We start from the raw sequence: 57075 nt of genomic DNA, 5'->3' as shown, positions 1-57075 counted from the left end.
ATCAAGACCGAGCTTGCCGCCAGCGGCACCAAGCTCCTGAAGATCCCCGGCGTCGGCATCGTCACCGCAGCACGGATCCTCGCCCGCACCGGCGATCCCACCCGGTTCGTGAACGAGGCGGCGTTCGCGAACTACAGCGGCACCGCACCGATCGAGGTCGCCAGCGCCGACAAACAGCGCCACCGACTGTCCCGATCCGGCGACCGCACCCTGAACTCGGCCATCCACATCGTCGCCGTCACCCAAGCCAGAACGCCCAGCAGCGACGGATACGCCTACCACCAACGCAAGATGGCGGAAGGCAAGACTTCCCGCGAGGCCATGCGATGCCTCAAACGGCAAGTCGCCAAGAAGCTCTGGCGCACCATGCGCGACGACTATCAACTGTCACGCGAACTTGGACTCACCGCTTGATTCGAGGAGTTGCGCCGACCTCGACCTGAATCCGGCCGCTAAGTTTCGCGCTCAGCTGGGTTGACTGGGAGGGACTCTCCCAGCGATCCCCACCAATGGATACCAGCGGCGTCTGGCTTTAACTTCCGCGCCACGGTTCCCAGCGGCTCGCCGAGGTCTCCGGTGGCAACGTCCTGCCCGAACCGCACAGGATCCTCAGCGGCCGCACCGTTCGGGTAGTCGTCCACCGTTCGACGAATACCCAATGTGCTCGGGTGCCTGTGGTACCGGTACACCACGCAGAACGCCACATCTCCTTCAACCCAGGCGTCGATGACACCGACACCCCACACCATGGACCACGAATTCCTGGCGACACTCTCGAGACATGCATGAAGTGCGCGACACGACCATGACTCCGTAGGCCGATCGAACAGTTCAATCAACTGCCGATGATGCTGCGTCATCCGCGGTTGCGTAGGTGAGTAGGTTCGGCTCACCACCTCGCGGCCACCGAAAAAGTCCTCATCGGTCGTGAAGTTCCACGGCATGTAGCAACCCTAATCTGGGGTCCCCGAATCAGACACGCAGTCACGTAGGGCGAGCTCCTCGAAGAACGGTGTGGGTCGACGCTTCCCTCAGCTACCGCCCGGGCATCGACTACCTTCGAACGATGCGTCGACCCGTAGCCGTGCTCGGACTTGCAGTCGGGCTGGCCGTCTATGTTGCTGCCTACCTTGTGACCTCGCCGTTCGTCCTCTGCGCCGGGTACACGTTTCCTCAGCCGCCGGGCACCGCGGCCTGGACTGTCTACAGCTTCGAGCCCCATTTCACGCGAGCCTGGTCACCTCTGGTCAGCGCAAACTGCCGAGCTGTCTATCCAACCGGATACGAAGAATCGGTGACACTCATCGATTGGCCGGCCAACCTGATGGCACTTACGGGGCTCGTCGTGATGGCCACCTCAGCGTTGGGACGACGCTTCCCTCGTCGACCCGCACCGAGATCGTGGGGCCGGTGTTCGAATGCTCGGGGGTTGACAGCAGACACAGGAACCCTCCGCTACCCGACCCGGCGCCATGCCACCACCGTAGTCCATAGTCGCAACTATGTTCGATGCGCCGCGCGGTGGACAGCCTTCGGCGATTGCCGGCATGCACCGGCCCAGCTCCTGCCTCTCCGGGTCCCGATGGACAGCTACCGCACGCCGAGGCGAGCTTCCTGTGAATGTCGCACGGATTGGATCGCGCTACGCATCCAGGCCCGCCGACAACCGACGTTCAGGTCTCCAGGGTGGCCAAGTGGGCGTCAGCGGAGAATGCTGTCGACCCACGCGTCGTATCCCGCTCTCCTGGACATAGCGGCCTGCTTGTCATTTTCCCGCTGGAGGTCGTAGTCGCCGCGCTCGCAGGCCTCCTTGGCGAGCCTTTCGTGGCGGGTGACGTCCTCACCCAGGCCTTCGATGAACTTGCGATTGAAGCTGCGGGCGATGTTCGCGGCTGATTCCTTGTTGAGTTCGCGTGCCTTAATTCGGGAATTGCTGACGTATCTACTGAGGAGTCCCACCGTGAATCACCTTTGCTTTCGTTGACGCGGTCCAGTTGAGCGAGCGTCAACTGCGACACTCCCGACGTAGGTTCCGCAGCCACACGTCCTGGCTCGCCTTGGCTGCGTAGCTGCCTTCGAGGGCGTACTTGTACGCCAGTTCGGTGTCGCCGCGGTCAAGGGCCTCCTGGTGGAGCTTTTTTCAGGCGCTCTGTCTCTGCAACCAGCCTGTTATAGGAACGTGTGCCACTGTCGATCTCCAGCTTGGCGAGCGTTGCTTTGTTGCGCTGCCGCGACTTCTTCTGGGCGCTTCTGAGGTACATGCTGAGGAGTCCCCCGTGAATCACCTTCGTGTCGTCGAAAGATGTTCAGAGTAGGTGTCGGCCACGCCGCGACCCGCCCCGATACCGCTCAGCGAACCGGGTCAGGCCCACTCGACCCCGAGGTGAGGATGGCCGGCACCGCACAGGTACCGTCCGAGGCCCGGCCTCGCGCCACCCCTCGGCGGTGGTGCATAATCGAATTTATGTTCGATCCGCTGGGGGTGAGCGGCCGCCGCGGTCGTCCACGATCCACCGGTTCGACCCGCCTCGCCGAGTGCTGGTGGACATCGACCGGGCGATCCTCCTGGCCCGCGGTAGCCGCCGAGCGGACCGCATCAGTCTTCGTGTCCGGGCCGACGGACTGAGGCCGGAAGGCCTCATGCCGGCGGCCCAGCATGCCTGGATTCAGTTGATGATGCCCAGTGGTTGGCGGTGATCACGGTCCGCTCTGCGAGTGACGGCGGCCACGATGAACTCGAGCTGGAGCTGGTGGTGGCTGCGGGTTGCGTCGCAGCCGCCCGCGAGGGGGACGACGAGGGGCCGGGCAGTCCACGCTGATCACGTCTCCCGCTGAGCCGCTCGCCGCACCTGCGGGCGCCGTCGTGGCGTCGCCGTTCTGGTCCAGCGACGCCACAACAATGTCAGTGGCCGGCGGTGTGCTTGGCGATCGCGGCGCGCTTGGCGGCGGCGAATTCCTCGGCGTCGAGCAGGCCTTGGCTGTGCAGATCAGCGAACTGCTGCAGCTCCTCGGCGAGGCCTCCTGCCGGTACGGTCGCGGCGGCAGCTGGTGCATGCTGCACCACGATCTGCGGTCGCTTTGCGTCGGCGATCTTGCGTTGCATCTCGTTGATGCGGGGCAGTGCTTCCTTGTGAATGACCTTGGCCAGGGGGAGGCAGTTGGACAGGGTCCACGGATCGTCAGCCGCCTTGTTTCGCTCCTTGTTGGTTGAGCGCCAGTAGTCGTGGTTCCCGGTTCCCTGGTAGCTCGGTGTCAGGACTTCCAGGACCCCGTTCAGCATTCCGCTGTTGAACTCGATGTTGGTGATGTCGGTGTAGGGGAAGGTTGTCACCCGGCCGCCGCCCAGCGATCCCGACATGAAACCGGCCATTCCGCCGACTTTGGCGATGATCAGGCGATCCTCGAACGCGGCCAGGAAGCCGGCCGACTCGCCGTTGAGGATGAACCACGGCAGCTCATCAGGTGCCGAATGGTCTGCGAGGGCCGTCCAGCCCCGCTCTTTCAGGTCGCCGCCTACGATGTCGACCTGGCCCCGGCGGCTGAGGCGGGCCTGTTCGGCCGCGGCCGCCTGCTGGGCGGTGGCGGCGGCAGCAGCCCGCTGTGCGGCTGCGGCGGCGTCACGTTCCCGGACAGATTCACGGACTTCCGCTGGGAACTCGCTGGCGATCAAGTGGTCGATGTGGTGCCGAACGAAGTCGATCTCCTTCGGATCGACCACACCCAGCGAGATCGATTCCTGGGTGGTCGTGGTGACGACCAACTGGGATCCGGTGAACTTCTTGACGACCTCGTATCGTCCGAGCTTGTCGGCGTCGATGGTCACCCTCAAACGGGGTGTGGCGAGTTCGGATCCGACGAACGCGACGAGGCGAGCGTTCGTGATCGCGATGCCCTCCAATATCGGCTTCATCTGGTTCGTCCGCGCCAGCGCCCACACCGTTTCGCCCGGAAGGAGGAGCGGGGTCAGGCCGGCCATCCATTTCTCGGCGGCCTTTCCCTTGAGGCGGGGCGATAGTTGCGGTGCCATACGTGTCCTGTCTTCGAGGAAGATCGTGTCGACGGATCATCGCACCCGACTGCGTGACATCCCGCCCACTTCCAATCCACTGTCGGTCGTTGAAATGACAGGGCGCGGCCCGTGTGCGCGACAGATGCGCGAGGCGGCCCGCCGACAAGTGCCGCCCAGGTCGGTATCTCTGGTCAGGAAATGACCTCCCTACTGTTCCTGAAATGTCGACTTGCCGAACTCATATCGTGTTTGATCCCACTTGCTTTCACTGCAATGACCGGGCGTCCCGCGAGGCCGCCGAGAGAACGGCTCAGGCAGCCGAGAAGACCCTGAAGATCACCAAGAAGATGCAGGCTGACCAGGCCTACGCGCTGGGCGCCCCGGCAAGGGCTGAGAAGGCCGCGAGGGCCGAGGCGCGGCGACAGGAGAGTATCGATTGGTCTCGGGAGCAGCGCCAGAAGAAGCGTGCGGACGCCGCTGCGACGGCCGCCGCACGGAAAGCACAGGGCGGCGGACTCCTGCCGAAGGAGAAGTTCTGGATCTACGCCGGCGTCCTGCTCCTGTGGGTGACCGGCGTCATCACCAGCTATCAGGACGGCAAATGGGGCACCCTCGCGGTCGTCCTCGCGATCGGTGTCGGCGTCGGATACCTCGTCTACAAGCGGAAGATCAAGGCGAAGCGCACCCCGCCGCCGGCCAACTGAAAGACCACCGAGCAGACCTGAACGAGCCGCGGATCCGCCAGCACTCGCCGGCGGCGGCCCCGGCCCGGTCAGCGGACGCCTTGCACGAACTCCCGCCACGGTGCGACAACCGACTCGAACAGGCTCAGATCGATGAGATCGGGCCGAGATGGCCATGGCCACGCGCCCCAGAACGGTATGCAGCGTGGAGGTTTGGGGCGTCCATGCATCGCCCTGCGGGGTCAACACCCATGACCGCCCCGGGGACTCCCTTCGCGGGAATCTCGGGGCGCTGGGTCGGCGAGTGGGCGGTGGCGGACAGGTCAGTCCGAGGTGTCGCCCAGCGCAGTCCCGTCGTCGGCGCGCACATCGCGCGTACCCTGGCAAGGAGCTTGAAGGTGAACGCCAGATGGCACGACGGCCCGAGTCAGAAGTGCCGCAGGAGCTGCGCGCGGCGGCCGAGATTACGCAGTTGCTGGAGGACATTCTCGATGGGGAGGGCTTCCGGAAATGCCTGGAGGAAATGCGTCACTTCTCCGGTCGACTGACGGAGGCTGCTGCCGCCGTCAGTCGGTTGACAGTGCTAGACGCAGCGGCCGCTAACGCCCTCCGGGCGCTCTCCGAGGAGGTGCAAGGGCCGATGAGCGAGGCCGCCCAGGCGGTGGCCTTGCTCATGCGGCAGCAGGCCTCCCTCTCGGCCGGCGAGAAGGTCGCGGTTTCGGATCCGCCGGGGAACGGTGACAACGACTGGGGGCCGGCGGTCTCCTACGAGGAAGCCGCGGCTCTGGAGCGGCAGAACCTCCGTCTCCAGGTCGAACAGAGGCAAGCGCAGTTGGCCAGTTCGTTCACCCGCCCGGAGGCGGCTGCGCTGCTCGGCGTCTCCCCACAGACGGTGTCCGACATGCTCGCCGAGCACCGACTGGTCGGGCTCAAGGACGCGCGGGCGTGGAAGCTGCCGGCATGGCAGTTCACCCCGGCCCGCTGAGCGGCACGCGGGCGACCGACGCTGCCGGGCGAGATCGCTCGGTCGACTCAAGGCCCTGCACTCGCTGTCTCTTAGCGCCGGATTCGATGCATCTGCTCCCCGACCCCCGACCAGACGGAGGCGGCTGCCTCACAGCGCGTGCCCTACGAAGTCAGCACGCTGGATCGATGGTGTCGTTGCTTCGGAATGTGTACAGGTATGCCGCGTTGGCGGTGCCGGTGTATGGCGAGGACGATCCGAAGTACGACTGGCGATCCGAGTACAGCGTCACGTTGAAATACTCGAGGTCGTCGGATTCGATCGGCTTGGCCGTTCCCGCCAGTTCACCGATCTGTCGCGACCGGTAGTCGACGCTGCGGCAGGTATTCGGCCCCTCGCCGTTGGTGGCGAGCATGCGGCTCTCCTCCACGGCGTCGTCAGGGACGAGCTGCAGTGCCCTGTTCAGCGCCGCGTCCTCGCCCAGCGGTGTGGTAAATGCGAGCCGTGCGCTCCACGTGTAGCCGTCGGAGCCGCTGCGGTTCGACCCGGGCACCTCGACACACAGAATGGTGTCGGCATCGAAGCGATAGGCTCGGCCCTCGCCCGTGAACTCGCCGAGCCGTGACGTGCACTCGATCGCAGGGAGCGGCTCGAATCGTCCGTCATACCAGCCGATCTTCGAGTAGATCCCGCGCATCCCGTTCTCGTCGACCGTGCCGGATGACAGGTCACTGGCCGCTGGCACTCCCTCGCTACGCAGTTCCGCGGCGGGGCAGAAGTCGCGTTCGAGGTAGCCGTTGAGGCGGCTGGACTCGCTACGCGGCGCGCCCTGCTCAACCTCCTCGTTGACAATCTCGGCCCAGGTCTTGTACCCGCTCGCGACCTCCTTGCAGTTGTCCAACTCGATGAAAGCGAAGTTGAGACGCTCGGCGTACGTCGTCGTTCGGTTGTCGAACCCGTATCCCGCGGCGTCCATCACCTGGCCCAGGCCGCACACCATGTCGTCTGTGACGCTCGCCTTGGCCAGGACTGCTTCAACGCTGCCGTCGCTCGGAGGGAGCTGCGCGCCTTTGTCGCTGCCGCACGGCGCGATCTTCCCCGGGCTGGGAGTGGTTGTCACCACTGCTGTCGATGGACTCGATGTGGCTGATGCCGTCTCCGACGCCTCCGGCGTGGCGCCCGTCCCGCACGAAACGGCCAACAGGCTCGCTGCACCGGTGAGCGCCGCCCGAACTCCTCGATCAAACATCTCTCGCCCTTCGATCACCTTGACTCAGAATCATTTCCGCATAACAGTGTCCTGACCAGCCTCCACCTCACAGCTGACTGGTCGCTCCGAGCTAGGCAGGTATGAGGTTCTCGAACCGGGGGCAGTAAGCCCGGATGGATGCCGTCATGAACGTCTCCGCGGTGGAGACATTCTCGAAGATGTTCTTCCCCTTGCCGATGATCATCGAAAGTTCGACCATCTTGTCGAACTTCTGGCTGTCGGGCAGCGTGGTGCTTGCGAGCGCATCGCAGTTCCCGTTCGCTGCGGGGGTCAGGAGGGGAACCTGGGAGGGCTGCGGGTAGATCCCACCGAGGCGCAGTTCCTGGACGAATAGGTCGTCTCCGGTCAGCTTCACTGTCGTGGTGGGCGCCGGCGTGGACGACACTGTGGTCGCCTCCGCCGAGTCTTCACTACTGCATGCGGTGGTGGCGCCGCAGAGCGCAACGATCGACAGGGCAACGAGGGCAATCTTCATGAAGGGGAATTACCACATCGGAAGCAACTTCACAGCAAACTGTCAGTCGAACGACTGACATGCTGATTCCACCCTTACCGAGGGGCCCCAGAATTCGCCGATGTCCGGAGCCGAGGGCTGGTAGCGGTACATATACTTCCCGCGTCGCCGTGCCTCAGGGTCGGACGACCACATGATTCGAACCCGAGAACCGAGGACCGGCTGTGAGACGAACCCTGATCGTACCGGTGCTGCTCGCAGCTCTCACTGGGTGCGCCAGCACCCCGGCCGATCCGTCGCCGGCCACCACCGTGCCGGCCACAGTGCCAATAATCGCGAGCGCTCCGGCTGCACCGCCGCCCACATTCGTCTCACCAGCCGAGATCGCACCAGCCGAGATTGCACCGGCGTCAGAAGACTTCACCCCCAGCGTCGAGCCGGATACACAGCCCAAGCCGGGCGCCAAGCCGTACTTCGTTCGGTGCATCCCCGATGCCACCGGCGCGACACTGCTGAGCGACGGGACAACAGGGTTCTCGTCGAACTGTGTCGCCGAGAAGCCTCGCCTCTCCGAGGTTCCACTGCCGCCACCCGCACCAACCGCGGTCGTGCCTGAGTACGTCGAGACCTCTACGACCACCGTGGCTCCGTACGATCTCAACACACCGCTGCCTCCCGAGCACGGCCTGACCGTCACTCTCGGGACGACCTGCATCAAAGGATCGACCGGCCACACGAGCGACCGCGTCGTAGCCTATTGCGTTCCAGCCCCCGGTTTTCCCAGCTACGGCTACGTCTGGGCGCAGTAGTGTGTTCGCGAATCAAGGCTCAAAGCTGCTCCGATCACCGACGATCCACCCCGGGGTTGCCGTAGAAACCGCCGAAAAACGGGCGGATATTGATCGTTTACCCTGTTCACCGACTCGCTCGTATCGAGACGGTGGGCCGACGGTGTCGCGGAGCACGACCACAGGCCTCTCCCCTACTCACGTCGCCGGGGACGTGACCGCGCACTGGCCTCACCCTCGGTTGACCATCGTCACCACGTCGGTCAGGCGGGTCGGCCGGTGCCCGCTCCTGCCGGTAACAGCGGTATGACATTCCCCCGGCTCGGCCCCGACCCCCGTGACCCACAAGTCGCTCGAATGATTAGTCCTACCCAGCCTGGTCCGTTGGTGGGTTGAAGACGACAACGGTGCAGTGATCGAAGACTTCAGTGCCGAGCTGTCCGTCTATGTGAACGAGTACGGGAAGTTGAGGAAGGGGCGCTGACCCCGATCAGGTCAAGACTCAGCGGCGGGCGCATGCCCGCTTCCTGAGGCAGGCTGCTCAGTACGCTGAGCCCGCAAGGTAGTCGTGCGGTAGGTGTGTGGAGGTGGAAGACACGCCTGGTGAACCTGACTCCCGAACAGCCGATCAAGTACCAGCGAGTCCGAGAAGGACTGCGGCCCTGGCCGAACCACTTGGGCGAACCGCCGAGTTCCCTGGCTGGCTAGGGGCGGGTGCAGCCGTTTCCTGCGCACATCCATCCGTTCCCGAGCATCACGCCGGTCTCCGGTCCTGGGATGACGTTCCCCGCGTTATCGCAGAGCACGTCGTAGCCACACGTGTACGGAACGATGACCTGCTGAGCGTTCGGGTCGGGGATTTGCGCGCCGTTCGGATATGTGCAGACGGTTCCATCGCAGACGGGGGTGTTCGCTGCGGCCTCGGCCTGCACTGCCCGATCGTGGACAGACTGGCAGTAGTCGGAGTACCCGGTCACAGACCCATCGGACCAGTACGTTGTGACCGGCCCCATCCCGGGCTGGCAGTCGACGATGACCGGCTCCTGTGCGACGACCGTCTCTGTCGCGATCGGTTCCTGCGTTGGTGCCGGCTCGGTGGTTTCCTGCGCTGCTGCGGGTGTGGGCTCGAGCGTCGTCATTGTGCTCGCTGACGTCGTCGAGGTCGGGGACTGCAGTGTGGTTGAGGTTTGCTCGCTGGATGCGGCCGGGTCAGTACTGCATCCGACCAGTGCGAACGCCGCTGCCGCTGTGATTGCTAAACACCATCGCTTCATTTTGTCTATACCGGCGGCGGCGGCTTTCCTGTTACGTCAACTGAGCGCTCCTGGTCGGCGGCTTCGTACGTGTAGTACGACGCAGTTGCCAGCGATGATCGGCGATGATGTTTCGGCTGACCTCCCCGACGGAGGACTCCCCGAAGGTAGCGGAGAGGCAGCCCCTGAAACAGCGACTACGACGTCTCGCCTGGCAGTGGCCCCGAAAGAGACGCCAAATCACCTCGCCCATCTCGGAACACTGCTGGCAAGGACGGGGTGGCCCCGGCACGGGTTCGAGGCCCGGTACCACCCTTCCAACCCGGCACTGGAGTTCACGACATCGGGTCGGTGCAGTTGACGACCGCATACTTACCGGTTGCGGTCTGGGTATCGACAACTGTCCCGTCCACAGTGATTCGGCAGGTAACCGAGGTCCCGTTGGTCTGGGCTCCGAGCCCCGCGATCACGTAGGTCGACGAGTTTTTCACGGTCCTCGACCAGGAGGCGGAGACCGAAGTGTCCTGCTGAAGGGCGCTGTCCTCGTCGAACCATGTCACGCTGCTGAGCGCTCCGTTGGAGATGACCTCGTAGACAACGGTCTTCGCCTGGTCAGACGGCGCAACTGGCGCCAACGGCGACTGCACAATGGTCGGCATAGGCTCGTACGACGGTGTGTACATCGGCGCCACAGTGAACTCGTTTGCAGGCATCCCCAAAGGCTCGCGGGGCGGCGCGTCGCCGGCGAACGCATCGACCTCGATGATCCACCCGGGCACACCAAGCAAGCCGAATGGCCGATACACCAGCTCCGAGGCCCCCCTCGTCGTGTCGAGTAGCACCACACCGCGGTAACGGCCACCAGCGGTCATCGGCTGGAAGATCTGCTCGTACTCGAAGCAGTACTGCTCGTCTGTGTTCACCGCCAGGTCCACGTATCCGGAGTCATCCCTGACTTCGAAGTCGTGGCCTGAGGGAGTTCCGAACAGGGCCGAGTTGAACCGCGGAAGGGTCTCGACGTCCATCTCCACCGAGACGAAGTGCCCCCGTGCGGACGCGCGAGCGTATGACGACTCCGATGGGTCCTTCGGACACTGCGGATCGAGTTCGACGGCCGTGATCGTGACTTTGGCGTGGTCGACTCCTGAGCCGTCACGAACAACAAACGGCACACCCAGCTGCACTGGCGCAGGCAGGTTCGACACGACCGCCGTGCTAGCTGATCCATTATCGCCGGGGACAGGCTGGGCCTGGGTCGTGGACGATCCCTCAGAGCCGCCGCCACATCCAGCCAATAGTGGCACTGCCGCAGCGGCAGCAAGAAGCTGCGCGGTTCGTTTCATACCGTGTATCAATACCAGCAACACTTCAGCCAACGATGCAGCGGCCGACCGAACCCGGTCGCGGGCGGCCCGGCGAGCATCCCCCAGAACAAGCCATTGCCAGCGGTAAACCCTTAGCGCCGGATCATCCGACGCCACCGCGCCTCGACGTGCCGCAGTCGATCAGCGCAGTTGCACCATGCAGAAATTGCTGGGCGTGTTGAGGATGCCGTCGACGGATCCGCTCATCGTGTCCCAGTAGTGGGAGTTCTGATACAGGACCTGGCCGTTTGAAGCGTTGTAGACGGTGCAGGAGATCGCGGTGTCAGACGCTGCGCGAGGCTCGAGACCGACCCAACGACCTTGCTGCGCGACGAAGCGGTGCTGGGCGACTCCACCGCACACCGTTCCGGTGCCGAGCTGACCGTTGTCCTCCCACCAGGAGAACGCCATGCAGCTCGACGGGCCGCCCCATCCGACGATGGACACGATCTCGTCGCCGGGCCGGTAGGTACCGTATGCGTTTGCGGTGCCAGCACTGACTGTGGCTGCGGCGACGGTGATTACGGAAGCGGCAGCGACAGGGGCAAGCTTGCGGAGCTTCATGGAGCGGGGTCTCCTATCCTCGGTTTACCTGGGCCGAACTCGCCAGAAGTCGACTCGGTTCCGGGTGCCAACACAACCCGCGATCCACTCCGGAGCCCGTTAGTGATTGAGGGGAATGTACATGAATCTGGTTGAATTCGTTTACTGGACAGTTGCTGTCAGCGTGATCGAGGCCCGATCATCCCCGCCGGCCCCGGTGTCCACCACCCCACGGAGCACTATCGGCGCAGGAGCCTTCTAGCGATCTCGAGGGTACGTCGAACGCATCGTCTACGTCCCCGATGGCCCGGTCTCCCGTGCATTGTCGGCGCTGCGCGGATTGTCCGCCCACCTATGCCACAGCCGCGAACTCTCGCGTCACGCGCAGGCCGTGAGGCGCTGCCTCAGACGAGGAGAGCCGAGAATTACTGTCCAGCATGTCATTCCATCAGATGACAGGCGGCAACCATGGTTACGTCAGAAATCTCTGATCAGCTACAGTTCGCCCAGTTATTGACGAACATTTTCCGACGCCAAGTGAGGACCGATGCGTAGGTTCTGTCAGCTCATTGCTGGAGGTGCAGCAGCCCTGATCGGCATCTCGGTTGGCTGCAGTGGCACAGCCTCGGCGGCGGATGCTGTTGTCCGCTCGGATTCGGTTTCGGGATCAGTGACCAGTACCGACGGATCCGTCCTGGTCCAGATCCGCAGCCAGTACGGGGCATACACCGAGTGCACGTCCTGGGGTGAATTGGCAGGGGATACCAGTCATCGCCCGGCCTTCGGCTCGCCGGACATCACCTATACAACCGTTGACGCCCGCGACTTCTCGTGGGCGGATGTGGCAGAGGGGACGTACGACGTCTACTGGGTCTGTTCGAACACCTACGGATCGCCCACGTACTACTGGGGGTCTGATCATCGAAAGACCATGTCGTTTCCCAGTCCTTCAACTCGGGTGACGGTTACCCATCCGCTGGACCCAGGAGAGATTGGATTCGGATCCGTCACGTTCGGATCCGCCGCCTGATTGAAGCTTTCTCGGCTCCTCCGTGCGTTGATCCGCTCCCGAATCCGGCCTCCCGCCGGACTTGAATGTTGTGCCCGCGATGTCGTGCCGTTAGGCATCGATAGCAGCGATTATGACGATTCGCCCCTCACCGGGGGTGGTCTCCAGCGCTATGGTCGCGAACTCCAGGACAGAGCGATGCCGTGTCCGCCGCCAGTTTCTCGACCCCGGTGACGATGCCGGCTATCCGCTTGAGGTCGTACGAGCCACTGAGCCAGATTCGGGTGATGTCGGCAATCACATCCTGGGACACGGCCAGACCTGTTGTCGCAGCGGCGTGGACGGCGATCTCCACCGCGATGGTGGGCTCGCCGGCCTCCACGAACTCGTCGATCAGCGACATCGCCAGATCGTCAACACCGTGCCTGACGTGCTCCGCCAGGTCCTCGGCAACTTCGAATGGATCCCGCACGGGTGCAGCCTATGCGTCAGCACCCCCGCCCTCCCCGACGATCCGGTTCGACGCCGGCCCGTCACCGGTCACCTGCTCGATCGCGAGGAAGGTGCCGTCGCCGGTGCGCGGGTGGTCGTCCTGCGTGGTCTGCCGTGTGCCGCCGTTTCACCGCGAGGGAGGCGACGTCCCGTCTCCTTCGTTGTCCCTGCCAGTCCGGAACCTCAATTGAGGCGGAGGATCTCGTTGTGGTCAGTGCTGACGTCGGCGTAGGTGACGCCGCGTTGCCTTCACGGTGCCCATCGCCGGTATCTCGATCTCCCACAGCGCGAGCAGCGCTTCCCCGATACCGTCGGGATCGGCGAAGGCGCCGGGGCGGCACCACCGATCGACGTGCCAATCGTCGTCCTCGACGATTGCGCGCAAGGGTTCGATCGAACCTTCCAGTTCGTCCCACTTGGCGTAGTTGCCAGCGTCGGAGTTGACGAAGCGGTATGCCTGGTACCGCTTTCCGCTGTCATCGGGCAGTGGTGTCGGCGGTCCGGTGACGACGCGCGGCGGCTCGATGCCCACGTCGTCGATCTCGAACAGCACAGTTCCGACGGCGAATCCCTCATCGTTGTCATCGAGGACGAACCAGTCGACGCCGATGTGCGGGTCGCGAGGGACCCGGGAGAGCCTCCTGTTGACCTTGGTTTCCGTCCCTGGGTCGACGCTGCGATCCTCTGTCCACTGCTGCAGAACGAAGCCGGCTGTGAAGTCCTCGATCAATCCCTCCGGGTCCCGATTCACCCCGGGTACCGCCCGGCCTGGATCGTTCGATTCCCCCTCGTCCCACAGCTTCCGTAGCCGCGGCAGGTCCGCCTTCGTCAGCTGCTTCTTCTCGTCTGCCAGGTCGCCGACGAATCGTTGGACCTTGGTGACCATTGCTTTGCTGTCCGAGACGACTACTGCCTCGATCGTTCGGTCGCGTGATCGGGCGGAGGCGTTCGCGGACCCGATCACGGCCTTGGTCGCGGTGGCGATGACTTTGGCGTGTAGCTCACCCTCGCCGTAGACGAGGACGCCCTTCTCGAGATATGCGGCGATCGCCTCCGGGCTCGTCGACCGTGAACGCACCGCGGAATCTGACGCATTCACCACCAGCGTGTCGCCACGCTTGAGCGGCAGCATCGCCGGCGATGCAGGTCCGAGGAAGGCCACCGCCGCATAGCGTGGGCCCGGGGTCTGGGCCGCAGCTGTGATCTCACCCCAGGGGTCGGGACCAACGAAATCGAAGCTCATCCGACTATTGAAGACGCATGTCCGTTCACTCGATTGCTGTTTCGACCGCGTGTCGCGCACTGTGCGGCCGTCAGGCTCGCCGCCTCGACGTAGCCACTTCGACCTGATGGTTGCGCTGTCCCGGCCTGCGGCTACACCTGGCGCTGCTTGCACGGCCGCGGCAGTCGTCGCCTCCAGGCATGCCTCGCCGGACGAGTACGAACTGACCCTCGCCGCCCTCGCTGAAGCACTGAAACCCGAGTTCGGGATCGCTTCCAGGAACGGAGGCTTCACCGCGCTGGTGCGTATCGGCAGCGAATGGCACCTGGCCACCCCAGGGGACTCTCCCAGATCGAGGCCCTCGTCCCCGACAACCTGCCGCCGATCCTCCGATCGGTGCAGCCACCACAGACCCAAGACCTGAACCAGACGGCCCCACGCTGCGCCTGGGTGACGGACTTCACTGCTGCGGTAGGGAACGTACGATTCCGCGCATGGCGACGTACGGGCTCTGGCAGTCGGTCAAACACTTCATGGTGTCGGGTAACCCGCCCTGTTACGAATCCAACTCGCTCGGCGAACTCGACTCGATCGGCCAGAACAAGGGCTGGTACTCCCCTGCCCCGGCAGTGATTGCGCGGCGGAACGCTACCGGTGGCTGGGTGCCGGAATCGTGGGTACGAAAGACACGACTGGTGAACCTGACGCCGGACCAGCCGATCAAGTACCAGCAGGTCCGAGAAGGACTGCGGCCCTGGCCGAACCACTTGGGCGAACCGCCACGCTCCCCGACCGGCCGATAGCAGGGGGACTATGACCTCGACCCTGGTCGTGGATGCTGCCGAGTCATTTAGACGCAGGTGGTCACGCGGGCTCCTTCGGCAAGGGTGAGTCGGTGCAGGTCGACGAGTGTCGCCTGGTCGAGGTGGGATCCGATGTAGCCGCCGGCCAGGACGAAGGCGACCGGCAGGCTTCGTTGACGGCACCAGTCGAACACGATCCGCTCGCGTTGCGCGAGAACCTCGGCGGTGATCCCGTCGAGGCCGCCGATACCGCACCCCTGATAGGTGTCCATGCCGGCGTTGTACAGGCACAGGTCGAATGGTCCGATCCGGTCGGCTTGGGCCACGGCCCGCTTGACGGTGAGCAGATAGTCCTCGGCATGGTCGACGTCCCACAGCGCCGAGTTCGTGTGACCGGAATAGTGGTCGAACTCGTCGACGGAGACGTCTTCCTGCCAGATCCGTGGGTCATGGTCGATGAGTTGCGCGGTTCCGCCGCCGCAGTGGGCGTCGAGATCGAGGATCAGGACGGAGCTGACGGCGCCCTCGTCGAGGAGGGTTTTCGCGGCGATGACCAGGCCGTTGAACGTGCAGAAACCGTCCCCACGGCCACGTTTCGCGTGGTGCAACCCCGACGACAGCGACCCGGCGACGCCGTCCTCGAGGGCGCTGCGTGCGGCGGCGAGCACGCCGCCGTTGGATGCGAGCACCATCGGCCACAGCGCTGGGTCCCAGTCGAATCCCTGAGACTCGGCGATGTACCGCGGCTCGCCGGTCTGTACTGCCTGGATGTACTCGGCGTCGTGGACGCGTTCGAGGTCGTCGGAAGTGAGCGACGGCGGCGTGAGGATTTCGACGCCCTCGATCGGCCTGTCGGCCAGTGAATCCGCAATCCATGCGGCCTTGCGGGTGGTGTCGAAACCGTAGGCGGCGCCGACATAGTCAGGGCTGTAGTAGATCTTCATGTCGGCACCGTCCCGGTTCTGGTCGTGGGTTTCAGTCGGTCACAGTGTTGGCCGGTTCGCTGTCCGCTCTGGTGTCATCCGACGTGGCGACGCCCTCGATCTGGGCGTTGTACCGATCGCTGGCCTCCTTGCGTGCGGTGGTCCGTGCCAGCATTTCTGCCTGTGCGTAGGCGCTGGCGCGCCGCCATGCTGCGTCCTTCGGCACACCTTCGGTAATCAGTTGGTCAAGCATCGGTGCGAAGATCCGTTGCACCTGTCGATGCTCGGCCCAGCCGGTGACGTTCGGCCAGGTGCCGTTCTTGACTGCGCACCAGTAGCCGGACTGCCATTCGTAACGCGCCGGCAGAGCGACGGACCGTGCCGCCGATTCCGACTCGAGTTGCTCGACAAAGCGTTTCGCTTCCCCTTCGGGGTCAGCGAGGAACCGTGGTCCCCGAACAGATGCCATGGTGTACCTCCTTGTCGGACCGTGCGACCCCGAGGGGCGCGCACCGGATGGTGTGCGTGTCAGTCGTCGAGCGCTGCTCGTAGTTCGTCGCTGAACTCAGGCATGACGGCGGCGGGGTTGGCGGTCTTGGCAGTGCGGTAGCTGCGGATGTTGGCCGAGGCAGCGGCCATCGCGTCGCGCGACTTGCCCTTGCTGTAGGTCAGCGACTGGTCACGTTTGACACCGAGCCGCGCGCCGACCTCGACGGCATCCTGATCGGCACCCATGTACAGGAACTGCCAGTCGTACTGGTTCGTGTGCAGCTCCACCAACTTCTTGATCGCCGGCCGGGTCCACTCCCGGCTGGCGTTCTCCAGGCCGTCGGTCATGATCGCAACGATCACCGTGCCCGGGCGCTCATCCTCCGGCAGGCCCGCGAGTTCGGCGCTGACCTCGGTGATGAGCCGACCCATCGCGTCGAGCAGTGCGGTGCTCGAACGTGGCTGCAGGTCGAGCACCGGAACCTCGTCGAGGGAGACATCGCGGTAGACGACCTCGTAGTCGGTGTCGAACTGGGCGAGGGTCACCGTGCACTCGCCGGCGGCGGCGCGCTGGTCATCGATGAAGGCGGCGAAACCGCCCTCCACATCGGACTTGATGCTGTGCATCGAGCCTGAGCGGTCGAGCAGGAACACGAGGCGAGTCAGGTCCAGGTTGGCCACGGAGCGTCCTTTCGTCGGGGGTTCAGGTCTTGCGGCGCGGCTTGAACCGCATCGTTTGCGGGGCGGCGAGCACGCCAGCCTTCTTGTCATACCGGGCCTGCTGGATTTCCTTGGCGGTCACCCGGCCGTCCGGGCGGGCGTAGGCGGCGAGCATCGGGGTGAGTCCCAGTCGTGGGCCGACGGCATTCTCGGTCAGACCCGCCTTCGCTCCCGCGGAGCGCAGGGACAGTTCGTCGTCGAGGACCGCGTGGGCAAGCTGCTCGTCGAGCAGCTTGGTCACCTCTTCCAGCACGACCCGGAGATGCTCCAATGCGTTTGGCGGATCGGAGGATTCGGCGTGAGCGAGTTCGTCGCGGATTCGGGCGTATCGGTTGGACATGACCCATGATACCGCAGTTATTGCGACACCGCAATAACTGCGGATGACGGAGAGCTGTGGCCATACCCTTCCGACTCAGGCCACCAGCCCCTCCGCGGCACCGAGCTTGTCGAGGACCCGGCAGGCACCGTCGTGACCGAGGGTTCCACGCCGGTAAAGCGCGACAGCAATCTCTTCGACAATGGACTCAGTGAAGCGCCGCCGGTTGCTCTTGCCCACGCGGTCGGGCTCGATGAGGCTGCCGTCTGCGCGGGTGACACCTTCGCGCAGCACCCAGTACACCCACTGGTCGGTCTTCCCGAAGAAGCGGGCAACCTCGGCAGTCGAGTAGGTCTTCGGGCACGCATTGGCGGCCAGCAGTGCAGCGAGCCGGTCGGCGGTGGCGGTGGTGGTGGCGGCGGCAGTGGTGGTGGTGGCCGGCGCCACCGGGTGGAGTGCGTCGACTGCCCCCGCCTGGCAATTTCCGGAAATCGAGTCGGTCACGGGGGTGAGTGCGTCGCTCATTCGGTTTCTCCTGCGGTGATGCCCGCCGCAAGCGGGGGCGTACTTGCTCGCCGCCAGTTGACGGTGAGCCGCTTCGTCATCCGAACCACCCCGGAAACGCCTTGGGGTTGGTGCACGGCCAAGTCGGAGCTTGGCGGCCGCATCTCGTGAAGCTGTCAGGCCTTCCGGCCCAACATGATTCATCATACCGCATCAACTGCGTTCGCGCAACAACTGCGGAGAAAGTGGACTGTTGTCCCCCTATCGCAGCACCGGCCCTCGCCGGCTGGTTAGTTGAAGTGATGCAGGAATACGACGACTTCATGTGGACACCGCGCCACGATCTGGCCCACCGCGCCCAGCGCCGAACGCCGTGGGAGTTCTACCTGAACACGATGGTGCGGTTCGAGACCGCCGAGAACGGTGGTGGCGTCGTCTGGCCGCTCGGCGAGAGCGACGAAGAACCCGATCCCCCGTTCGGTCCGCTACACGTGGTGACCGCGATCCAACCGGATCCCGAACCCGACAACGTCTCTCGCGCGCGGATGCTCGTGCTCGACCGCCACCTGCATGCCGCCGGAATCCGGTCGATGCCCGCGGTGGGGTCCAGTTTCACCGGCGATCACAGCGAGGACAGTCGCGCGGTGTTCGGCCTGACCGACCGACAAGCACGCGATCTCGGCGCCCGTTTCGGGCAGGTCGCCGTCTTCGCCTGGAACGGGCCCCGCTGGTCGCTGTTGGCGTGTGCCGGCGACCGGGATTCCCACCGGGGCTGGCGGTGGGAACCCGCCCACCCCCGTGAATCCACCGGTCCACTGCACGAGTAGGTGACGGCGCGGCAGCGGGACACGATGGCCGGCGGGCCGGTCACCACTGCCCGCCGTGTCGCACCGGGGGCAGAGTGCCACGTCCGGCATGATCACGACCACGCGCTTCCACCCTTCTCAGAACGCGGGTCGTCGCGGTCACCGACCAGGACTGCTCGTCACCACCGAGTGCACAGGCATCCAGATAGCTCGGACGCTCGCCGAGCCGTCAGGCCGGTAGGCCGCCGGACAGGTCAGGGGTGGTTGACACGAGAGGACTCGCGACCGGTCAACTCGGTCGAGACGGCATGGAAGGTCACAGGCATGGTGGACGTCGGAAGTCGGTTGCTCACGCATCTACATCAGCAGCTGAACGGAACCGACCCGTGGTCGGTACGTCGGGAACGTGGATTCACCTGGTGGTCGTACCGCATCGCACAGCACGTCGAGGTCGGCCCACCGGTCCGCCAGGACGCCACAGACGTGTGCGTTCTGCGGATCTGGACCGACGTCGCGGAACACGTTGATCCTGCGACCAATCCGGAACTCGTTGTCGCCGCGGCGAACCTCGACCAGACCATGAACGCGCTGGTGTGGAACCCGTCGGCCGGCACGATCACCGAGTGCTGCACGGTCGCGGTCCATGAGGACAACGTCGAACTGTTGGCGACAATTCTCCCGCTCGTGGCGATACTTCAGAACCTCGAAGCCCACAATCGTGCCCCCACAGTCGCGGAAGGAACGGCCGGTCGACCGGCACTGTCTAACCACCCGACCCAAGGCCAACGTCCCGAACTCGACGAGCTGCTGTCCGTTCCGGCCAGAGAGGTCGGCCCCGCTGGTAGCGAACCCTCCCGCTTCGCGGGCGAACTGGTCGAAGGGTTGGGTCAGTTCGCCGCGAACTACGGCTTCATGGGCATGTCCGACGCCTCCGGACTGACCTGCGAGGTCCCGTTCACCGGCAACACACCGAGCGTCATGCAAGGCTCGAATGCCCACGCCGCCGAAACCGCGTTGGTGCAGGTCTTCACCGACCAGCCCCATCCCGTCGCCGGAAACGGCGCACTTGTTCTGCTGAGGCTCCCCGTGTCACCCGGTCAGGAACGTGCGCTCGCCCTGGCCAACGGGCTCAACGCCTGGGAAGCCAACGGCGATGTCAACGCACCGCTGATGCTCGGCGCGTGGTGCCCGGACGCCATGGACGACGGGAACGGCCTTGCATTCCAAACCTTCCTGCCGAACCTCATCGCGAGACCGGGTCTGCTGGAGCAGCAGGTCCTGCTCCAGGCGCACCGGGCGCGGATGGCGCAGTGGTGGCTGAGCCAGCAAAACTGACGCCCGACTCGGCGGCGACCGAAGACCAACTTTCGGGTACCGGTCACGGTCTCCTGGGATCGGTGCGGTCGCACCGAACGTACCCGCACGCCGGATATCAGGGGGCCGGCCGACTGGATCGGGGGCAACGGCCGGCGAAGTCAGCGAGACGATCTGCCGCCCGCCACCTCGCCACCTCGCCGAATGCCTGCACCAGATGCAATTCGTCATCGTTGGGTGCCGGCAACTGCCTCTTATGTCAACCAGTGAGCTCGCTATGAGTGGCCGCGGGACGGACGAGAGGGCAACTCACGTGACCACACGCGTTCTTTCCCTTCTTCGATGTCGCGTCAGCGAACGGTGATCTGCTCTGTGACACGGCGGAGCGGCCCGCAGCGGTGGCCGAGCGTTCGGCGGCGTCCACGGCCCTTACCTCGGCGGCACCGGCAGCCTGTGCGGACTGGCCGGCCTTGCGTGTCTGCACGATCGCCACGAATGCTGCCGCGACTGCTGCTATCGCGCCGATCCACGTCGCGACATCGCCCCACACCATGCTGTCCTCCCCTCTGCCCGCGGACCGTGTACGCGGTTCACCGTTGGTTCTACCTCAGAGCACCGACGTCCTCTGGACCACCGAGTGCGGGAGAACCGGGCGCCAGCAAGGAATGTCAGGCCGTGAACCAGACACCTAGCGAAAGTGCTGTGAATCAAATCTACGTGTGCTAGCGTATCAATCGAGAGGTGACAATCGGATCTACACAGAAATTGGAGTGGGTTATGTTTTCAGGAGAAGTGGCGGTGTTTTCGCCGAAGCGGTGCCTGCGGGGCCGTCGGCTCGTGCTTGTCGACATCGAGAACGTCATCGGTGGGGCCGTCCTGCATGAAGACGCAGTCCGGTGGGCAAAGGCGCAGATTCGGGAGGTGCTCAGGATCGGGGTGGCAGACCACATCGTCATCGGCACCAGCCACATCGGACTCCTGCCGGTCGGCTGCGCCTGGGCCAACCTGCGGTACGTCGTCGGCTCCGGCCCCGACGGCGCGGACCGCGCGCTCCTCACGGTTCTCGACGAGGACGTCGAGTACCGGTTCGACGAGATCGTCCTCATCTCCGGAGATGGGATCTTCACCGACAAGATCGCCAGCCTCGCGGCCCACGGTCTGCGCGTGACCGTTGTCGCCCACCCCGATGGGCTCTCCAAGCGACTCCACCTGGCCGCACACCAAGCCCTCTACCTGACCGACCACTACGCCGACGGCGCCCTCGGAGGTGCCGCATGAGCAAGGACAGCATGAACGACACCACCAGTCAGGCCCTCGTGGCACCCAGCGACATCGCCGAAATGGCCGGCGTCACTAGAGGCGCCGTCAGCAACTGGCGCAAGCGCGCCGACGACTTCCCCGAAGTCCGCGGCGGCACCGCTGCAAAACCCCTGTTCGCCCGTGACGAGGCCCTCGCATGGCTCTCTTCCCGCGGCTACTCCGTCAAGAATGACCACGGCGAAGCCCACGTCTGGTCCACCATGAACGCCCTACGCGGCGCCATCTCCCCAGCCGCGATGGGCGACCTGATCCTCGCCCTCGCCTGCGCGCGCAAGCTCTCAGACGAATCCCCGACCGAGCCCTCCCCGTGGACCCAAGTCCAAGACGACGTCATCCATGGTGGGCTCGAAGCCCTGTCCCGCGTGGCTCAGGTGGAAGCCCGGCGTGACCCGCGGTGGTCGCTTCTCGTCGAGCAGCCCGTCGAGTCTGCCCGCGTCGACCCGGTCGCTGTCGATGTAGTTGTCAGGGCTCTCTCTGGCATCGCCCCCGCGGACCTCGCCCTCGCATCGACCGCCGACTATGTCCTCGCCAAGGTTGCGCGCGCGCAGGTCCGTAGCGGGCTCGAACATGGCTTCGTCGACTCCAGGGTCTCCGAAGTGCTCGGTAATCTGGCGGCCGCCAACGGCGGTCGTGTCCTGTACGACCCAGCCTGCGGAATTGGTGCCGCGCTCCTGGCGGCCCTCGCTGCTGGTCTACATCCGGAGCGGGTCGTCGGGCACGAAATCAACAGGCACGTGCTGCGGCAGGCTGCCCAGCGCGCCTACCTGCGCGGCGTCGATATCGAACTGACCGCCGGCGACGTTCTCACAGACGACCTCGACGCGCAGCTGCGGGCCGACATCGTCGTTGCCGAACCCCCGTATGCGGCGCAACTTCCCCCGTCGATCCATGTATCCGATCCCAGGTGGGAGTTCGGGATGCCCACCCGTCGCTCCTCCGAGACGACGTGGATCCAGCACACCGTCGCCCACCTGGCTGAGCACGGCCGCGGATTCGTGGTCACGCCCGACGGAACCCTATTCCGTAGCAATGAGAAGGCAGTTCGAACCGAACTCGTGCGTCGGGGCTGCGTCGAGGCCATCATCGGCTTGCCCAGGAGAATGCTGCCTCATGTCGCGGTCAATCTCGCTGTATGGGTACTGCGGGCACCTTCCGACGAAGGACGCCCCGATGTCCTGTTCATCGACGCCTCCGACGTCGTCGATGTCGAGAAGCGTATCGGCGGCTGGTTGCCTGCGCTGGACGGCGCCGACATCGACGTGCCGCACCAGCGTGTCGATGTGCGCGACATCCTCGCCTCCGACGGAAACCTGTCGCCCTCCCGGTGGATCCAGGTCGCCGGCCGCAACCCGGCTGAGGTCGTGGACACCTACCTGAACAGCTGGAAGGACCTCAACGAGACGCTCGACCGCATCTCCGGCACCAGCGCATCTCTGCACCACTTCGCCGGAACCCGCGGCGCCCGCATCGTCACCGTCGGCGATCTCATCGACCAGGGCCTTCTCGAGATGCGCCCCGGACGGGTGAAGTCCACCGATCTCCCAGACGAACTCGCGCACCTGTACCTCACACCTGCCCAGATCAAGAACGGACAGCTCCCCGTCATCGAGGACACCGCCACGGTCCCCGTGAACCTGCGGGCCGAGCTCACCGAGGACGGCGACGTGCTGGTCTCCACCCACGGGGCCGTCGGCGCCGTGGTAGATGACACCGGTGGCGGGCATCTCCTGGGATACGGAACCTACCGGCTTCGCAGTACAGATATGGGCCAACTCAACCCCTACTACCTTTCGCTCGTCCTCACTGGATCGTGGAACGATCGCTTCCAGACCGGGGCCGGTATCGGTCGCACCGACATCCGACTCCTCGAGATTCCGCTGGTGTCCGGCGACGAGCAGGCGCACGTGCGCCTGGCAGACATGGCTGTCGCAATCCTGACCGACCAAGCCCGCGCCCTGCTCGCACACGCGCAGTCGGCCCGTGGAGCCATGCGGGACGCCTTGCGCTACAACGTCACGATTCCCGGTGACGAGTGACCGGCGGCATCACCTGGCCCTGCCGATGAGGGCCACGGTCGAGGATGATGCGTCGACGGGGCGGGCATTGCGACCCGCCCCGTGCGGGCACTCCAACGCGACGAAGCCCGGTCGATCTCGTGCTGCGGGCCCACGCCTGCAGCCAAGGCCTGTGTGTAGATGCCGGGAACCTCCGAAATAGGCTGACAAGCCGGAACCATCACGACCTGCAGGTCCCCCCCACCCCCATTTTTGACGAGCAAGGACACCCCGACTGATGACAGTGACCCAGCAGGAGATCGAGAACCGGTTGTGGGACGCCGCCGATGAGCTGCGCGTGGCGATGCCCGAAGCGCAATACTCCTCGGTCGTCTTCCCACTGATGTTCTGGAAGTACCTGTCGGACACCTGGGAGCATCAACACCAGGCATTCCTGGCCGACAACGATGGCCTGGACGACCTCTCCGCCGAGGAAGCTCACGAGATCGAGTACCGCGACTACCAGTTGTTCGAGATCCCGCTCATCCACCCCGGGACCGTCCAGGAGTGTCGCGCGTCCTGGTCGTCGATCCTCGCCACCATCACCCAGCCCGGCCTCGGTCAGCGGGTCCGGGCCTCCCTGCAGGCCATCGAGACGGCCAACCCTGACAAGTTCTCCCGCCTGTTCGGATCCATGACCTGGACCTCCGAGGAGGTGCTCTCAGGGGAGGTGTTGGCGGCGGTCATACAGGCGATGGACCGCACCCCGAAGATGCACGAGGGCAACATGTCCCACGACGTGCTCGGCGGGGCGTACGAGTACCTGCTCAAGCGGTTCTCCGACGGGTCCGGCACCCGCGCCGGCCAGTTCTTCACCCCACGCGAGGTCGTCGAGCTGATCGTCGAGGTCCTCGACCCCAAAGGCTATGAGTCGGTGTACGACCCGACCTGCGGGTCGGGCGGAATGCTCATCGCGTCCGCGAACCTCCTGAAGACTCGCGGCGGGCGGGGCTACACCCTCAGCCTGTACGGGCAGGAGGCCGTACCGGACACTGCGGGTGTGGCACGCATGAACCTCTTCATGCACAACCTGACCCAGTTCAAGGTCGAAGTCGGCGACACACTGAAGGACCCGCGCTTCAAGAAGCCGGACGGCTCCGTCGCCCAGTTCGACGTGATCCTCGCCAACCCGCCCTACTCGCTGAAGTGGAAGCCCTGGACCAACGACACGCGCGCACTCGGCGGAGTCGCACCGGCGAAGTGGGCAGACTGGGCATTCGTGCAGCACATGATCGCCAGCATGGACCCGAGAAAGGGCCGCGCCGGCATCGTCCTGCCCCACGGCGTCCTCTTCCGCGGCAGCGAAGAAGCAGCGATCCGCCGGCGCGTCCTGGACGACGACCTCCTCGAAGCCGTCATCGGACTGCCGGAAAATCTCTTCTATTCGACTGACATCTCGACCTGCATGCTCGTGCTCCGAGCCCCCGGCACCAAAGTCCCGAAGCGTCAGGACGGCGTGCTGTTCGTCGATGCATCCACGAGGTTCAGCAAGGGCAAGAACCGGAACGTCCTGACAGAGGCCGACATCGCCGACGTGGTGACCGTCTACCACTCGGACTTCGACCCCAACGGCAACCCGGTCGACCCTGACGGCGACGGCGGACTAGCAGCGCGATTCGCCCCGACCACGGAGATCGTGGCGAACGGGTACGACCTCAACATCGGCCGCTACATCAAGCAAGCCGCCGCCGCGCAGGAAGACCTCAGCACCCTCATCGACACCTACAACATCGCCCGAGCAGAGCGTCAGAAGGCCGAGCAGTACATGCTCACAGTGCTCGCTGCCGCCGGGATCGAGGGCTTCGATGAGTGAGTGGCGGCACGTTCCTGCGGGAAAGATCGCCCGTCAGCGGAAGGAGATCGTTCGTCTAGAACCCGGGACCGAATACCGGACGATGGGTGTGCGGTGGTATGGCAAAGGCGCCTACGACAGGGGTGTCGTAACGACTGAGACAGTCAAGGCCAAGTCCCTCTATCGGGCGAGGGAAGCAGACTTCACGTTCAACCGGATCGACACCCAGAAGGGTGCCTTCGATGTCGTCACCGCTGATCTTGATGGCACCCTGGCGACGAACGAGTTCCCCCTCTACGAAGTGAACGACGGGGAGGTGGACGCCCGTTTCCTGCTCCTCAACTTCCAACGCCCCGAAGTGTTGCGGCAGATCGCTGCCGTCCGTGCAGGCTCAGAGGGGCGTGCGCGATGGAAGGAAGCTGACTTCGAAGCATGGATCGTTCCCCTTCCGCCGCTTCCTGTCCAGTGGAGGATCCTCGAGGTCATTGGTGCGGTGGACGACCAGATTGTCGCACTCGACGCCGAAGCAGAGGTGCTCGATGAACTCTGGTGGGCGCTGGGTCGGGAGATGTCGGTTGCGGTTGCCGGTGTCGAGACGGTCCCCTTGTCGTCGTTTTGTGAGATCTCGGGAGGTCTCACGAAGAACAAGAAAGATCTTAATCAGCCGGACCTGGTGGAGGTGCCGTACCTCCGTGTGGCGAATGTCCTTCGACACCACCTGAATCTGTCTGAGGTGGCGAGGATCCAGACCACTCAGGCCAAGGCGGAAAAGCTCCGACTGCAATCAGGCGACATTCTGATGAACGAGGGCGGGGACAGGGACAAGCTTGGCCGGGGACACGTCTGGGAGGACCAGATTCCCAACTGCATCCACCAGAACCATGTCTTCAGGGTCCGGGTCACCGATCAACGCTTCGACCCGTATTTCGTATCGGCTTGGGGCAATACTTTCGGCCAGGATTGGTTCGCGACATTCGGTACGCAGACGACAGGTATCGCCTCCATCAACCGCACGACCCTCAGCAGGTTCCCCGTCCCAGATGTCCCGCTGGCTGTCCAGCAGAACTGGGCGCGCCGTCTCGGGGCCGTTGTAGCGACGATGGACTCCCTCCGAGGTCAGGCAGCCAGCCTGCGAGCAACGCGCGCCAGCCTGGTATCTGGCCTGCTGGACCGAGGCATCACCATCGACGCCGTGTCCTCCGAGTTCGAGGTGGTCTGAGCCGTGGCTAAGGGTATTCGAGAGCGTGAGTTCCAGAATCTGATGATCCAGTGGTCTCTCCCGATGGGCTGGGGCTTCACTGCGGGGCGGTCGTTGCCGCGGGAGACGACGCAGACGGTGCTCACTAGTCAGTTGTGGGACGCGATCGTCCGGTTCAACCCGGGGGTGGTCGACGGGTTCGACGTGGATGCGGTGGTCGAGGAGATCATCGCCACGGTCAACGCCGTAGAGGGCGGACTGGTGCGGGCCAACGAGCAGGTGCTGCACCTGCTGCGCGGGCACAAGGAGTTCCGGGACGCCGCCGGCGTGTGGCACCCACTCAAGGTCATCGACTTCGAGGATCCGGCAGCCAACACGCTGGTCGTGTCCGACGAAGTATCAATCACCGTCCCCGGCAAGACGTCCCGCCGGTTCGACCTCGTGTACTGGGTCAACGGGCTGCCGCTGGTCGTGGTCGAAGTGAAGTCACCGACCGCGAAGTCAGGGTGGGCCGACGCCGCCCGCGAGATCAACGACGTCTACTCCGCCGAGTACCCGTGGTTCTTCACCCCCAACGTCTTCGCCGTCGCCTCCGACGGGCTGACCCTGAAGTTCGGTGCCGCCGGCGCACCCACCAACCTGTGGCAGCCGTTCCGATCCACCGCCGACGACGAGAACCTGTCCGGCCAGGCCGACGTGCAGCGTTCCGTCGAACTGCTGCTGAATCCGGCCACCGTCCTGGACATGCTCGCCAACTTCGCCCTCTTCGACACCTCCGGCGGCGGGGTCGACAAGAAGTACCTGCCCCGCTACCCGCAGATGGAAGGCGCGCACCTGATCCACCAGCGGGTCCTCGCCGGCGGGTCGAAGGGGCTGGTCTGGCACCACCAGGGGTCCGGGAAGACGCTGCTGATGGTGTTCGCCGCCTCGCTGCTGCTGGCCGACACCCGAACCGAATCGCCCACGATCATCCTGCTCTCGGACCGCACCCAGCTCGTGCGGCAGACCTCCGGGGTGTTCACCTCCGCGATGGGCGACGCCTACTTCCATCAGCCCGCCACCAGCGCGGAGTTGCGGTCCCTGCTGGCCGACGACGTGCGCGGGGTCATCTCCACCACCGTGCACAAGTTCGCCGACGCCGGCAAGAACCTGTCGACCCGGCCCAACATCGTCGTGATGGTCGACGAGGCACACCGCACCCAATCCTCCAGGTCGAAGTCACTGGCCGGGCAGATGCGGGCGGCGTTGCCGCACGCGAAGTACTTCGGCATGACCGGCACCCCCGTTCGCAACCTCGCTACAGACACCTTCGCCCTCTTCGGTGAGGAGTCCGACCCGGGCCGGGTGCTGCACCGCTACTCGGTGTCCCGGTCCCTGTTGGACGAGGCGACCGTCCCGGTCATGCTCGATCCCCACCCGGTCGCGTTCGAGCTCAACGACGCGGAGTTGCAGGCCGAGTTCGACGAGTTCGCCGATGACTTCGACATCGACGACCCCGACCGTGAAGCCCTCTCCCGTAAGTTCGGGCGCCTGACGTCGGTGTTCGCTAACCCCGACCGCATCCACGCGGTCTGCCAGGACACCGTCGACCACTATCTGGCCGGCACCTACCGCAACGGCCTCAAGGCCCAGGTCGTCGCCTACAACCGTGAGCTGGCTGTCGCGTACACGGACAAGATCAACGAACTGCTGGCCAGCTTCGAGACGGCACAGGTTCTCGACGAGGTCGGCAAGCACGAGAAGATCACCGCCGAGGTGAACATCTCGGTCTCCGATGCCAAGGATGAGGACCCCGCCCTGCGGGCCTACCAGCTGTCGGAGGTGCAGGAGGAGGAGCAGAAGCGGCGGTTCCTCACCCCGGACGACCCGCTGTGCTTCCTAGTGGTGACCGCGAAGCTAATGACCGGGTTCGACGCCCCCAACGAGGGGGTCCTCTACCTGGACAAGCCGCTCAAAGCCCACAATCTGTTCCAGACGATCACCCGTCCGAACCGGACCTGGGTGTCCCCGACCGGGTTCGTGAAGACCTGCGGTGTGGTCGTGGACTACATCGGCCTGGCCGAAGAGGTCCAGCGGGCCGTGGTCGACCCCACCTCCGAGGAAGCCGGCAAGGGTGGCGGGTTCGTCACCGACCTGTCCGAGCTGGTCGCCGAGTTCCGCACCACCTTCGCCCGCATCGAAGACCTCCTCACGGACATCGACGGCCTGGACCTCACGGTGCACAGCTACGAGTCCGTGCGAGCTATCAACGTCTTCCTCGACGCCAACCCCGGTGCAGCCGAGGTCTTCACTAAGGACTACCGCCTTTTGGCCCGCCTGTACCCGCTCATCAACACCGACAAGCGCGTCTCCAAGTACCGGGACGGCTTCGGGCTGTTCGGATCCGTGTACACGACCCTGTTCAAGAAGTCCTCCGACGAGGAGCGCAAAGAACGCCTCGGCGAACTGGGCCCGATGGTTCTTGAGATCATCAACGCCCACGTCCACTCCTTCACCGTGGTCGCCGGCCAAGAAGAACCCCTCACCCTGGACGCCCAGGGCATCGCCATCCTCAAGGAGTTGCTGGCCCTCGTCCTCCCCAAGCCCGACGCCGACGGCAGCGACGACAAGACGCCACCGTCCGCGGCGGAAATCCTCGACCGCATCAAGGCTGCCCTCGACAAGGGCGTCGAACCAGGGTCCGCGAAGTACACCGCCCTCGCCGAGCGGATCAAACTACTGAGGGACCGGATCATCCAGAACTCCCAGGACGCACTGGAGTTCCTGGCCGAAGCACTCCGGGTCGCCCGCGCCATCGTGAACGCCGAGAAGCACCCCGACGAAGCAGTGGTCGTGCTCGACGACGACCACGTGGGTGTTCTGTCGCGGATCATTCACGACCACGCACCGACCGGCCTCACGGTGACGGAGAGGAACCTGGCCGAGGAGATCGACCAGGTCGTCACCCGCACCCTCGCCCGATCATGGGACAACGCCGACGCCCGCAACCGCGGCGCCCGCCGCGCCACAGCCGCGGTCTTCCGCAGGTACATGTTGAAGCCGGTGGGCGAGCCGTACGACTCCACCGTCGCCTACATCGAAGCCCACTACCTCGTTGACTGACGGCCGCACCGAGGCCCAGCAAACCTTTGGCGGTTGCTGGGCCTCATGCTGCGCGAGCGACATATACCCGGTCTATGCCCCGTCCCGTATCGGCAGCACCGCCGCACCCGGGACGCTCCACTTGTGCGGACTGCGCCTTCGACTCCGCTGCGGAAGCGATGGGGGCTTGGGATCAGTTGCATTTCACAGTTTCAGTGAGATGACCTCCTGATAGATGCTCTCATCACTGAGTTTTCGGACGAGGTAGTCGACCCAAGCTTCGGTGTAGACGTAGGAGCCAAAAGGTGCGTTGTAGAGGCAGAAGTCCTGCTTGGTCTTAGCGGGGTTTCCGCTGTCACCTGCTGGTCGCACTTCAAAGTAGTTCCAGGCCTGCGTGTGGTTGTGCTGAGTGAACCTTCGACCAAGCCTTTCAGCCACCTTCATGGCTACTTTCCCTGGGAGAAGGGTTCCCAGTGCTGCCACGTGAACCTGCTTCTCATGGATGATCGTCTGAACCTGATCGACCAACAAATTCTGTTCTTCGGTGAGGTCCTCAGCTCGGACGAACGTCATCGCTGCATCTGCCTCAGACTTCGCCCCCTTGTGCGGGATGAGATAGATGCGGAAGTCGAACTTCTGGTCTGAAACGACGTCCGGGTCGATGGAAGCATCGAAATCTTGAACCCACTCCAGAGTCCCTTTAGGGATCTGCCTGCGGGTCTTCTTGATCGCTTCAACCGCTCCTCCAGTGATGGATGAAAGAAACAACGGGAAGCGGATCTCCGATCCCAGCGCTTCATCCTCGCCGAACACTTCAACGAGCGTGTTCTCGTAGTTGAGTAGGTAGGCCTGAGTACGGCCCGCGACCATCGCCGCAATGTTCTTCTCGTATCTGTGTTCGATGCGGTTTCGGAGTCCAACGAAGAACTCTAGGTTCGACTTTCGTGGATCGTTCTGATCGAAGAACTCATCCTTCAATGTGCTGAGTGGCTTGTGCTTCCAGCCACCGTCTTCAGGATGTCGAACCCTCCGGTTTCGCTTGTCTCGTATGTAAACATCACCACCAGACTTCTCGGTGGACGCCTGCAGGAGCTTGAGCCACCCCATGGACATGTGGACGATGAAGCTTCCAGCTGCCTTGCTTCACCGGATCGGTTGTAGAGGTCAACAGCGAGCCTGACTTCGTTCTTGGATGCCTGGAGCACATGCCACCAATTCGCGCGGGGAGCCATGACCAGGGACCTTAGCGATTCAGCGCAACACCCATAACCTGTCTCAGATCCTTGGTTGTGGGACGGTCGCGGGCCGGCGGACGTCGAAGCGGATCACCCCAGGTACCTACGTCTCATAAGTTCATTCCAAAACATCGTGTCTAAACAGTGCTACGGAAACAACTTTCGGCACGCTCCGGTCATGGAGCTGGGGTATGCGCGGGTGTCGACAACGAAGCAGGACCTCGACCGGCAGATCGACGCCCTCACCAAAGCGGGGATCGACCCGGCGAACATCTACGTGGACAAGAACTCCGGGGCCACCACCGACCGCCCCGGGCTGACCGCACTGCTCGAGTACGCCCGTGACGGCGACGTCATCGTCACGCACACCCTCGACCGGCTGGGCCGGAACATCCGCGACACTCTCAACCTGATCCACGAGCTGCGCGAGCGTGGGATCGGGATCCGTAACCTGGCCGACCTGATCCGGATCGACTCGAGCAACCCGGACGATCCGATGGCCCAAACTCGCCGTCGTGATGCTCGCTCTGTTCGCACAGATGGAACGCACCTACACCCTCGAACGCGCCGCCCACGCCCGCGAGGTCGCCACCGCGAAGGGCCGGCGCGCCGGGCGACCGCCGGTGGTCACCGAATCCCAACTCGCCCACGCCATCCAACTGCGAGATGCCGGCGCCACCGCCGCCGAGATCACAGCCAAGACCGGAATGACCCGCTCAACCCTCTACCGACACCTGCCACCGCGGCCAGCCGATCAGGTCACCGCCGCCGCTCCCCTGGCGCCGGTCGAGGCCTTGACCGAGAACGTGGCTCTGCCACCGGTGTCCGCCGCTAATCCTCGTCCCGGCGACGACCGGCTAATGTGCCCGACGTGCGGGTACCGTCCGCCGACGAGTCGGGAGGCGGTCCCTCACCTCAACGACCTCGACACCGTCTGGTTGCACCTCGATAGCACAGGCCGAGTGAGCGAGCAGCGGCACTGCGTCCGCTGCCAGCCCCACGAGCGGGTGACCGCCGTTGCCTGTGGACGCTGCGGGGACGGCCCGCTGGTCATCGGCACTGAACCGGATGCTGATCTGTCGGCAGCGACCCGACGGTGGCTCGAAGAGCAGGGCTGGCGAACCACACCGAATCTGTTGTGCTCCAACCACATCTGACATCATCTAGATTCGAAACTCGTTTGCGATTCGGAGAGCGTCCGCTTGAGTCCCCTGGAGTAGCAGTGAAGCCTGCGATCAGTCGCCGCTATATGTTCGAGCATGTTGTCCACCATATGAAGGACATGGACTTCGCCGGAGTGAGCACTCGTCGGGGCAAGGCCGACGACGTGTTCCATGTCGACGGCAAGGGCGTCGTTGGCCGCGGGACGGTGCAGACCAGCCCGGTCAACGCGACGCAGCTCGAATCAGTGCACAAGGACGTGTACTCGAAGAAGTCCGCGGATCGCTGGGTTCACTTTTCCTGGGGCGGCTACACGAAAGACGCCGAGGCGTTTGCGAACGCCAGGGGAATCGCGCTGTTCGAGTTTCAGTCGGACGGCCGGATCTCACCGCTCTCCAAACGGGCGGCAGTCATGTATCGCCGCAAGCCGTCGGAGCGATGGAAGACGCAGGCGGCATGGGCGGTAGTGGTCCTGGTGGCGATCGGGGCGTTTGCCGGGGCGTTGATCCTGTTCCCTGCGGTCCAGTGGGTTCTGGGGATCATCGCGGTGATCCTCGTCCTCGGCTTGGTCGCGATGGTCATCGACTTCATCAACCCTCGCCTGGTCAAGTAGTTCCCACCCGGAGTAACCTCCGCCGGCTCCGAGGATGTCGACATCCGTAGTGCGGCATGGGTTTCCTATCGAGGACCGACATGGGGCCTGTGGAAGTGCCCCACTCCAGCTCTAGCTTAAGGTCAGACCGTGACCGAGCAGACGCCGCCATCGCCGCCGCCCATCCAGGGCCCTGACAGGGCCTCGAACGACATGCAGTACCGCACGATGACGGTGAAGACGATTCGCGGTCGTGAGGGAGCGACGAGGACGAAGTGGCAGGACCAGGGTTGGGAGTTCGTCTCCCAGACTCAAGGCACATTGCGGACGGAACTTTCCTTCCGCAAGGTCAAGCCGAAGGGAGTTGGATCCTACGCGGCTCAGGCGTATGCAGCGTTCCGTCGCCTCCAGCCGAAGACCCAGAAGGTGACGCTGGGCATCGTCTGCGGATTGGTTGCGATCCTCGTCCTCGTGGGCGTGATCGCGAGTGCAGTGGGAGGCGAGAGCGAAGCACCCAACGCGACGGAGGCCTCAGCGACCAAGAGCGCCGCTCCGACTCCGGCACCGAGCGAGGAGCCGACCGCCCAGTCCCCGACGCAGGAGGTCAGGCCGTACTCATACGAGGGGCCGAAATACGAGGTGGTCACCGTTAACGAGGGCGCGGGCATGGGCAAGCTCGATCAGCATTGGGTCCACACCGCAAAGCTCGACTACTCGACCGACGCCTACAAAGAGCAGATCAAGTTGATCGTTGCCGACGTCGCGCGCGGTGCCGGAACCGCCAAGGTTCTCGTCGACGTGGTGACCGACAAGGAGATCATCCAAGCCGAGTCTGCCGACACGATCGGCGACTTCATGGATTCCCACGACCAGGACTACTGGAAGAACGTCATGGTTCCGAAGGAGGCGTCTGATTGGGTCGCTTCGTACGTCGGCGGTATCGACCAAGACGAAGGCAAGCTTAGCGATGCGGAGTCAGCCTTCGAGATCACGTGGTTTATCGCGGGCAATAGCCCGAAGTTTGAGAAGTGGAAGCCCGAGGTCACGGGGTCGCCGTAGCGCTGTAGTTGCCAGTGTGGCCGCCCCGGAATTGGGCGGCCACACTGTTTTCTGGGTGAAGGCGGTTGTCAGCCGGCGACTAGAGCATGTTTGACGCCCTGCCCGTGGGGCGTAACGGGCGAGCCACTTCCGCCGGTATAGGCGCTATGAAGCGATGGCATCTGGCAATCACGGTCGCAGCGGCATTGACGCTGTTCGGGTGCAGTTCTGATCCAACCGCATCTACTGAACAAACATCTTCGGTGCAGCCCTCCGGTATCTCGACGACGATGGAGGCTATACCCACGGCAGCTCAGGACACGCCCGCTCCGGCGACGATGGTTCAGGAACCGATCGCGACGGAGGCGGTCGTCGCCCCGGAGCCGGTCATCGTCGACTGCCAACCCGGGATGGGGCCTGTCACCACATACTGGTCAGACGGAACAGCCACCGGCTACTCCGACTACTGCCAGTCCGTCCAAGATCAGGCTGTTGCGGCCGAGGCTGCAGCGAACACCCCCGTCTGCGACGGAAACGTCTGCACGTATCCCAACGGAGTGCAGATGGCCGACCCCAGTACCCACCAAGTCGTCGTTCCCTACACCTGCGGCTATGACGTGCTGTGCGACGAGAACGGCAACGTCATACCCGGACCAGAAACCGGTGTGATGCTCGGAAACGGCTGGAGGTGCGCAGGAAACGGCTGCACCCGCCCCTAAGGCTTGTCGGACGAGCGAGTTGATCGCCCCTGGCCGGCCGCCTGGACAGCCTCTCCTCCAGCGGATCGTCGGCGCATCGCGCGGTGACTCCCCTGCGTGAGGCCGCCATGGTCGATGGGGTGTCGGCCCGCCGTCGACCTTGATGGTCGCCGGCGGGCCCGGGACGCTACTGGCCGATCAGGGTGGCGACCTCCATCTGGACCGCCACCCGGACGTCCGCCACCGCGGCGCTCAGCACAGAATCCACGGCGTCGGAGATCACTGATTCCCGCGACTCGATCTGCGCCTCGACCATCTCCCGCACCTGCACGGGATGCGCGTTGATCCACTGCACCAGGTCACCATCCAGTCCCCCGTCGTCGGTGAGGCCGTCGAGGATCCGGTCGGCCAGCCTCGGCGCCGGCGGCGCAGTGTGTGCGACAGCGAGGCCGGGCAGGCACGAGAGCGCGTTCACCGCATCGAACCCGTCGAACGGCTCATCTCCCCAGGACATTCCGCCGTAGAACGCGACCCAGGTACCGCCGATGCAGAACTCGGCCCGTCCCTTGAAGGAGCCCGCCGCGTACTCCTCCGCGGTCTCGTACTGGTCGAGTTGGGCAGCGACGACGCAGAGTCGGATCAGTTCGATCTCGGCTGATTCCGGGAGCGCGAGGTCGGCGGCGGCGGTGGCCGGCGGGCCCTCGGCGAGGATGGCGGTGACCGCCTCCGTCAGGTCGGACAGCAGTGTGTCGCACCCACCCGGTAACGCCCTGCGGTGGAGGGCGGCGTATCCCCGCTGCGCGCTCGCCGGGACCGGCGCGGCATGGGTGAACGCGAGACGCAGCCGGAAGTCGATACGGTCCCGATGAGCGACCAGTCCGGACGCTTCCCGTCGTGGCTGCCGGCCGCGGCGAGTTTGCCGCGGTGCACGCCGTCCTTGAGCGCGGTCACCGCGGCGGAGTTCGGGAGCTCGGTCGCGGCGAAGCGCATGAAAGGTGATGCCGGCGACGTGATCTGGCTGGTGAGCGACATCCGCGAAGCGTAGAAGAGCGGAGAGGTTCAGGCGGGTGGGCGTGCGGTGTCCCGCCGGACCGGTCAGGGCCGGTCGAGGACCACACCGAAGTCGACGAACAGCGACTCCTCGACGAGATCGCGGGCCCACCCCGGCCGGACGAGGTCGCCGGTGCGCTCCACCTCGATGGTGGGCGGGTCGGTCCGCTCGACCAGCAGTAGTGACCGCGCATCGAATCCGTTGCTGCACCGGTACCGCACGCCGCGTGCCGCGGGCGCTGCGACGAGGATCGCGGTGCACGTCGTGCGGGTGCTGCCGTACTCGCGCCACGTGCAGCCGGTCAGCGAGTTGTTCTGGTTGAGCGCGGTGAGTCCGGGCTGGGTGTCGAGGACGGCCACGATCACGTCCTGCTGCAGGATCATCCGGCTCATCGACAGCTCGGATAGATGGGCGGCAGAGAGGATTCCCGACTTCGGGATGTCGGTGGACCGGAGGATGCCCTCGGCGACCACCGCGCCGACGCTCAGCCCGACGTACAGGTATCCGCCGAGCCTGGACCCGCCTGGGCAGACGGTGTCGTCGTGGACCGGGTCGAAGCGGCCTTGCTGGGGGATCCGCTCGCGGCGGGGGTCGATGGTGAGGGCGTCGACGAGTGGCGCGATGTTCGTGGAGTTGAACGAGTTCGCGGGGTGGCGGCTGTCGGTGCGGTGGACGCGCCACAGTTGCGTGCCCGCGGCGATGACGTCGGTGTGCGCGGGGGCGCCGTTGTCGGTGCGCACGGGTCACATGCCCCGGCGGGCGGTGTCGAGGATGTTGTCGATCGCGATCTCGGTGAGGTCACCGGCCTCGAGGTCCTCGAGCGGGCTGCGGCCATCGAGGATGTCGGTGGGGGTGAGCCACCAGCTCGCCGCGCCGTAGGGGTCGTTCTCGACGTCGAGTCGCTGGTTGGCGTGCCGGACCAGCGGGTGGATGCGGTGCTGCTGAGTGTCGAGCTGGAAGGCCGGGTAGCGGTAGTCCGGGCGGGTGCCGATCGGCAGGCCGATCAGGTCGCCGGCCTTGCGACGCTTCTGCGCCACGCTCCGGGTGGGTGCGCTGGTGGGCGCGAGGATGGCGGCGACGGCCAGCGAGTCGATGAGCTGGAACGAGTCGAGGATCGAGTCGCGGCCCTCCGCGCGGGCGCGCTCTTGGGCGTGGTCGTCGCCCCCGGTCACGGTCCCGATCAGGTCCTGGGCCAGCTGGAGGCGCTGTTGCGCCGTCAGGGCGGTCACGCCGAGCTCGGTGAACGCCGCGACGAGGTCGCCGGGGCCTGCACCGGGCGAACGTCGCGGGACGTAGAAGACGTGGGGCTGGTCGATTGGGCGGTTGGCGGTGCCGTGACGATCCGTGGCCCTGATGAGGGCTGCCGAGAGGCAGGTGAGGTTCGAGCGGACGGTGAACTCGGCGCCCGCCGTGGCGATCTCGGCGGCGTACGCCTCGACCGCGGCATCGGCGTCGACCGGGTGGTGGGCACAGCCAGCGCCGGAAAGGACATCAGCGGCCATCTCAACCCTCCAATGGGTACGTTCCGTATCGGACGTACCCAGCGTACCTCGGTTGGTAGTTGTCGTCGACAGCCCGCGTGCAACCGGCCCCTGCAGCCCGCGTGGACCGAGTTCCCGGCGCAGTGGACGGCAGGGCTGCGATCAGCCGATTCGCAGGCGGGCGACCCCAGCAGGCCCGTCGAGCGGCGGCGCGTCGCCGGCCGGACAGGTCTCCCGTCTCGACTACGGGCCGTACACCCACTCGCCGCCGGCGCACATGATCGCCTTGCCTGCGGGTGTGGACGAGACGTTCTCGGTCGCCTGGTCGCATGCCTCCCCGGGGTTGTTGACCCCGGAAATCGGGGCGCTCATGACCCATTTCGTGCCGCCGCCGGCGCCCATGTAGACGCAGACGATGTCGCCGCCGGTGTTGACGTCGGTACCGATGTCGCTGACCGACGAGCAGGGCTGACCCACCGTCACCACCCCGGCCGACGACTGGGCGGGTTCGGCCTCCTCGGTGGTCTCGACCACGACCGGGTCCGGTTCCGGGGCCGCCTCGACCGGTGGGGCCTCCTGGACAGGCGTTGCCGCGGCCGGCGGCGCCGGTGGAGTGGCGCCGACCGTGGACCACGTCGCGTTCACGGACTGGTTCGGGGTGTAGCGCACCCGGTCGATCGCGGCGCCGTCAGCCACGGGGAAGACCACCCAGCCACGCACGCACTCACCGACGTTGACGACCTCCGAGCCGACCGGATACTCGGGCCGCGGGAACTGGTTGTACGTCAGGCTCGATGCCGGGTACCGGCCGTTGGTGGCGTCGAGGACCGACCACTGCGACCAACCGACCCCGATCGGGGCCTCCGCCCCGTCGATGCAGGTCTGGACCTCGGCGCCGACCCAGTGCCCTCCGCCGGGCGGGGCCGGCGCCTCGGGGGCGGCGGCCGGGTCGAAGTTGAGCACGGTCACCCGGGCCGCGGTCTGGCCGTCACCGGTGAAGGAGAGTTCCGATCCGAGAGGATCAGGTGCCGTGGACTTCGCCGGCACGTCGGTCGAGGTAGGGACCGCAGACACCGAGGCTGCGCCCGAGCCGGGGTCGTCGCTGCCACAGCCCGCCGTCGCCGCGACGATCACCGCGCACATCACTGTCACGTATCCCGCACGCCCACCCCATGCCCGGTTCATCGCCGAATCCTCCCATGCTGGTGTGTGCTCGTCGTGGATCAGCGTGGCGCAGATGCGCATTCGCGCGAGGGCCACGGGTCTTCCAGGTTCGCGCGCTGGTCACCCCGATGACTGTGTTGTCCGGTTCGCGTCTACCAGCTGCCGCCACTCAGGAGTTGGTCGGCGTGCTCGACAGTCGCGTCCACCATGGCGTCGATGCGCTCGAAGGGGTGCTTCGGGGTCAGGCCACTGACTACTGGGTCCGTCATGACGTCGAGCTGGACCGAGTAGGGGCCGTTCGACCAGCTGATGCGCGAGATGCCGAGCTCGGTGTTGATGATCTTCGCGCCGCCGCGGGTGGCGTCGAAGGGGATCCGGGTGCCGGTGGTGAGCAGGAAGGTCTGTTGGGTGCTGGTGGCATCCTCGGCCTGGGCGCGTGCCGCCTCTGGGGTGGTGAGGAGGTCGATCTCGATGACCACCCCGCTGTCGGCGTTGCCGCATGCGTAGGTGGCTCGGGTGTCGCCGCGCGCGAACTCATCCGGCGCGCCGCCGGCGGCGGCGGCGGTGCGCTCCTCGAAGCCGCCGGCTGCCAGGGCTGCGGGCTCGAGCAACGCGCAGGGATTATGCGCCGGAACAGCCGGAGCGGGCGGCCCGTCCGGGGCGGCTGGGATGGCCGCCGGTGCGGGGACCGGCTGGCCGGGGAAACGCACGGCTCCGGGGCATCCGGTGCGCGTGTACTCGGAAGGCTCCTTGCTGGTTTCGGTGGCCGGCGGCCCGGCGAGGGGCTGTCCGCCGTACACAATCCAGCAGGGACGCCCACCGCCGTAGGCGCTCTCGTCGAACTCGGTGTCCCATTCGATGGTGGTCAGCGCGTAGTCGGCGTCGTTGGCGTATCCGTAACAGTGGGCGGCCTCGGTCTGCTCGAGGTAGTGCTGCACGCACTGCCTCTGGAGGGCTTTGACCTGTTCTGCGTCGTCGGTACCGGCGACGAACCGCACGTTCGACTGGCCGCCCTTGTGGTCTTTCGACGTACCGTGCGCCCGGACCATCGATTCAGAGAAGGTCGGTGAGGCTGGGTCGGCGTTGTTGTCGGCGACTGCAGGCGGTGGCGGTAAGGCTGGCGTCGCCTGCACGGAGGTGACGGATTCAGATTCGTAGGCCTCAAGCTCGTCGTAGTGGACCGCGACGTCGACCAGGCCGACCAGAACCAGGAAGGCGAAGGGCGCGGCGACTCCGATCACAAGATTCAGGAACGTGGTGCCGGTTCGGTTGCCTGCCTGGGACCCAGTGGCCGCTGCTGCCCCGTTGTGTCGCTTGAGGATCGGCACAGCGAGGCAGAAGTAGAGCAGTGGCCACGCGATAGCAACCATCAGCGCCGCGGGGAGGAACAACACTTCGGTAAGCAGGAAGCTGACCGCGAGAAGCAGGAAGAGGGCACCGATCGCGGTACCGACGATTCGCAGCGCGATCCACAGACCGGTCACCGGCGGTGTCAGTCGCGGTGGGGTTCCCGGTTGCCACTGTGGCGGTGTCGATGGCGGCTGCCACTGCGGCGGCTGGGTCATTTCGTCCTCACTTCACCTGCGGGATTGGCCAAGCCCGGGTCGAGGGGTTGGTGTCGATTCCATGGAACGGTCAGGCGGCGCCTGCTTGTCGGAGGCTGCAATCGTTGGTGAGGCCCCTGGTGCCGATGTTGGACAGGGCGCCAGGGGCCGTCGATCGGGATCAGAGCGTGTTGACCCAGGCGATCCGGTCGGAGGACAGGGAGAACGTGTCCTTGAACAGCACGATGTATGTGCCGGGAGCTGCACCCTGGCGGGCGTCGAAGCAGATGCTGCCCATTGCCTCGCCGCCCGGTGCGAGCTGCCCGGATTGGAGCATTTCGTGGTTCGGGGCGTAGGTGGCGTTGCGGATCGCGCCGTTGGCGTCCTGCAGGTCCCAGTCGAAGTAGCCGTTGAAGTCGTTCTGTCTGTCGCCGACGTTCTTGATGGTGACGTCGCTGCACACGTAGTCGCCGATGGAGCTGCTGCCCTGTTCGAGGGGCGTCACGGTGTACGCGAGGTTGTCCCGGGTGATCGTGTCGCCGGCCATCGCGGAGGTGTCCTTGGCGAGCTTGCCGGGGAAGTCCGGCCCGCTGTTCGCCGCGGGAGCGCCGCCGCCGTTGCTCGATCCCGAACTGACGGTGGCGCTCTCGTCACCGCCGACTGCGGAGACCATGGCCACCGTGCAGCCACCGAAGAGCAGCACGGGGATGCCGATGACGATCCACGGCCAGACCTTGCGCTTCTTCTTCGCCGGCGGCTGCTGCGGGTACGGCTGCCCGGGATAGGGCTGATTCGGGTCGGTCATGTCGCTTCCTCCTGGGGATAGCTCTTTGCTGGTCTGGTGGTCGGCTGGCGCCCGATTGCGGTCGCGTCGCGTAAGCGTGCTGCAACTTCAAATTGAGGCCGGTTCGCCGCCGGTGGTTGTTTTGTGAAGCGGCGGGGCGATGGCGAAGCACCGTTTCCCGTCGTGTCGGGGGACGGGACGGCTTCGTTACCGCCGCTGATGCTGGAAGGAACGGTCAGAGACCAGCGGATCCGGACATCAGCAGCGGGGCCGCGAGGGGCAGCACGGCGCTACCGACCACCGCGCTGCCGACGACCGCGGATCCGATTGCGGCGCCGGTGAGGTCGGGGCCCGGGGCGACCGGAACGTCGCCGACGCGGGTCCAGGTGCCGCAGTACTCGGACTCGAAGGCGTAATCCGAGGGCAGGACGGTGACGATGACCTTCTCGGAGTGGGTGTAGTCGGAGGCGATGATGTCGTCGATCTCGCCGGTGGTGCCGGACAGGCGCTTCCAGTAGCAGCCCATGTAGTCGTCGACCTGGCCGGATGCGGTGTACTGCCCGGGTGCGAGCTCGGCACCGACGAGGTAGGTGCCCTCGCCGGGGGCGACGGTCTGTGCCGCGCTGGCGGTGCCTGCGCCCGCGAGGACGAGGCCGGCGGCGACAGCGCCTGCGATCGTGGCGGCATGCTTGTTCATGGATCTTCTCCTACTGGGTTTGGTTGCGCCGTTTGGGCGCTGGGCTGTAGCTGGCATGAAACTGCAGGCCAAGGATGTGGTTGTCGACTGTTTGAATGACTTAGCGCGGTCAGTTCACTGCGAGGGGTGAGCGGTGCACGATCGAGGTGCGCTTCGGGGACCGCGCGGCGGCGGACATCACGCAGGCAACGTGGCCGGATGTGGCAGCGTGAAGCGGCGTCTCGATCGCGTTCCCCCAGTTCAGTGCACCCACGATGTCCGAGCGGTGCGTGTTCCCCCGTCGGGGAACCTAGCGTCCCGTTCGCTACTTCACAGACAGTCTGTGAGAAGTGTGAGGTTCTGCACTGCATTGGTGGTCAGCAAGTGGGCTCCTTTCTGGCGGCTGTGGCGGTGTTGATAGCTCACTCGATGCGGACGGTGCGGCGCTTCATCCAATCGGGCGGAGTGGGTCCTACTTTCGGTCGGACCTAGGCGCGGATCTCGACCTTTCGGGTCCTGCCAGACCGATGTGGTGATTGCGTAGCCTCCATGCGGTGACTGCGAACATCGAGATCATCCGTCGCCGCGCCTGGACGACGGGCGCAGTGACACTGAGCGTCTTCTGCACCCTGATGGCCCTTGGGCTGTCCACCGACTCGGACAACGTCCACGGCTGGAACATCGCCGTCGGGTTCCTGCTGAACCTCGGCGCCGCCGTCGCACTGGTGTGGCGCCATGAGCGCCCCTGGTTGGTCCTCGCCCTGACATTGGCTGGGCCGCTGTTCTTTTCGACCGACGCCACGGCCGCGCTGATCGTGCTCTACGCGATCGCGAAGACCGAGCGGGGCGAGCGACTGGCCGCCGCGGCGATCGCGGTGTTCCTGGCGTGTGCCGCGTCGCTGACCTACGACGCCCACCGCACCCGCGACAACTCGGTTCTGACGATGGGCGCCACCCGGCCGGAGGCGGGTGCGCCGAAGCCGGAATGGGATATCGCACCGTGGATTCCGTGGTTCGTCGCCGCCTTACTGGTTGCGCTCGTGGTCGGCGGGGCGATGCTCAAACACACCCGGTCCGAGTTGGCCGAAGCCGAGCACAGCCGCGACGTTGCGACCGAGCAGACCTCCGTGATGCGCGACGAAGTGATCCGGACCGAGGAACGCACCCGCATCGCCCGGGACATGCACGACACCCTCGCCGCAAGCCTGAGCCGAATCTCGCTGTTCGCCGGCGCACTCCAGGTCAACGGCGCCGACAACCCGGAGAAGGTCGCCAACACCGCCTCAATGATCCGTTCCACTGCGCACGATGCACTTGACGATCTCAAGCACATTGTCGGAGTGCTCCGTGGATCCGCGGCGGCCGGCGCCCGGCCGAGCGGCCATCAGGGCATCGACAGCGTCGCTGAGCTCGTGCAGTCCGCGCGCGCCGCAGGCCTGCACGCAACCCTGTTCACGGACCTGCGGCCCGGCGACGTCGGGACGGTGTCCGGCCACGTCACCTACCGGGTGGTGCAGGAATCGCTCACCAACGCTCAGAAGTACGCGAGTGACCAGACCGTCCGAATCACGATCAGCGGTGCCTCCGACGTCGGTATCCGCATCGACATCCGCAACACCCTGAGCGCACAGCCCCCGACCGTTCCGCCCGGATCCGGAGCGGGCCTGCGCGGGCTCGCCGAACAGGCCTGCGACGTCGGCGGCACCCTCAACGCCGGTGTCCTCGGCACCGAGTTCGTGGTCGACTGCTGGCTCCCCTGGTACGCCTGAAACCCTGGAGCTGCGTGGACGGGGCGGATTCTGCGTTGATATTCGGGTTAAGTTCATTCAAATGAACGACATTGAGCTCCTGGGGCGGACCCGCACGGTTGGGTAGGGTTCGTGATCTTTGGAGAGATCGCTTGCCCCGTGAAGTCGGGGTGACCGCCATATCGTCCAGTCCCCTGATCGGGCTGTCCCCGCCGGGGAATACCCTGACGGCACCATGACTGCTGCCGATGTCATCACCGTGCTCATCGTCGACGACGACCCCTTCGTGCGCCGCGGCGTGGCCGACATCTTCGCCGCCGCCGAGGACATCACCGTCGTTGAAGGCGTCGATGACGGTGACCAGGTCCCTGCCGCCGTCGCAGCCCACCGGCCCCGAGTGGTGCTGATGGACTTGAAGATGCGACGCATCGGCGGCCTCGAAGCGACCCTGCACCTCATGACCCTCCCCGACCCGCCGCGTGTGATCGCGATGACCGCGATGGACGTCGATGACCTCGTCATCCAGGCAGTGACCGCCGGAGCCCACAGCTTCCTCTCGAAGGACGAAGCCCCCGAAACCTTCCACCAGTCGGTGCGCGCGGTGGCCGCCGGAAACACCCTGTTCAGCCAGGACTCGCTGCGGCGCATCGTCGCCGGCGCACTACCGCCGTCAGTTCCGGCTGCCGCGACGCCAGCTCTGGGGGCGCTCAGCGAACGTGAACGCGACGTACTGCAGGCCCTGGCGACCGGCGCATCGAATGCCGACATCGCCGCGGCCCTGTTCCTCAGTGAGACGACCGTCAAGACCCACATCTCCTCGGTCTTCACCAAGCTCGGCACCCGCAATCGTGTCGAAGCGGCACTTGCTGCGTTCCGGGCAGGCCTCGTTGCCTGAGGTACGGCTCCCTGGCCGTTGGTCTGGCGGTGGCGGACAGAGTCCTGCGCCGCGCGAGACATAGTGATGGCCCCGTCGGCGACTGTGACGGGGCCATCGTGCAGGGGGCCTTAGGCGCCGACGGTGAACTCGGAGTCGAACCAGTCGGACGGGGCCGTCAGGCGCGGTCCGGTCCCCCCGCTGGGCCGGAACACGGTCAGCGACTCGAGATGGACCGCGCTGATCTCGCCCACCGGCGGGCCGTACTTGATCGGCTCGGCAAGCTGCACCTGGGAACCGACCGCGCGGCGCGCCGCAGCACGGCGCTCAGTCCAGCGCGCGGCGTTGGCCCGCCACGTGAGCGCGTACTGGTTCGCGGTCGGTGTCAGCGCGGCGAGCAGCATCTTCGGCACCGCCCGCCAGTGCGACGGCCCGGAGTCCTCGTGCAGCCACTTGATGTAGATGTTGCCGCCGGAGGTGGCGAACAGCAGGAGGTGCGCGGTGACGGATCCGGCGCCGGCGCCGGCGTCGACGGCGGCGTACAGCACATGCGACCACTCGCCGTACGGGATCGGCTGCACCGAGTGCGCCACGACCGTGTGGTCCGGGTGCAGGTTGCGTTGTAGGTAGTTGAGCGCCTCCTGCTGGGGCGTCGTGTTGGCCGGGCGTGCGTAGCCGATAGATCCCATGTGTACTCCTCACGTCGATGGCGGTTGCTGTGTTGACCTGTCCCATCGTGTGGAGCGCCGGTTGGTCGTGCGGCACAGCGGGTTTGGGTGGATCGCGGCCGTGCAGGTCCTGCCGGCGCATCGCCGGGTGGCGGCGTCGTGGSCCGCGGACAGCGGGCCCGGCCTGGCCCGAAGGCCTCAGGCCCCGTATTCGCGGGTGTTCGACGTCAACGCCATCGACCTGGAGTGGCCGGCACTGAACCTCCCGCTGCGCTACGCCGGGGGTCTAACCTGGTCAGACGGTCGGGGAGGCCCGGAGGTGGATGTTTGATGTGGACACCGGAGACGATTGAGCAGATGCACTCCACATGGATGTGGCAGCTGCCCATCCCGGAGGCCTGGAAGATCACGCTGTGGTCCATCATCCCGTGTGACCTCGGCGGACACTGCCCCTGAGAGGAGGTGAGTTGATATGGGTGCAACAGCTTGGGCTTTTTGGGGGCCATGGGCACCGCTCATGTACGTGCTCTCCCTACTCGGAGTGCCGGTCAACTGAAACAGAATCGGTGCCCCGGCTGCAACGACGTCATCACCGGCAGCGACTGGGACTGCCGTTCCCGATGGAATGGCGGATCATGCTGTGGTCGATCATCGGCTGCGACCTCGGTGGACACTGCCCCTAACCGCGAAAGGCGTTGAGACATGTTCCAACTGTGGTGGTGGACAATGGACTTGCCCCCGAACTGGTCCGCGCGCTGATGGCAGTGACCCCGTGTGAATGGTGGGGATGGGGCCACTGCCCCTGATCGAAGGACAGGCGAATCGAATGGACTTCACAGACCTCTGGTGGACGCTGTGGTTCCTGCCTGAACCGGCTCGAATCTGGCTCATGCGCAACCTCCCGTGTGAGCTAGGCGGCTACTGCTACCACTGAGAAGGTGAACGAAATGGACAACGGATTTTTTGGGCCCGTTGGCGTAGTCATTTTGAATGCCATCGCATGGTGGCTTTACCTGACGCCCTGGTGACGCCCCGGCATCGGCGACACCTTCTGGTTCCTGCCGATTCCGTAACACCGACGTAGGCGGACCGGCCCGGCGTCCTGCACCCTTTCGCAAGGCGTTCCGGCCGTCCCGGCGCCGGCGGTCCCGAGGCCGATCGCAGCAGTGGCCAGCGCGCTGCTGCGATCGGCAGTATCGACACTCGAGTTTGTGCCATCAGGCGGGTACAAACCGTACTAGCCTGTTGATACAAATATGCTTCGAGAGGGAGGCTTGCATGCCAACGAACTTTCCCACCCCAACGACAATCGCGATGAGCCCCGGCACGGAAATCGTCTTCGGGGTGCTGCTCGTCGTCGCCGTCGCACTGATTCGACGCAGGGCGGGCTCGGGCAACGCGCAGCCCCTGCCACACCCGCCGACCGCCGCGGACGGCCTTGTCGGACGGGCCGCGGCCCTGGGAGCGCTTCTCGCGCTTGTCGGGTGGATCGCCGGGTCCGTGTCAGAGATGTACCTCGTTGCACCACCGGCTGTCACATGGTGGCACTATGCGGCTCCGATTGCGGGAGCTGCTGTCGGCGCCGCCGTTCTGCTGGTCATTGTCACGCGCACACCCACGCGCGTTGAGGCGCCCGTCGCTCCGACGACCCGACGCACATGGGCAACTTTCGCGAATCGCCGAGAGGTCGGCGCTGTCACCGCCACCATCGTGGCGCTGATCGTCGTATCGGTCCTGGCGGGGTTCGCCTCGAGCTCGGTAGACGGCGCCTGGTACAGCCGACTCGACATCGAGGGCGGAGGTTCCACCAGCTTCTATGGTTGGACGTACGGGCTTCCCGTGCTTGTTGCGACCGCCGTCCTTGTCGGATTGGGTTGGACCGCACTGTCCGTCGATGCCCGCCGCCCGTTCCGGCATCCCAGCGCTGTCGCGCTGGAAACAGCCAAGCGACGAGTCTCCGCGGCCGCGCTACTCCGACTTTCGTTCGGAGCATTGCTGCTCAGCCTCGGTGGGGCCCTGTCCTTCATCGGCGGATCCGGCATGGGGAGCAGCGGATTCGGAATCCCCGGAGTCGGCATGTTCGTGTGGAGCGCGGGATACTCGTCGTTCGCCCCGACGATCTTCTGGCTGGGGTGGGGAATGCAGGTTGTGGCTGTCGCGGCCCTTGTCCGCATCACCGTCGACGGCCTACGCCGCCGGCATGCGAGCACCACGCCGGCGGCAGGATTGCAGGAAGATGCAGTGGTCGCATGATGCCCGGCAAGGACGTTCAGATTCCGGACAACCCGACCGATTCAGCGTCGATCTACGATCACTTCCGCGGATTAATTGCGTCCGGGCGTCTCGGGGCGGGAGAGCGACTCCCCTCGGTACGACAGACGGCCCTCGACCTCGGAATCGCCCCCGGCACCGCCGCCCGCGCCTACAAGCAACTCGAACGTGACGGACTGGTCACCAGCCGCACCGGTGCGGGCACACGCGTTGCGACGGCAGCATCTCCACTGCCCCGATCCGTCGTCGTCAGAATCCGCGAGCTCGCCGATCTGACAATCCGCGAACACCTTCCACCCGAGGACGTGCTCACCGCACTCCGAGCCGAATTGGACGCAGCTTCGATTCCCCAACTGAACGATGAATGAGCGGCTCCGGCGACGAAGCGTGATGCCGGACCTACCCAAGGTAGGCAAGGTAGGGCAGCTATAGGGCCCAGCCGAGGTTGGCGATCGAGGCTAGCTGGTAGATGGTGGCCGGGTGTCTGCTTCCCGCGGGCCGTCGCCCGACCAGACACCCGGCTGGCCACACCAACATATATGACCAGGACGCTGTCGTGTCGGTGTATCTCGAGCGCTAGCTCATCGATTCATACCTACTTTGACGTCAGTCTGCCTCCGTCGAGGTAGAGCCGCATGCCCAACCACCTCGTCGACATCTGCGAGCCGCTACCGCGTCCTGGAAAGCCGGGCTGAAATGATCGATGCGACCTTGTCAGGGTCCTTGGGGGTGAACACCGGCGTCGTCCCCCAGCCCCAGTTCTCCAACACGATGCCCATCGTCTTCGCTGGTCGTCGAACGTCGAAGCTGTACCAGTAGCTGAAGTCGGTTGTGCCCCAAATTCTCCAGCGTCCACCAATGTCGGGGAGTGCTGCGAGGTGCATGGATTCGATCTTCTCGTAAGGCAGGAATCTGCTCACGAACGGGAAGTAGAAATGTCGAATCGCCACGCCTCTCTCATCGAGCCGGACCGTACCGTCTTCATAGAGAACCCCACCCATGCGCCAACCCTAGCGTCACAAAAAACCTGCATGTGCGCCCTGCCGTGTTCCGGTGGTGCCGGCGGCGACGGGTCAGCTCTCGTCGTACTTCTCCCAGAAGCGCGCCCGCAGCCGGAACCGGGTGTCCTCGTCGAGGTCGTATCTCTGCATCACGTCGGACGCGTCTTGCAGCAGTGCCCGGTCGATGTCCCGAGGGACCGAGGGTCGCGCCCGCTGCAGTCCCAGTCTGTCCTCGGGGGTGGCACTTTCGTGGAACGAGTTGAGAACGCGCTGGACGACCTCGTCGATGAGCTGGCCCCGCTCTGTGTCGTCGATGTACCCGGGGAGCCCGTGCGCGGGAGATCCGGTCGAGACGCTGTAGGCGAGCACGCTCGTCGGCTGCGGGGTTGCAGCCGCTGGACGTGGTGCTGCCGCTGCGAGGTCGAGGGGTTTGCGGACGGCTGGCGGTGCTGTGGCGGCCGCGGGCCGGGCAGGTGCCGGCTTCGGCGTGCTCGGCACGGGCACGGGTACGGGCTTCGGTGCGCTCGGTGCGAGCACAGGCGCTGGTTGGCGATCGACCTTCATCACCGCGGCATCGATTGCGGCGCTGTCGATGCTGTCGAGCTCGTCGGCGGCCCGGACCAGGTGCCGGCTCATACCGTGAGGCTTGCCCTCCACTGTGGGAACCGCCAACAACACCACCTGAATACCGTGCACCTGGGCTTCTTCGACGGCCTCGGTGAGATCGTCATCGCCGGACACGAGAAAGAACACGTCGGACGCGTTGTTGCGGGCGTGGGTCACCAGGTCGAGGCCGATGCGCAGATCGACGCCCTTCTGTTCGCCGCCAGCGCCGAACCGCCCGAGCCGAAGCTTCACCTTGGACAGCTCGCCGATGCGCTCCTGTTGGCAATCCGGGACACCGTTGTGGGCCGAGTCGTACCAGTGGACCCGCAACACCGGCAGGCCCGACCGGGCCTCCGCGGTCTCGACCAGCGAACGGATCAGCTTGGCGTAGTCGACGTGGATTCCGCTGCGCAGGGAGGTGCCGGTGGCCCGGGTCGCGGCGGAGGCGAGCAGGTATCCGGTGTCGATGTAGAGGGAGCAGGTCGATCGCATGGGTCACTATGGCATGCGCGACAGGTGGTTCCGGCTTGGCCAATACCGAAGGTCGTGTCCGCGGTGATTGCATAGAGCGGGCCGCGATGGTCACGGCGAGCGCGTGACGTAGCACCTCCAGCCACGGTCCGGGTGCGGCTGCCGAGTCAGTCAGGGAACCGTCCAGACACCGGCGCCGGGCGTGCTCGCGAGTAGCCCGTATCCAGGCAGCGTGGCCAGGGCGACCACCGTCCCGGAACCGGTCTCGACCGGTGTGCCGTCACTGAGGTATGCGACACCAGCTGCACCGGTGGAGATGTTTCGCCAGTGGACGAAGACATCGATGTCCGGCCCGAAGCGGGTCACTCCCGGAGTGTCAGTATCGGTGGTGGCGGTCAGGTAGAAGGAGCCCGCGCCCGGGAGTCCGTTCGCACCGAGGCCGAGAGCGGCGACAGGAATGGGGAAGACAGTGTCGGTCGGTGCGGCGGCGGCAGGGTGTGCCGCGAGAAGCAGTGCAGCGCCGGCTCCGGCGACGATCGATGCTCGGCGTAGACGGTGACGTTGCCTCATCGACAGACCTCCCAGCCCTGGCGGCCTGCCCCAACCCCCGAACACCGGCGCTGGCCGAAGAAGCTCTCAGTCTACGTCCGATACGGGTGGCCCCGACCATGAATCACCTGGTCGGGGCCGTCCTTGGCGTGCTACCCCTGGCCAAGCCGCGCTTCCGCGGCACATCGATGACGGCGCCAAGGTCCAGTCGGAACTTCTTCGCGCACTCCGATCCCGGCTCTTCGTCAACCAGGGGGCCTTGCGCGCGTGGTTGCGCACCGCGCACCCCCTTGGCGAGCTTCCCGTCGCCGGGCTCCAGGGCCGGAATCTAGCAGCAAATCGAGCAAGACGTCGGGTTCGGTGCGCGTCCGGTCGCACACATCAGTACAGGTCACGGCCTATATGTCCGTGTCGTCGACCGTGCTCAACAAGGCCGCGACGCCCGCTCATCTTCGTTGCATCTCGACACCCGATTCGCGCCCAAAACCCGCTTTTCCCACTCCGCCCCCTCGTCACTCCTGTTTTCTGTGCGATTACCGACGAGAATTTCAGTTCCCGCAGCGTCTCCGGCAAAAGGCCACCTCAGCTCGTTTTTCGTCGGTCGATGGTGGGTAGATTGCCCAGCGGGACGGCTACTTGGACGAGGTCATGACCCGCCCAGTGCGATTCAGCGCGCTACCTCGACCCCATGGCATGCATCGAGATTCCGGGCGAACGAGTTCCGACGTGGCGATTCGCACCTGACGACCTGCCGTCTGAGTTCGATTCGCCGGTCTCGGAGTTGACATCGGTCTTAGCGTCGGCGGGCTACTGGCCGCTGTTCCGCGGCGTGTCCATCGACCGGTATCCCGCGATCGTCAACCGAGGTGTCGACGCGGACCCCACCGACACGGCGATCTTCTGCACCGACGACCTGTTCAAGGCGCTGGAGTACACCATGTGGCCGCCCGGTCAGCGTGCCGGCGCAGTCATGATCTTCCGAGGACCGCTGCTGCTACGCAGTTTCAAAATCCTGCCCGACACTGCGTCCGTCGAGGAGACCGAAGCGGTCCGCCGCGACTACCCGCATTTCCACGACGACGGAACCACCCGATGGTGGTCACGGGTGCAGAACTCGGCAGCGTTCGGCTACGAGGAGGCCTACGGCTACTGGATTCCCGGCGACCCGTTCGATGCCCTGGCCGCGGTGCTCCTGGTCGGCGATATCGCCGAGCACCTGGACTGGGCGCCGCAGGGTGACCAGTCGCACGTCGGAGCACCGTCGGACAGCGCCTCGCCGCCGGCGTAGGTGCGGCGATTCGGATGGATGGAGCTCAAGTGAGCGACTTCAAGTACGACATCGACGGCGTTCAGTTCGGCGAACCTTCCGGACCGTACGTCGCCAGCACTGGCACGAACGGTGCCGCCAAGCGCCCCGATGTCGTACTGAAGCCGACGCTGCCGAGTATCCCCTGCAGACCGCGGGTCGGGTCAGACCTGTGATGTCATTCGGGCACCACCGGCTCGGCGTGGGCACCGTGCCGCAGGCTCTGCCTTAGCCCCGTCGTCTCGGGTATGTCTGACAATTGCTCGAGTGACACGGTCGCGCGGCAGCATGTTCGGCCGCTGAGGACCAGCAGTGACTCATCCAGGAGCGAACCCCTTGACCGGCCCCCGCCGGGCGAAAAGTCGCGCGTTGGATCGCCGCCGTCCCGCTGGTAGTCCGCGAAGGACCGTCCTCGCGCTCAGAGGTCAGGCGGACGGGCTCGGCCGCCGCAACTGACCTCTCTGAATGGCCGTGCGACTGCGGATTCCGGTCGTCGGCATACACGCCCGGCTTACGCACGTACCGGCGGCGGCCACGCCTGAGCGAGGAAGTTGCTCGCCGTCCTCGACTCCGAAGCTTGAACAGTCAGTTGATCGGTTCGGGGCAGTTACCGGTGTTGGCGCCGATGGAGTTGATTTCGGCGTTCGACCGGGGATCACCCGCGTAGTTGATCCGGTTCGTGCAACGGTACGACGTGTCGTACTCGTCCTTCGGTTCGACCTGAGGAAGCGGCGTGTAGGTGGGCTCCTGCTCGGGGTAAGGCGCGTTGCGATTGGCCTCCACTTCAGCGGACAGTGCCGCGTCGTGTTGCGCTTGGCAGTAGTCCGTGTACCCGGTGACCGACCCGTCGGACCAGTACGTCTCGATCGGTCCCATTCCCATCTGGCAACCGGTGATGACGGGGGCCGGCTCTGTCGCCACCGGATTCAGGGGCTGTTGCACCGTGATCTCGACCGGTTCGGGCGCCGCGGTCGGCGATGGCGACTCAGCTACGGGCGCCTGCGTGGGAGCACTCGTCGGCGCAGACGAACTCGTCGTCACCGGCGAGGGCGGACCATCCTCTCCGGCATCGGTTGCGCAGCCGATGAGTCCTGCACCCACCAACACGACCAGCAGTGCTCGCCAACCATTCATGTACTGAATACCGCGATCGTCGCCGCTGCCGTTACACCGAAAAGCTCCGCGACCACACCGCGTATGTCCCGATAGGTGGACCGATCCGCGTGCCCGGCGCGGTCGTCACTACCGGTTGCCGTCGCTGATCACCGTGGCACTGTGCGCCGTCGCCACCGGCGCTCGATCGTTCTCCGCCGTCGCAGAATGAGCGGCTGCGAACGAAGGCCTAGAAGAGATTGAGAGGGCCGGTCAGCATGAGAGGGCCACCGGTCAAGTCGGATCCGTCGGCGAAGTAGCTGAACCGAAGACACCGGAGGACGCGTACACTGCCTCCCTTCCCGATGCGGTCATTGCCTTGTCCAGCGCAATCCCGCCAGGCGGAGAGCCCGTCCGTGACTGGTGCTCCGTTGACCTTCTCCTCAGCCATACCCCTTGTTGTCCCGCCAACCTGACCTACTCAGCGACACTCGTCACGGGCCCCAGCGTCCCGTCAACCGCGGGCGCGCAACCCGCATATCCCGCACATCCCGCGTACCCTGGGTAGGGAGCCGGGAAGGTGATCTTCAGATGACACGAGGGCCAGAGACAGAAGCGTCGCAGGAGCTGCGCCCGGCGGCCGAGATGGCGCAGTTGCTGGAGGACCTCGTCGACGGAGATGACTTCCGGAAGTACCTGGAGGATGTCCGTTACTACTCCGGACGACTGACCGAGGTAGCGGCCGCCGTCAGGCGGGTGACGGTACTGGACGCACCTACCGCTGACGCCCTCCGGGCGCTCTCCGAGAAGGTGCGAGCGCCGATGCTCGAGGCCTCCCAGGCGGTGGCCTTGCTCGTGCAGCGGCAAACCACACTCGCTGCCGGCGAGAAGGTCGCGGTTTCGTATCCGCGAGGGATAACTGACGACGGCTGGGGTCCGCTGGTCTCCTACGAGGAAGCCACGGCCCTGGAACGGGAGAACCTCCGTCTCCAGATCGAACAGAGACAAGAGCAGTTGGCCTGTTCGTTCACCCGCCCGGAGGCTGCCGCGCTGCTCGGCGTCTCACCGCAGACAGTCTCCGACATGATCGCCGAGCACCGACTGGTCGGGATCAAGGACGCGCGCACGTGGAAGCTGCCCGCATGGCAGTTCACCCCGGATCTCGAAGAACCGGTCCTCCCCCAGATGAGCCGCCTTGCACGGGAGTTCCCCGGCGGTGTCGTAAGTCTGTCGAGGTGGATGAGCCGACCGAACGACAACTTCGCTGGCCGCACCCCCGCGCAGGAGATGATCCGAGACAGCGACCGTGTCTTCGCCGTCGTCAGTTCGCTGGCGACGGTCTGATAGCCCGAGCTCTCGAGGAACCGGATCGCCCGGTCCCCAACACCGAGGCAGACCACCATGCCCGACACGAACGATCACGACCACGGCGGCGAAAACGCCGACAAACCCTTCAACCTCATCCCGCTGGATCGAGCTCCCGGCTTGGTATTTCCGATGATCGACCGCTTCGACAATGGCCTGCCCGAACCGATGGTCATCGGCGTGAATGGACGGCCGGTGGCTGCCTTGATCACGATGGAAGATCTTCTTCGACTGCGTGACTACGACCAGCGTGCTCTCGATTCCGAAGACTCGTTCTACTTCCAACTCGATCGTCGGCTGCACCACGCGGACACCGAGCAGGTGGTGACCGACCTCAACGACTTCGCCCGGTCTCTCGGGCCGCTCGGAGTGCACTGGGCCGGCGGGCGTCCTCGCGGCGAAAAGGATTGACGACGACCGATGCGCCGTTCCAACTCGCTCTGCATCCAGCCTTCGAACGCGCTGATATCATGGCGACAATCCAATATTCACCGAGGGCCAGAAATAGTGTCGGAGTAACGCGAACGACATTCCTATCGCAACCGCGAGGTATGGCGTGGATCAGACCCTCACCCGAGTGACCCGCCACCGGGGAGAGCCGCCGGCAGGGATCGCCGGTCCGACTCGGGGGTGACGACGTCTTCGCTGACGCCAGGCCAGCAGAGGTGGCCGGACCTCAAGTTGGAGGTCCCGGAGTGGATCCAACGGAAGTCCCATTCTCGGAACACGATCTGGCATTCGCAGTTGATGCAGTTGTTCATCATCAGCTCTCGGGGTCGCTGGGAGGGAACCGCTCGACGCGGTGACATCGTCGCTCCCGCAGCACCCTCCGGGTGCGCTCACCGAGAGCCGCCATCGTCTTCGGCACTGCCCCCGATTCCGTCGGGGTAGCCCGTTCTCACCCCGACCGACGAAGCGACGACAACGGACACATCAGGCCGCCAAATCGGGGGCCTCAACAGGGCCGTGACGTCACCACGTCACTCAATGAGGTCGCGGTCCGGACAGCCGATCCCAGGCGCAGTCCGGACACGGACGGTCACCCCCACCGGCACCGGCAGGCACCGGGGAGAGCAGAGCAGAGCAGAGCGGAGCGAACCTCTTCGCGACCCGGAGCTGACCTACCCGGACACAGCCGCCGCGCCCGCGCGGCCGGCAGACCGCTGCGACAGCAGTGTCGGAACATCCTTCGCGGCAGGGCAGGGAAGGGACCACGCAGCGAGCGAGCGAGCTGCGCGGGCACCAGGCAGCCGACAGGCCCGCCCCCCATCTCGAAGCAGACGGGCGAGGCCGGCTGATCGCGGCCCAACTCGTCGCAGATACGCGCGCCAGGGGCGCGAAACAGGCCGGCAGGACGCAGCGGCATCAGAGGTTGCGAGCGAGCGAGTAACCGACCCGGAGAGGGCGCAGGCGCGCCAGCGCCGAGCACCGCACCGGACACCAGGCCGCGGCGGACAGGGCACCCCGCAGGGGGCGCCGCAGGGGTGCGAGGGAGGTCGCGCAGCGACCGGACGCAGTGGCCCGAAGGCGATAAGGACCCTCGCGCAGCGAGGGCGACGAGGCGCCAGCCGAGGAGGTCGTCCCGGCTCTGCCGGGCAAACGAAGGGTGTAGTGAGCGAAGCGAACGAAACCCGAAGTGCGTCACGACTCCTTATGCCCTTTCACTGTTTGGCCACAGCAAGCGGCTCCGAGCGTTAGCGAGGGGAGTTTGCGTCCGTGGCGTACTGGGGAAACAGGGCAGAATCCCCGTATTGCGACCGGTCGCAAATAGGCGAGATACCCCGAAAACAGAGGGTCGCAAATACGGCCCCGTTTTCCTGTTTCCCCAGCCCAGGGCGGGTGTGGTTTGCGTCGTGTGTTCTAGGTCACTGACGCAGTTGACGCAAACCCTGCTTTTGGGGTTTGAGTCAGCTTCAGGGCCGCTGGCGAGCGCAGCGAGTGGGCGGATCTGCACCCTTGTGGCGTCAGGGTCACAGCGGTCGCGTCAGCGGCCGGTGCCAGCAAGGCGCAGCCGTTCCCGTGGCGCCAGCCGCGGGTTCTCTGTGGGGGTTCAGGTGTCTTCGATCGGCGGCGTCAGCCGCGGCCACAATCTGAGCGGAGGCGGAGTGGTTTCGTGGGTCCGTCGCCCGCGCGTGAGCGCGCCTTGATGAAGAGAGTGGCGACGGTGAGGGCCCCACGAAAACACGCAGACGTAGCGGTCCGGCGGTCGTGTTGCCAAGCGCGCCGTAGGCGCATCACGCCACGGCCGGTCTCGAGGTTGTCTCTCGGCCAGGGTGTCGGGTCTGGCTCGGTCGCGTCAGCGGCCGGCGGGCGGCCGGGTGTGGATTGTGGCGGCGTAGCCGGCCGGTGTCACCGGCTCGAATCAGACGTGCGGCTGCGGTCGCTGCGGACTTCACCGGTGGGGCTGGAAGGGTCCGTGCGGCCGGGTGGTCCACCGGTGTGGGTGCGGGTTGGATCCGGGCCGTGAGGGCGCCGTAGAGGGGGTGTGAGGCGGCGGCCGGGCACCGGGTGACGTCACACAGACCTGTGGTCGCTGTGGGTGGCCGCAGGCGGGTCACAGGCGCGGCCCCGGGTGGCCGCAGGGCGGCTCTTGGTGTCGGGTGGCGGCCATGCCTCCAGTGGGCCGCAGGACCGGTCACAGGGCCTGTTCGCAGGCTCGTGCTGCAGCTGCTCGGAGCGGGCGGCTCCAGGCTCGGGGATCCACCGGCCGGGGCGGTCTTCGTCCTGGCGCAGGGGTTCGTGTGCGGGCCGGGCTGGGTGGCTCAGACGCAGGCTCCGGCGGCAGCCGGGGAATCAGGGCCTGCTTCTCCGGCGCACGTGGGCTTCGGTCGCAGCGTCCTTCTGCGACCGGCTCCGGTGCGAAGCATCCGGGGCCGCCAGGGCACCTCATCGATGGTCGGTTCCCCTGGCGTCCACGTGCGCCGGAGGGGCTGTTCGTCGCAGGCGGGAGTATCTCCGTGACGGAAACGAATGGTCGTCGAACCGGAGTTCGCCAGTGGCGTCTGAGCTGTTGCGGTTGCGGGCCGCAAGATAAATGCGGAATCGCTGCCATGAATGGCCGGAATGCTGTTTCGAATGATTTCTCATCAATTGCGTAGGCGGTAATTGCGCCGGGGACTGTCGTGGTGGCCGTAAAGCCATTCTTGGAGGCCCCCGGAGAACCTCAGAGGGGGGTCTCGACAGGGGTCGCCGGCCACCGTAGGGGCCGGCAAAAGCCCAGGTCGCGTGGTTTCGGCGCAATGGTGACGGTATAGCGGTGGTAGAACAGCCGGAAGTATGGCGTGTGAGCAGTACATCCACCGCAGTGCGGTGCATCCGGTCATTGTGGGCCATTCGTGCAGCCGGTCAAGAGCCGGTAGAACCGTCCCTATAGGGCCGTCAGGGCGGTGGTACATCCGTCAGTACGCGCAGATGATCAGCACTGCAGGCGGTTGAGAGCCGGCTATATGGCCGTAGTGTTGATCATCAGCCAGTTGAAGTCGTGTTGTGCTGTCACGCAGCCAGCCCAACTGTCGGTCAGCAGCCGATATTGCGGCATATCTGCCGCCGTAGAGCCGGTTATATAACCACAGTGTGGCGCTTCCCTTCGGGAGGGGTGACACCTGGACAGCCACGTATCAGCCAGTACGGCGGCGAGTGAACAGTTGTGCAGCGGTAGTGCTGCCAACCCACCGGAGGCTGGTCGCATCTGAGCGGGCCCACAAGAGCCGGTATTGCGGTGGCTGTGCAGTTGTACGGACCGAGCATGGCGGCGACGCCTTCGCCCTACTCGCGGTCGGTGGCATGTGAGCGGCCAGACAAGAGCCACTACTGCGGCGGTTGAACTGCGCCACGGCCGTTGCGCGGTGGCGCGGCCTGGGTGTCGCCGCTGCCCAGTCGGGTGGCGAAAAGGAAGGACCCGCACCCTGCCGATGAAGGCGGGTGCGGGTCCTGTTTCTCGTCGGCGTCTGAGTCGCCGGCAGCTCCCCGCTAGGCCAGCGGCACGAACCGCAGCGTCCACGGACCCCGGGTGTTCTCGATCTTGAGGGTCACCGGTCCAGTGGAGGCGTAGGTGGTGACACCGGACGTATCACTGGTGTTGATGAATGAGGACTCCGTCGTTCCGTCGCGATTGACCGGCTTCACGATCATGTGACCCGAGGTGTTCGTGAACTGGACCGTGTAACCACCTGGCTCAAGATTGGCAGTCAGTACCGACTCTCCAGAACCGCTAAGGTCCACCGGCACCGTGGGGACTGGCAGAGTCGCGCTGGTCGAAGCCGTTGGCGTGGTCAGCGCATTGGTCGGCGCCGGCTCTCCGGCCTTGGTTGAGGCCTGGCACGCGGT

General features: G+C 65.5%; 54 protein-coding genes, 1 pseudogene and 1 riboswitch (2 of these 56 running past the window's edge). Of the genes and pseudogenes, 27 read left to right on the top strand and 28 right to left on the bottom strand.

Annotated elements, in window-relative coordinates:
* Positions 1-414, top strand: partial view of an IS110 family RNA-guided transposase gene (locus AC1DWC_RS10765; protein ID WP_477907904.1) — the final stretch only. 633 nt of this gene lie to the left of the window's left edge; 414 of the gene's 1047 nt are visible here — the last part of the coding sequence; the start codon falls outside the window, past its left edge; it ends in the stop codon at positions 412-414.
* A 1287-nt stretch (positions 415-1701) separates the two neighbouring features.
* Here AC1DWC_RS10765 and AC1DWC_RS10760 read toward each other — a convergent pair.
* Positions 1702-1959: a hypothetical protein gene (locus AC1DWC_RS10760; RefSeq protein WP_477907870.1), complete on the bottom strand. Its 258-nt coding sequence runs from the start codon at positions 1957-1959 to the stop codon at positions 1702-1704.
* Positions 1960-2902: 943 nt separating this feature from the next.
* Positions 2903-4027: an SHOCT domain-containing protein gene (locus tag AC1DWC_RS10755; RefSeq protein WP_477907868.1), complete on the bottom strand. Its 1125-nt coding sequence runs from the start codon at positions 4025-4027 to the stop codon at positions 2903-2905.
* 227 nt (positions 4028-4254) lie between these two features.
* Here AC1DWC_RS10755 and AC1DWC_RS10750 point away from each other — a divergent pair, with 227 nt between their 5' ends.
* On the top strand, positions 4255-4713 hold the full coding sequence (locus AC1DWC_RS10750; protein WP_477907866.1) for a hypothetical protein: 459 nt from the start codon (positions 4255-4257) through the stop codon (positions 4711-4713).
* 388 nt (positions 4714-5101) lie between these two features.
* Positions 5102-5677 carry a helix-turn-helix domain-containing protein gene (locus tag AC1DWC_RS10745; RefSeq protein ID WP_477907864.1) on the top strand — a complete coding sequence of 192 codons (576 nt, stop codon included), beginning with the start codon at positions 5102-5104 and terminating at the stop codon, positions 5675-5677.
* A gap of 151 nt (positions 5678-5828) precedes the next feature.
* Here AC1DWC_RS10745 and AC1DWC_RS10740 read toward each other — a convergent pair whose 3' ends face one another.
* Together AC1DWC_RS10740 and AC1DWC_RS10735 are read right to left on the bottom strand one after the other, a co-directional pair.
* Positions 5829-6776 carry a hypothetical protein gene (locus AC1DWC_RS10740; RefSeq protein ID WP_477907862.1) on the bottom strand — a complete coding sequence of 316 codons (948 nt, stop codon included), beginning with the start codon at positions 6774-6776 and terminating at the stop codon, positions 5829-5831.
* 220 nt (positions 6777-6996) lie between these two features.
* The gene (locus tag AC1DWC_RS10735) at positions 6997-7401 is read right to left on the bottom strand and encodes a hypothetical protein (protein WP_477907860.1); all 405 of its coding nucleotides are present in this window, start codon (positions 7399-7401) and stop codon (positions 6997-6999) included.
* A gap of 203 nt (positions 7402-7604) precedes the next feature.
* On the opposite strand from AC1DWC_RS10735, the gene AC1DWC_RS10730 reads away from it, so the two are divergent.
* A complete protein-coding gene (locus AC1DWC_RS10730; protein ID WP_477907858.1) occupies positions 7605-8189 on the top strand; it encodes a hypothetical protein in 585 nt (194 codons plus the stop codon).
* Positions 8190-8872: 683 nt separating this feature from the next.
* On the opposite strand, the gene AC1DWC_RS10725 is transcribed toward AC1DWC_RS10730, so the two are convergent.
* The 5 genes from AC1DWC_RS10725 to AC1DWC_RS10705 form a co-directional block, all read right to left on the bottom strand.
* On the bottom strand, positions 8873-9307 hold the full coding sequence (locus AC1DWC_RS10725; protein ID WP_477907856.1) for a hypothetical protein: 435 nt from the start codon (positions 9305-9307) through the stop codon (positions 8873-8875).
* A gap of 449 nt (positions 9308-9756) precedes the next feature.
* The gene (locus tag AC1DWC_RS10720) at positions 9757-10626 is read right to left on the bottom strand and encodes an MmpS family transport accessory protein (protein ID WP_477907855.1); all 870 of its coding nucleotides are present in this window, start codon (positions 10624-10626) and stop codon (positions 9757-9759) included.
* Positions 10627-10926: 300 nt separating this feature from the next.
* On the bottom strand, positions 10927-11349 hold the full coding sequence (locus AC1DWC_RS10715) for a hypothetical protein (RefSeq protein ID WP_477907853.1): 423 nt from the start codon (positions 11347-11349) through the stop codon (positions 10927-10929).
* 1136 nt (positions 11350-12485) lie between these two features.
* Complete coding sequence (locus tag AC1DWC_RS10710; protein WP_477907851.1) at positions 12486-12809, bottom strand: hypothetical protein; 324 nt, start codon at positions 12807-12809, stop codon at positions 12486-12488.
* 231 nt (positions 12810-13040) lie between these two features.
* Entirely contained in the window at positions 13041-14072 is a 1032-nt protein-coding gene (locus AC1DWC_RS10705) for a phospholipase D family protein (protein WP_477907849.1), read from the bottom strand.
* A 473-nt stretch (positions 14073-14545) separates the two neighbouring features.
* Between AC1DWC_RS10705 and AC1DWC_RS10700 the strand changes: the two genes are divergently transcribed.
* Positions 14546-14854 carry a hypothetical protein gene (locus AC1DWC_RS10700; RefSeq protein WP_477907847.1) on the top strand — a complete coding sequence of 103 codons (309 nt, stop codon included), beginning with the start codon at positions 14546-14548 and terminating at the stop codon, positions 14852-14854.
* A 47-nt stretch (positions 14855-14901) separates the two neighbouring features.
* Here AC1DWC_RS10700 and AC1DWC_RS10695 read toward each other — a convergent pair whose 3' ends face one another.
* From AC1DWC_RS10695 to AC1DWC_RS10675, 5 genes are all read right to left on the bottom strand, one after another.
* The gene (locus AC1DWC_RS10695; RefSeq protein ID WP_477907845.1) at positions 14902-15798 is read right to left on the bottom strand and encodes an arginase family protein; all 897 of its coding nucleotides are present in this window, start codon (positions 15796-15798) and stop codon (positions 14902-14904) included.
* Positions 15799-15829: 31 nt separating this feature from the next.
* The gene (locus AC1DWC_RS10690) at positions 15830-16246 is read right to left on the bottom strand and encodes a hypothetical protein (protein ID WP_477907844.1); all 417 of its coding nucleotides are present in this window, start codon (positions 16244-16246) and stop codon (positions 15830-15832) included.
* Positions 16247-16305: 59 nt separating this feature from the next.
* Positions 16306-16947 carry a vWA domain-containing protein gene (locus AC1DWC_RS10685; protein ID WP_477907842.1) on the bottom strand — a complete coding sequence of 214 codons (642 nt, stop codon included), beginning with the start codon at positions 16945-16947 and terminating at the stop codon, positions 16306-16308.
* A gap of 22 nt (positions 16948-16969) precedes the next feature.
* On the bottom strand, positions 16970-17239 hold the full coding sequence (locus tag AC1DWC_RS10680; RefSeq protein ID WP_477907840.1) for a hypothetical protein: 270 nt from the start codon (positions 17237-17239) through the stop codon (positions 16970-16972).
* 162 nt (positions 17240-17401) lie between these two features.
* Positions 17402-17830 carry a DUF7229 domain-containing protein gene (locus AC1DWC_RS10675; RefSeq protein WP_477907838.1) on the bottom strand — a complete coding sequence of 143 codons (429 nt, stop codon included), beginning with the start codon at positions 17828-17830 and terminating at the stop codon, positions 17402-17404.
* A 34-nt stretch (positions 17831-17864) separates the two neighbouring features.
* Positions 17865-17982: riboswitch (SAM riboswitch) on the bottom strand.
* Between AC1DWC_RS10675 and AC1DWC_RS10670 the strand changes: the two genes are divergently transcribed.
* The 7 genes from AC1DWC_RS10670 (at position 17977) to AC1DWC_RS10640 (ending at position 29395) form a co-directional block, all read left to right on the top strand.
* On the top strand, positions 17977-18636 hold the full coding sequence (locus tag AC1DWC_RS10670) for a DUF3293 domain-containing protein (RefSeq protein ID WP_477907836.1): 660 nt from the start codon (positions 17977-17979) through the stop codon (positions 18634-18636). (Overlaps the previous riboswitch by 6 nt.)
* Before the next feature lie 462 nt (positions 18637-19098).
* A complete protein-coding gene (locus AC1DWC_RS10665) occupies positions 19099-19950 on the top strand; it encodes a hypothetical protein (protein ID WP_477907834.1) in 852 nt (283 codons plus the stop codon).
* A 777-nt stretch (positions 19951-20727) separates the two neighbouring features.
* On the top strand, positions 20728-21207 hold the full coding sequence (locus AC1DWC_RS10660; RefSeq protein WP_477907832.1) for an NYN domain-containing protein: 480 nt from the start codon (positions 20728-20730) through the stop codon (positions 21205-21207).
* Complete coding sequence (locus AC1DWC_RS10655; protein ID WP_477907830.1) at positions 21204-23285, top strand: N-6 DNA methylase; 2082 nt, start codon at positions 21204-21206, stop codon at positions 23283-23285. Before AC1DWC_RS10660 ends, AC1DWC_RS10655 begins: the two co-directional genes overlap by 4 nt.
* A gap of 256 nt (positions 23286-23541) precedes the next feature.
* Positions 23542-25116 carry a type I restriction-modification system subunit M gene (locus AC1DWC_RS10650; RefSeq protein WP_477907828.1) on the top strand — a complete coding sequence of 525 codons (1575 nt, stop codon included), beginning with the start codon at positions 23542-23544 and terminating at the stop codon, positions 25114-25116.
* Positions 25109-26314, top strand: a complete 1206-nt coding sequence (locus AC1DWC_RS10645) for a restriction endonuclease subunit S (RefSeq protein ID WP_477907826.1) — start codon at positions 25109-25111, stop codon at positions 26312-26314. Before AC1DWC_RS10650 ends, AC1DWC_RS10645 begins: the two co-directional genes overlap by 8 nt.
* A 3-nt stretch (positions 26315-26317) precedes the next feature.
* Complete coding sequence (locus AC1DWC_RS10640) at positions 26318-29395, top strand: type I restriction endonuclease subunit R (RefSeq protein WP_477907823.1); 3078 nt, start codon at positions 26318-26320, stop codon at positions 29393-29395.
* A gap of 183 nt (positions 29396-29578) precedes the next feature.
* Here the strand turns inward: AC1DWC_RS10640 and AC1DWC_RS10635 are convergent, their stop codons facing one another.
* Positions 29579-30496 carry a DUF3644 domain-containing protein gene (locus AC1DWC_RS10635; RefSeq protein ID WP_477907903.1) on the bottom strand — a complete coding sequence of 306 codons (918 nt, stop codon included), beginning with the start codon at positions 30494-30496 and terminating at the stop codon, positions 29579-29581.
* Between the two features lie 291 nt (positions 30497-30787).
* Here AC1DWC_RS10635 and AC1DWC_RS10630 point away from each other — a divergent pair.
* The 5 genes and pseudogenes from AC1DWC_RS10630 to AC1DWC_RS10610 all read left to right on the top strand — a co-directional run.
* A pseudogene (locus AC1DWC_RS10630) lies at positions 30788-31039 on the top strand (recombinase family protein); the annotation flags it as partial.
* 88 nt (positions 31040-31127) lie between these two features.
* Complete coding sequence (locus tag AC1DWC_RS10625) at positions 31128-31766, top strand: helix-turn-helix domain-containing protein (protein WP_477907900.1); 639 nt, start codon at positions 31128-31130, stop codon at positions 31764-31766.
* A 65-nt stretch (positions 31767-31831) separates the two neighbouring features.
* Entirely contained in the window at positions 31832-32383 is a 552-nt protein-coding gene (locus AC1DWC_RS10620; protein WP_477907820.1) for a hypothetical protein, read from the top strand.
* 129 nt (positions 32384-32512) lie between these two features.
* Positions 32513-33421 (top strand): hypothetical protein, encoded by a 909-nt coding sequence (locus tag AC1DWC_RS10615; protein WP_477907817.1) that lies wholly within the window; start codon positions 32513-32515, stop codon positions 33419-33421.
* Positions 33422-33663: 242 nt separating this feature from the next.
* Complete coding sequence (locus AC1DWC_RS10610; RefSeq protein WP_072844543.1) at positions 33664-34119, top strand: hypothetical protein; 456 nt, start codon at positions 33664-33666, stop codon at positions 34117-34119.
* Between the two features lie 166 nt (positions 34120-34285).
* Here AC1DWC_RS10610 and AC1DWC_RS10605 read toward each other — a convergent pair whose 3' ends face one another.
* The gene (locus tag AC1DWC_RS10605; RefSeq protein ID WP_477907815.1) at positions 34286-34612 is read right to left on the bottom strand and encodes a hypothetical protein; all 327 of its coding nucleotides are present in this window, start codon (positions 34610-34612) and stop codon (positions 34286-34288) included.
* Between the two features lie 309 nt (positions 34613-34921).
* Here AC1DWC_RS10605 and AC1DWC_RS10600 point away from each other — a divergent pair, with 309 nt between their 5' ends.
* Positions 34922-35143: a hypothetical protein gene (locus AC1DWC_RS10600; RefSeq protein ID WP_477907813.1), complete on the top strand. Its 222-nt coding sequence runs from the start codon at positions 34922-34924 to the stop codon at positions 35141-35143.
* Between the two features lie 50 nt (positions 35144-35193).
* On the opposite strand, the gene AC1DWC_RS10595 is transcribed toward AC1DWC_RS10600, so the two are convergent.
* From AC1DWC_RS10595 to AC1DWC_RS10570, 6 genes are all read right to left on the bottom strand, one after another.
* A complete protein-coding gene (locus AC1DWC_RS10595; protein WP_477907811.1) occupies positions 35194-35889 on the bottom strand; it encodes a hypothetical protein in 696 nt (231 codons plus the stop codon).
* Positions 35890-35892: 3 nt separating this feature from the next.
* Complete coding sequence (locus AC1DWC_RS10590; protein ID WP_072844540.1) at positions 35893-36651, bottom strand: hypothetical protein; 759 nt, start codon at positions 36649-36651, stop codon at positions 35893-35895.
* A 222-nt stretch (positions 36652-36873) separates the two neighbouring features.
* Positions 36874-37890: a hypothetical protein gene (locus tag AC1DWC_RS10585; RefSeq protein WP_477907809.1), complete on the bottom strand. Its 1017-nt coding sequence runs from the start codon at positions 37888-37890 to the stop codon at positions 36874-36876.
* A 56-nt stretch (positions 37891-37946) separates the two neighbouring features.
* Complete coding sequence (locus tag AC1DWC_RS10580; protein ID WP_477907807.1) at positions 37947-39278, bottom strand: hypothetical protein; 1332 nt, start codon at positions 39276-39278, stop codon at positions 37947-37949.
* Between the two features lie 241 nt (positions 39279-39519).
* A complete protein-coding gene (locus tag AC1DWC_RS10575) occupies positions 39520-40143 on the bottom strand; it encodes a DUF4352 domain-containing protein (RefSeq protein WP_477907805.1) in 624 nt (207 codons plus the stop codon).
* Positions 40144-40357: 214 nt separating this feature from the next.
* The gene (locus AC1DWC_RS10570) at positions 40358-40819 is read right to left on the bottom strand and encodes a hypothetical protein (protein WP_477907803.1); all 462 of its coding nucleotides are present in this window, start codon (positions 40817-40819) and stop codon (positions 40358-40360) included.
* Positions 40820-41430: 611 nt separating this feature from the next.
* Here AC1DWC_RS10570 and AC1DWC_RS10565 point away from each other — a divergent pair.
* Complete coding sequence (locus tag AC1DWC_RS10565; protein ID WP_477907898.1) at positions 41431-42567, top strand: sensor histidine kinase; 1137 nt, start codon at positions 41431-41433, stop codon at positions 42565-42567.
* Between the two features lie 214 nt (positions 42568-42781).
* Positions 42782-43441 (top strand): response regulator, encoded by a 660-nt coding sequence (locus AC1DWC_RS10560; RefSeq protein ID WP_477907801.1) that lies wholly within the window; start codon positions 42782-42784, stop codon positions 43439-43441.
* Between the two features lie 110 nt (positions 43442-43551).
* On the opposite strand, the gene AC1DWC_RS10555 is transcribed toward AC1DWC_RS10560, so the two are convergent.
* Positions 43552-44109, bottom strand: coding sequence for a hypothetical protein (locus tag AC1DWC_RS10555; RefSeq protein ID WP_477907799.1), 558 nt, complete (start codon positions 44107-44109; stop codon positions 43552-43554).
* 1293 nt (positions 44110-45402) lie between these two features.
* Between AC1DWC_RS10555 and AC1DWC_RS10550 the strand changes: the two genes are divergently transcribed.
* Together AC1DWC_RS10550 and AC1DWC_RS10545 are read left to right on the top strand one after the other, a co-directional pair.
* Positions 45403-46341: a hypothetical protein gene (locus AC1DWC_RS10550; RefSeq protein ID WP_477907797.1), complete on the top strand. Its 939-nt coding sequence runs from the start codon at positions 45403-45405 to the stop codon at positions 46339-46341.
* Positions 46338-46727 carry a GntR family transcriptional regulator gene (locus AC1DWC_RS10545; protein ID WP_477907795.1) on the top strand — a complete coding sequence of 130 codons (390 nt, stop codon included), beginning with the start codon at positions 46338-46340 and terminating at the stop codon, positions 46725-46727. The genes AC1DWC_RS10550 and AC1DWC_RS10545 overlap by 4 nt, the downstream gene beginning before the upstream one ends.
* A 300-nt stretch (positions 46728-47027) precedes the next feature.
* On the opposite strand, the gene AC1DWC_RS10540 is transcribed toward AC1DWC_RS10545, so the two are convergent.
* From AC1DWC_RS10540 to AC1DWC_RS10530, 3 genes are all read right to left on the bottom strand, one after another.
* Complete coding sequence (locus AC1DWC_RS10540; protein WP_477907793.1) at positions 47028-47360, bottom strand: hypothetical protein; 333 nt, start codon at positions 47358-47360, stop codon at positions 47028-47030.
* Between the two features lie 72 nt (positions 47361-47432).
* Positions 47433-48458, bottom strand: a complete 1026-nt coding sequence (locus tag AC1DWC_RS10535) for an NYN domain-containing protein (RefSeq protein ID WP_477907791.1) — start codon at positions 48456-48458, stop codon at positions 47433-47435.
* A 150-nt stretch (positions 48459-48608) separates the two neighbouring features.
* Positions 48609-49007, bottom strand: a complete 399-nt coding sequence (locus AC1DWC_RS10530) for a hypothetical protein (RefSeq protein ID WP_477907789.1) — start codon at positions 49005-49007, stop codon at positions 48609-48611.
* A 760-nt stretch (positions 49008-49767) separates the two neighbouring features.
* Between AC1DWC_RS10530 and AC1DWC_RS10525 the strand changes: the two genes are divergently transcribed.
* Positions 49768-50274, top strand: a complete 507-nt coding sequence (locus AC1DWC_RS10525) for a hypothetical protein (protein ID WP_477907787.1) — start codon at positions 49768-49770, stop codon at positions 50272-50274.
* Positions 50275-50303: 29 nt separating this feature from the next.
* Complete coding sequence (locus AC1DWC_RS10520) at positions 50304-50468, top strand: hypothetical protein (protein WP_477907785.1); 165 nt, start codon at positions 50304-50306, stop codon at positions 50466-50468.
* A gap of 409 nt (positions 50469-50877) precedes the next feature.
* Here the strand turns inward: AC1DWC_RS10520 and AC1DWC_RS10515 are convergent, their stop codons facing one another.
* Complete coding sequence (locus AC1DWC_RS10515; RefSeq protein WP_477907783.1) at positions 50878-51393, bottom strand: hypothetical protein; 516 nt, start codon at positions 51391-51393, stop codon at positions 50878-50880.
* Between the two features lie 40 nt (positions 51394-51433).
* On the opposite strand from AC1DWC_RS10515, the gene AC1DWC_RS10510 reads away from it, so the two are divergent.
* The 3 genes from AC1DWC_RS10510 to AC1DWC_RS10500 all read left to right on the top strand — a co-directional run bounded on the left by AC1DWC_RS10510 (position 51434) and on the right by AC1DWC_RS10500 (position 53160).
* Entirely contained in the window at positions 51434-51616 is a 183-nt protein-coding gene (locus tag AC1DWC_RS10510) for a transposase family protein (RefSeq protein ID WP_477907896.1), read from the top strand.
* Between the two features lie 422 nt (positions 51617-52038).
* Positions 52039-52728: a helix-turn-helix domain-containing protein gene (locus AC1DWC_RS10505; protein WP_477907781.1), complete on the top strand. Its 690-nt coding sequence runs from the start codon at positions 52039-52041 to the stop codon at positions 52726-52728.
* A gap of 57 nt (positions 52729-52785) precedes the next feature.
* The gene (locus tag AC1DWC_RS10500) at positions 52786-53160 is read left to right on the top strand and encodes a hypothetical protein (protein ID WP_477907779.1); all 375 of its coding nucleotides are present in this window, start codon (positions 52786-52788) and stop codon (positions 53158-53160) included.
* Between the two features lie 3558 nt (positions 53161-56718).
* Here AC1DWC_RS10500 and AC1DWC_RS10495 read toward each other — a convergent pair.
* Positions 56719-57075, bottom strand: the 3' portion of a protein-coding gene (locus tag AC1DWC_RS10495) for a hypothetical protein (protein WP_477907777.1). Its footprint extends 54 nt past the window's final position; only the last 357 of its 411 coding nucleotides appear in the window; its start codon lies off the right edge, out of view — the gene reads right to left on this strand; it ends in the stop codon at positions 56719-56721.

It is taken from the genome of Rhodococcus sp. P4_C10, assembly GCF_056402135.1.
Note: the sequence above shows the minus strand (reverse complement) of the source record. Positions and strands in the feature narration are given on the sequence as shown.

What these genes read in the sequence shown, in the direction of transcription:
- AC1DWC_RS10755 (WP_477907868.1), bottom strand. Translation starts at nt 4,027, where the DNA reads ATGGCACCGCAACTATCGCCCCGCCTCAAGGGAAAGGCCGCCGAGAAA.
- AC1DWC_RS10745 (WP_477907864.1), top strand. Translation starts at nt 5,102, where the DNA reads ATGGCACGACGGCCCGAGTCAGAAGTGCCGCAGGAGCTGCGCGCGGCG.
- AC1DWC_RS10735 (WP_477907860.1), bottom strand. Translation starts at nt 7,401, where the DNA reads ATGAAGATTGCCCTCGTTGCCCTGTCGATCGTTGCGCTCTGCGGCGCC.
- AC1DWC_RS10725 (WP_477907856.1), bottom strand. Translation starts at nt 9,307, where the DNA reads ATGACGACGCTCGAGCCCACACCCGCAGCAGCGCAGGAAACCACCGAG.
- AC1DWC_RS10715 (WP_477907853.1), bottom strand. Translation starts at nt 11,349, where the DNA reads ATGAAGCTCCGCAAGCTTGCCCCTGTCGCTGCCGCTTCCGTAATCACC.
- AC1DWC_RS10705 (WP_477907849.1), bottom strand. Translation starts at nt 14,072, where the DNA reads ATGAGCTTCGATTTCGTTGGTCCCGACCCCTGGGGTGAGATCACAGCT.
- AC1DWC_RS10700 (WP_477907847.1), top strand. Translation starts at nt 14,546, where the DNA reads ATGGCGACGTACGGGCTCTGGCAGTCGGTCAAACACTTCATGGTGTCG.
- AC1DWC_RS10695 (WP_477907845.1), bottom strand. Translation starts at nt 15,798, where the DNA reads ATGAAGATCTACTACAGCCCTGACTATGTCGGCGCCGCCTACGGTTTC.
- AC1DWC_RS10690 (WP_477907844.1), bottom strand. Translation starts at nt 16,246, where the DNA reads ATGGCATCTGTTCGGGGACCACGGTTCCTCGCTGACCCCGAAGGGGAA.
- AC1DWC_RS10675 (WP_477907838.1), bottom strand. Translation starts at nt 17,830, where the DNA reads ATGAGCGACGCACTCACCCCCGTGACCGACTCGATTTCCGGAAATTGC.
- AC1DWC_RS10655 (WP_477907830.1), top strand. Translation starts at nt 21,204, where the DNA reads ATGAGCAAGGACAGCATGAACGACACCACCAGTCAGGCCCTCGTGGCA.
- AC1DWC_RS10650 (WP_477907828.1), top strand. Translation starts at nt 23,542, where the DNA reads ATGACAGTGACCCAGCAGGAGATCGAGAACCGGTTGTGGGACGCCGCC.
- AC1DWC_RS10645 (WP_477907826.1), top strand. Translation starts at nt 25,109, where the DNA reads ATGAGTGAGTGGCGGCACGTTCCTGCGGGAAAGATCGCCCGTCAGCGG.
- AC1DWC_RS10625 (WP_477907900.1), top strand. Translation starts at nt 31,128, where the DNA reads ATGCTCGCTCTGTTCGCACAGATGGAACGCACCTACACCCTCGAACGC.
- AC1DWC_RS10605 (WP_477907815.1), bottom strand. Translation starts at nt 34,612, where the DNA reads ATGTCCTGGGGAGATGAGCCGTTCGACGGGTTCGATGCGGTGAACGCG.
- AC1DWC_RS10600 (WP_477907813.1), top strand. Translation starts at nt 34,922, where the DNA reads ATGGGTGAACGCGAGACGCAGCCGGAAGTCGATACGGTCCCGATGAGC.
- AC1DWC_RS10590 (WP_072844540.1), bottom strand. Translation starts at nt 36,651, where the DNA reads ATGGCCGCTGATGTCCTTTCCGGCGCTGGCTGTGCCCACCACCCGGTC.
- AC1DWC_RS10575 (WP_477907805.1), bottom strand. Translation starts at nt 40,143, where the DNA reads ATGACCGACCCGAATCAGCCCTATCCCGGGCAGCCGTACCCGCAGCAG.
- AC1DWC_RS10570 (WP_477907803.1), bottom strand. Translation starts at nt 40,819, where the DNA reads ATGAACAAGCATGCCGCCACGATCGCAGGCGCTGTCGCCGCCGGCCTC.
- AC1DWC_RS10565 (WP_477907898.1), top strand. Translation starts at nt 41,431, where the DNA reads ATGGCCCTTGGGCTGTCCACCGACTCGGACAACGTCCACGGCTGGAAC.
- AC1DWC_RS10560 (WP_477907801.1), top strand. Translation starts at nt 42,782, where the DNA reads ATGACTGCTGCCGATGTCATCACCGTGCTCATCGTCGACGACGACCCC.
- AC1DWC_RS10555 (WP_477907799.1), bottom strand. Translation starts at nt 44,109, where the DNA reads ATGGGATCTATCGGCTACGCACGCCCGGCCAACACGACGCCCCAGCAG.
- AC1DWC_RS10550 (WP_477907797.1), top strand. Translation starts at nt 45,403, where the DNA reads ATGAGCCCCGGCACGGAAATCGTCTTCGGGGTGCTGCTCGTCGTCGCC.
- AC1DWC_RS10545 (WP_477907795.1), top strand. Translation starts at nt 46,338, where the DNA reads ATGATGCCCGGCAAGGACGTTCAGATTCCGGACAACCCGACCGATTCA.
- AC1DWC_RS10540 (WP_477907793.1), bottom strand. Translation starts at nt 47,360, where the DNA reads ATGGGTGGGGTTCTCTATGAAGACGGTACGGTCCGGCTCGATGAGAGA.
- AC1DWC_RS10535 (WP_477907791.1), bottom strand. Translation starts at nt 48,458, where the DNA reads ATGCGATCGACCTGCTCCCTCTACATCGACACCGGATACCTGCTCGCC.
- AC1DWC_RS10530 (WP_477907789.1), bottom strand. Translation starts at nt 49,007, where the DNA reads ATGAGGCAACGTCACCGTCTACGCCGAGCATCGATCGTCGCCGGAGCC.
- AC1DWC_RS10500 (WP_477907779.1), top strand. Translation starts at nt 52,786, where the DNA reads ATGCCCGACACGAACGATCACGACCACGGCGGCGAAAACGCCGACAAA.